Here is a 54,250-nt window from a genome sequence, read left to right on the forward strand (position 1 = left end):
GGGACGCACACAGCCCGGGCAGACCTCAGGGGCGAGCGCCTTACTCCTCCCGGAACGCCCGAACCGCATGATCCACAACAGGCTTCGTGAGATACGACAGCGCACTGCGCGAGCTGGTTTGAGTGCCTGCACATGCACGACCTGCTGCAATCCGAACAAAGGACTTGCTAGATCGCCTCCCAGGTCAAGGACTTTGTGGAGCGCCGTAACGCATCCAGAATGCGCATGTTCGCAAGAGCGTCGTCCAGATCATCTCCTGGCGGCTCGGCCCCCCGAACGATACGGCTGAAAGCCTCCCCCTGGAGTTGATACTGATCGATGGCCGGAAACTCGATGGCCCGCGCCGAGCGACTGCCAGGCACGGCGCCCTCATCGAGGAAGATGCGGGTTGGCTGGTCGGGTGGAGCGTTGAAGGGGATCTCGATCTCGATCCGTCCCTTCGTGCCGAAGATTTGCACCCGCTGATGAGGCACGAGCTGGGTTGAGACCGTGAACGTGACCTGCCGGCCTGCGCCGAAATCCATGAGCGCGCTGGTCGTGCGGTCGATCCGCAAGATAGGATCAAGATCCTCGAGCGCCATGACACGGATCGGCTCGGCCTCGAAAAAATAACGCCCCGCCACCACCGCATAGCAGCCGATATCCAGCAATCCACCGCCACCGATATCCGCCATGTTGCGGATGTTGGATGGGTCGGCGTTGAAATAAGAGAAGAACACTTGGATCGCCCTCGCCTCTCCGATTGCTCCTTCGCGGATAAGGCTTCGGGCATGTTGCCATTGCGGATGGTGTCGGACCATGAAGGCCTCGGCGATGATGACCTTCGATGACGCTTCCTTAAGTTGCTCTGCTTCCTGAGCCGTGATCGCAATCGGCTTCTCGCATAGCACATGCTTGCCGGCGGCTGCCGCCATGAGCGTCAGCGGGACGTGCAAGTGATTGGGAAGCGGGTTGTAAATGGCTTCGATGTCCGGGTCGGCGAGCAGAGCCTCGTATGAACCATACGCCTTCGGAATTCCGAATTCTCGCGCCATGTCCTGGGCCGATGCCTCATTCCGAGACGCCACGGCGGCAATAGCGCAAAGCGGGCTTTTCAACATCCCCGGAACGACCTTCGTCCTTCCGATTCTAGCGGTACTCAAGATCCCCCAACGAACGGGCTGCATGTTGTCCTCCTGAGGATAGGTATACCGATGAGCGGCAGGCTTTTGAATGTAGTCCTTTTGCGAAATCCGCTCGTCGTTTCGCTATACTCGCCTACTGATTTTACCCGGCTGCACGATAGACGAAGAAATCGAAATCTGCCGGCGAAGCACGCCCTGTCAGATCATGCGCGGCCATTCCGACGAATGCACCCGTAAACGAGCCGTGAGCCCCCGGCCCTGCCTCGTCCGATAGAATGCTCGCATCAAGGATAGGACCGACAGGATTCCAGCTCCCACCATCGATCGACCATCTGAACTGAAGGTCGGCCTGCCGCACATCGACACCAAGATAAACCGGGCCTTCGGCCGGCAGCGGCAGATCATTGTCGAGCCCATAGGTCATTAAAGAATCCGGATAATCTCCTAAGCACGAGATGACTTGGAGCACCCGCCTCCCCTCGTCGTCGGCAGACACGGCAAGATAGTGAAAGCGGGCACGGTCGTAGTAGCAGATCAGCCCGGCAAGCTGCTGATAGGTTTCCGGATTGAAATCCACCGACGTTTCTGCCGAGTAACTCCACTCCGTCTGGCGCCGGGCGACGAGAGCCTGTTCGAACCAGCTTCCGATGGACTCGCGCCCGTAAAGCCGGAGATGCCCTTGTCTGGCACTCAACGAGAACAATCGGTCCCAATCGGGAGTGCGCAGCCACTGAAACTCGGAAGGGAGTTTTCCGTCGTCGAAATCGTGGCGCTCAGGCGCTGGCGGGAATGGATGAGATGGGAGCTCTGGGCCTTGAATTTCGACGGCCGGAACCTGCCCTCCATGGGCAAGGTACAACCAATCGTCTTCTCCCCAGACCACTCGCTGGATTGCCGTCTCCCGGCCGAGCGGCGAACGCCTTGATCCAGGCAGGGGGCGACTGCAGAGATGCGTATGAAACACCTCGCCATCAGGCGTCTCCACATAGAAGCCGTGCCCTGCCCTCTGGAGCGGAGCATCCGGTGCGTCCTTGCTCGTCAGGAGATGAATGTTCGGGTGAAGCTCATACGGGCCATCAATCGTTCTGGTACGCGCCATCGTGACGGCGTGATTGTAGGAGGTGCCGCCCTCAGCCACCGTGAGATAGTACCAGCCTTTTCGCTTCCACAGATGCGGCCCCTCGACCAACCCGAGAGAGCTGCCTTTGAAGATGTTCTTGATTGGGCCGACGAGGCGGCGCTCTTGGGGTGAGTATTCCTGAAGGAGAATGCCGTCGAAAGAGCTTCGGCGCCGGCGGTGATCCCAGACCATGTTGACAAACCATTTTCGTCCGTCTTCGTCATGGAACAGTGAAGGATCAAAGCCTGACGAGTTCATGTAGATCGGGTCGGACCACGGCCCCTCGATGGAAGGTGCCGTCACAAGATAATTGTGCGTGTCCTTGAAATTGCCGAGACGCCGCTTCACGTCCGTATAGATCAACCAGAAGAGACCATCCGCATAGGTCAGCGCGGGCGCCCATACGCCGCAGCTGTCGGGATTGCCGCGCATGTCGAGTTGCGACGCGCGATCGAGCGGGCGGCAGATCATGCGCCAGTTTACGAGATCACGCGAATGATGGATCTGCACGCCGGGATACCACTCGAAGGTCGAGGTGGCGATGTAGTAATCGTCGCCGACTCTGCAGAAGGCGGGATCAGGATTGAAGCCGCGCAGGATCGGATTGCGGATGGTCGTCATGGGCGTTTCCTGTTCTTCCGATTTCTTCATGTGTTAAGGCAGCATTATCCTTGCTTCTTTCCGAGCGCTGGCCCGGTCGTGCCTCTTTCCAGCAATTGCAGTGGCAAGCGGACATCCCCGTCCGTCCGACCTTTTTCTCCTTGAATCATGCTCAATAGAGCGCGGGCGCCAGTGCGCCCGATCTCATGCAGCGGTTGCCGGAATGTGGTGAGTGTCGGCTCGGTGTAATCGGCAAACTCAATGCCGTCGAAGCCGATCACGGAGACATCTTCCGGCACGCGGATTCCGGCAGACCTCACGGTCTTGATGAAACCGATCGCGCTTTCGTCGCAGGCCGCGAAAACTCCGGTCGGCCGTTTCCTCATACGCAGAAAAGCCTCAGCTGCGGCGACGCCGGTCGAGAACATGAAAGGCCCCTCCCAGCGCGCGACTTTCTCGCTGCACCCAGCTGCCAGGACGCCTTCTTGGAAACCCTTGAAGCGTTCCGTTTCGATGTATGTGCCTGGCAGGCCCGAGATGTAACCAAACGTGCGATGGCCCAGTTGCACCAAATACTCTGCTGCCTTCCGAGAAGCTTCCCGGTCCTGAACGACGATGTTCGGGATTCCACTGTCTGGAATGGCCGAGCACATGGCCACCATAGGCAACCCGGCATCTCCCATGCTGCGCTTGCTGCCTTGTGGGATACGCCCGTTCATCAGAAGAACGCCGTCTACCTGGCGGGAGAGCACGAGGTCGACAAATCGCACCTCTCGCTCCGTCTGATTGTCCAGATTGGCGACGATGATCCCGTACCCGCTTTGTGTCAGTTCATCGTCCACGCCTCGCAGAACCTGAGCAAAGACAGGATTGGTAAGCCGCGGGGCGACCACTAGCACGGTCATGGTGCGCCGCGTGCGGAGATTCCGGGCCGCGCTGTTGGGCGTGTATCCGCTGCGGCGCACGGCCTCCATGACGACCTTATGCGTCTTTTCCCGAACCTGATCCGGATTTGCCAGCACACGGCTGACGGTGGCTGTGGAAACCCCGGCAAGCCGAGCCACATCCGCAATGCGGACCTCCTTCACGGTTTTCCAGCCCCTACGGCTCATGGAGCGCACTCTCGACCTGTCACCACAATATCGCCTCAATCATCGCAAGGGGGACGCTACGTAAATTTTAGTCTTGACTTACCTTGAAGACGATTTCAACCTACATAAAACAAGATGTAATCGATTACAAAAACGGTTCACAACGCTTCTGGGAGAAAGCCATGCGCCTGAAGACACGCGTTTCCGCGTATACCCTTGCTATTGCCATGATTTCGAGCTCTGGAGCCTTCGCCCAAAAGGCGGAAGTACTCCATTGGTGGACGTCAGCCGGCGAGTCCGCGTCTGTCAAAGTGTTTGCCGACCAGTACACGAAGGCCGGTGGCACCTGGGTCGACAATGCCATTGCCGGCGGCGCGAACGCCCGTGCGGCGGGCATCAACCGCATCGTCGGCGGCAATCCGCCGGCCATGATGCAGTTCAATACAGGCAAGCAGTTCGACGAACTCGTCAGCAACGACCTCGTTCGCGATGTCGAGAGCAAAGCCAAGGCCGGAAAGTGGCGTGAGATCATGCCCAAGCCGATCGTCGATGCCACGGTCCGCGACGGCAAGTTCTACGCGGTTCCGATCAATATCCACGGCCAGAACTGGATGTTCTACAACATCAAGCTCTTCAAGGATGCTGGCGTCGAGCCTCCGAAGACTTTCCCTGAGCTCATCGCTGCTGGTGAGAAACTCAAAGCCACGGGGGTGATCCCACTTGCTCTGGGCGGACAACCCAACTGGGAACATAACCTGTTCCGTGCCGTGCTTGTCGGCAATGGCGGCGCGGATCTGTTCCGCAAGGTCTACGGCGCGCGGGACCAGAAAGCGGCCAAGAGCCCAGAGTTCAAGGAAGCGACCGAACTCTTCGGGAAGATGCGTGCTTTGGTCGACCCCGGCTCTCCGGGCCGCAACTGGAATGACGCCGCAGCACTCGTCATCACCAACAAGGCGGCCATGCACTTCAATGGCGACTGGGCCAAGGGCGAGTTCACCGCAGCTGGACAAGCGGCAGGCAAGGAATACGGTTGCACCATCGTCGGCAAGGAGCCGAGACTTGTGATCGGCGGCGACGTGTTCGTCTTCCCCGTGACCAAGGACAAGGATCAGCTGGCGGCTCAGGATAAGTTGGCGGATGTCCTGCTCGATCCGACGACCCAGCTTGAGTTCAACAAAAAGAAGGGCTCGATTCCGGTCCGGCTGGACGTGGACGTGTCATCCATGGATGTCTGCGCTCAGAAGTCCGCCGCCGTGCTGAAGGACCCGGCGAACCAGGTCGAGGCCATGGAACTCCTGAGCACGCCGAACTTCTCCGGCGCCATGCAGGATGCGGTCACGCAATTCTGGAACAACCCGAGCATGTCGGCTGACGCCTTCGTGGAGAAGGTCGTTTCCGCCATGCAAAGCGCCAGCTGAGGCACCTTCATTCAAGTGCGGTCCGGCGGAGCCTCGCTTCCGCCGGACTGGCAACCCCTGAAGGAGTTTTCAGATGGCCATTGTCTCTATCCCGACCGCTGTTGCCACCTCCGAGCGCCCTGTCAAAAACCGCCGCATCAACAGAACGCGACTGCCGGCCGCTCTGGCGCTTCTCCCGACGGCACTCATTGTCCTGGTCGTCTATATCGGCTGCATGCTGTGGACGGTCCGCCTCTCCTTCACGAGCTCGACGCTACTCCCCAAGCTCGACTGGGTCGGCTTTGCCCAGTACAGCCGCCTCTTCATGAATGACCGTTTCCTGGTCTCGGCCGAAAACATCCTGATCTTCGGCGTTCTGTTTATTTCGGGATGCCTCATTCTCGGCTTCATGCTTGCCGTTTTCATCGATCAGAACGTCCGCGCCGAGGGTGTCTTTCGCACGATCTTTCTCTACCCCTATGCCATGTCCTTCGTCGTCACTGGCGTCGCATGGCAGTGGTTTCTCAATCCCGGCCTCGGCCTCCAAAAGCTCGTGCGCGACATGGGCTTTGAGAACTTTACTTTCGATTGGCTCGTGAACCAGCAGATGGCGATCTACACCATCGTCATTGCAGGCCTGTGGCATGGGGCCGGATTGACCATGGCCATTCTGCTCGCAGGCTTACGAGGCGTGGACTCGGAACTCTGGAAGGCCGCTCGCATCGACGGCATCCCCACCTGGCGCGTCTACCTGTCCATCGTTCTCCCGCTGCTTCGGCCCATGGTCGTGACCGCCACTGTGCTCCTCGCGACCGGTGTCGTGAAGCTCTACGACCTCGTGGTTGCCATGACCCTCGGCGGCCCTGGCATCGCAACGGAAGTGCCGGCGAAATTCGTGATGGATCACCTGTTCGAGCGGAACAACATCGCACTGGGAACGGCTGCCGCCACCGTCATGCTGATCACGGTCGTCGCGATCCTCGCCCCATGGATCTACGCCAAATATGTCCGTCCCCAAGGGAGGCCCGCATGAGCACCGCCATCCCGCAGGGCCGCCGCCCACGGCACCTCACCATCGGCCGCATCGGCGTCTATGCCTTCCTGATCACGGCCGCCCTGTTCTTCATGCTGCCGCTCTGGATCATGCTCGTCACCTCGCTCAAACCGATGGACGAAATCCGGCTCGGAAATATTCTCGCGCTGCCTGTCAACCTCACGTTCGAGGCATGGACCAAGGCCTGGTCGTCCGCCTGCACCGGGCTTGAATGCAACGGCATCAGCGTCGGCTTCTGGAATTCGGTTCGCATTCTGATCCCGTCCGTCATCCTGTCGATCACCGCAGGCGCCATCAACGGATACGCCCTTTCTCTCTGGAGGGTTCGGGGAGCGAACGTAATTTTCGGTATCCTGCTGCTCGGCGCGTTCATTCCCTATCAGGTTTTCCTCTATCCCCTGGTGCGCATCTTCTCCACGACGGGCATCTACAACTCGCTGCTCTGCATCATCATTGTGCACGTGATCTTCGGCCTGCCGACGATGACGCTCCTGTTCCGCAACTACTATGCGGGCCTGCCCATAGAGCTGTTCAAGGCGGCGCGCATCGATGGCGGCGGGTTCTGGACGATTTTCTTCCGGGTGATGCTGCCCATGTCGACTCCGATCATCGTCGTTGCGGCGATCCTTCAGGTCACCGGCATCTGGAACGATTTCATCTTCGGCCTGACCTTCGCGGGTCGTGAGAACTTGCCCATGACGGTGCAACTCAACAACATCGTTCACTCGACGCAAGGAGAGCGCGCCTACAACGTGGACATGGCCGCAACCATGCTCGCCGCGCTCGTTCCCCTCGTCGTCTATTTCGTTTCGGGACGCTGGTTCGTCCGCGGCATCGCCGCAGGTGCAGTGAAAGGGTAAATATGTCCACCGTATCCGTTCGCGACATCACCGTTGCCTTCGAGGCCGTCCGCGTCTTCAACGGTCTCTCCCTCGATTTCGAGGCGGGCGAGTTCATCGTCCTGCTCGGCCCTTCGGGCTGCGGAAAGTCGACGCTGCTCAATGCCATCGCCGGACTTCTCGACATCTCCGAGGGGCAGATCTGGATCGGGGGACAGAACGTCACCTGGGAGGAGCCGAAGGATCGCGGCATCGCCATGGTCTTCCAGTCCTACGCCCTCTACCCGCGCATGAGTGTGCGCGAGAACATGTCGTTCGGGCTCAAGATGGCGAAGACGCCCAAGCCCGAGATCGAAAAGCGGGTCAAGCAGGCGGCGGAACTGTTGCAGATCACTCACCTTCTCGACCGTCGCCCCGATCAATTGTCGGGCGGCCAGCGTCAGCGCGTGGCCATTGGCCGTGCGCTCGTGCGCGATGCGGCGGTCTTCCTGTTCGACGAACCGCTTTCCAACCTCGATGCGCAGCTCAGGAACGAATTACGTGTCGAGATCAAGCGGCTGCATGCCCGGCTCGGCAAGACGACGATGATCTACGTGACGCACGACCAGATCGAAGCGATGACATTGGCCGACCGTATCGTGGTCATGAAGGATCAAATGATCCAGCAGGTCGGCAGCCCGGCGGAGATCTACCATCGCCCCGCCAATATGTTCGTCGCAGGCTTTGTCGGCTCACCGCAGATGAATTTCATCAAGGGCAGGCTCGAGGATACCGGCAGTGGGCCGATTTTCGTGTCGGGCCAACGCCGCCTGCCGCTCCACGGCTACACGTTCACCGGCAGCCCCTCCCCTGGTCAGGAAGTGGTTCTCGGCGTGCGGCCGGAGCATCTGAAGATCGTCGAACTCGGCGCCTGGCCCGGTTTCAGCGTCGACATTATCGAGCCCATGGGAGCCGACACCGTGATCTGGTGCAGCGATCGTGAAGGCTCGCTCCAGGTCCGCACCAGTGGAGACATCAGATTGTCGGCAGGCGATCATCTCAATCTCGGGATCGATGCCGCGCAGATTTCCCTCTTCGACGCCGAAAGCGGCCAGCGCCTCTGAACGCAAACACATTCACTTTTCAAACTCTGAGGACTTCATGAGCGTCACAGATTGCCTTTCGATACAGCTTTACACCCTGCGCTCGATGGAAGACCTCGACCGCATTCTCGATACCGTGGCGCAAGCCGGATACAGCTATGTGGAGACGGTGGGCTCTCATCTCGATGATGCACAAGGGGTACGCTCCAGGCTCGATGCGCGGGGACTGAAGGCATCCTCAAGCCATGTCAGTCTGGCGGCTTTGCGTGAAAAACCTAATGCCGTCATCGAAGCCTGCCGGGTTCTTGGCCTCACGGATCTCTACATGCCTGCTGTTCCTCCCGAGCAGCGCGACATGGCCGCCGACGGATGGCGCTCTCTCGGACAGGAACTCGGCAAGATGGCTGAGCGCTTTCAGAAGGATGGCATCCGTCTCGGCTATCACAACCACCATTGGGAGATGGTTCCGAAGGACGGCGCTAAGACGGCGCTGGAGCTGATCTTCGAGGAGTCGGAAGGAAGCCCCCTCGCCTGGGAGGTCGATGTGGCGTGGCTCGTGCGCGGCCATGTCGATCCCAAGGCATGGATCGACCGCTATCGCAGCAAGATCACTGCAGCACACGTCAAGGACATCGCTCCCACGGGACAGAACGAGGACCAGGACCGCTGGGCGGATGTCGGCTCCGGCGTGCTGGACTGGCGCGGCCTGTGGCGAACCTGCCGCGAGGCAGGCGCCAAATGGATGGTCGTAGAGCACGACAAGCCCGCCGATCCCGCCAAGACAGCCCGCTCGAGCTTCGACTTCCTGCGCAATATCGAGGGATAAGAATCATGAAAACCCTGAATGTCGGCATCATCGGATGCGGCAACATCTCGGGCATCTATCTTCAGAACATCCCGGCCTATCGGGGGCTGACGCTGCGCGCTTGCGCCGATGTGAAACCCGAGATCGCTCAGGCCCAGGCCAGCCGCCATGGCATCGAAGCTCTCTCGGTCGATCAGCTTCTGGCTCGCGAAGATATCGATCTCGTCGTCAACCTCACGATTCCCAGCGCACATTTCGGCGTATCTCTCGCAGCACTCAGTGCAGGCAAGCACGTCTTCTCGGAAAAGCCTCTCGCGGTGGATTTCGAGCAGGGACGCAAGTTGGTCGATGAGGCCGAGGCGCGGGGCCTGCTGCTGGGCTGCGCACCGGATACATTCCTCGGGGCCGGCGGCCGCCTCGCCCGCCAGCTCGTGGACGACGGAGCCGTCGGGCGCATCCTTTCCGGATCGGCCTTCCTCATGTCACACGGCATGGAGCATTGGCACCCGGATCCGGAGTTCTTCTTCAAGCCGGGCGGCGGCCCCATTCTCGATATGGCACCCTATTACCTCAGCACTCTGGTCAATCTCATCGGCCCGGTGCAGCGCGTGTTCTCCATGTCGGGTATCGGTTTCCCCGAGCGCATCGTGACTGCGGAATCTCCGAAGAAGGGGCAGCGGATCAATGTGGAAACGCCGACGAATGTCATGGCGCTTCTGGAATTCGCCTCTGGAGCACAGGTTACATTCTGCATGAGCTGGGATGTCTGGAAGCACGGCCATCCGGCAATTGAGCTTTACGGCACCGAAGGCTCCCTGCGTGTGCCGGATCCGAACTTCTTCGGCGGTCATGTCGAAATGACCGAGCGCGGCGGGGACTGGCAGCCGAAGGATTCGAGCGACATGCCGCTCGGTGCCCCCAACTGGCGATCTCCGAACTGGGCGCCCGAGATGCCGTCGCGCGCGAACTACCGCGCGCTCGGCCTCGCCGATCTTGCCAGCGCCGTCATCAACGGCACGCCTCATCGCTCGACGGGCCGGCTGGCCCTGCATGTCCTTGAGATCATGCACAGCATCCTGGAAAGCGCAGCCACAGGACGGGCGATGCCGATCACGACCATGCTGGAGCGCCCGGCGGTTCTCTCCGACCAGGACGCGGCTGTGCTATGGCAAGGCCCACCTCAAACGGCAACGGCAGCTTAAGGCACTGAGGGTCAGAAACCCGACGGGACAGAAGAACTTCACTCCCAAACTCGTCACGGAGAAGGTTCAGGCTTCATCATTCACACAGGACCCTCCTGTGTGAATCGGGGTCAGGCCCATTCTCGGCTCAGGGTTTACCTCACGAAGTTCGAGGTTTTTCCCGATACTCAAGCATGCGGAGGAGAGCTAGGCTTCAAGAAGCCCTGCCCGCAAGTGAGATCCTTGGCTTTTCTTCAGACGCGCTGACACCGCATGAAGCCGTGTCAGCCTCCGGACGAGACGCTGCGGATCCCCATTGGACGCGACTTTTATGCGGCACGCGGCCTAACACTTATGAGAGTGGGCGCAATGTCTGTCCGCGCAGGGATTGTTGATTTTGTCTCCAGGTCATCCCGAGGGCTCATGCTGGCGGGGGTTATGGCCGCAGCACATGCTCCGGCAGTTGCCCAGGCACCCTCACCTTCCATCGCCGGCAACTCGACAACGCTCTTCGAGAATGTCCGGATCTTCAACGGCAAGAATGCCGCCTTGTCGGCTCCCTCCCATGTTTTGGTGAAGGGCAACACCATTGAGCGCATCTCCGCTGCCCCAATCGATGTAACGGCGGAACCTGGTGTCCAAGTCGTCCCCGGAAACGGGCGCGTGATCATGCCAGGCCTGATCGACATGCATTGGCATGCGATGCTGGTGCGGCCGACTCCCGCGATGCTTCTTTCCAGCGACATCGGCTATTCGACTCTTCTCGCAGGGGCCGAGGCCACAGCAACCCTCATGCGCGGGTTCACGACTGTCCGTGACATGGGTGGACCATCCTTCAGCCTCAAGCGCGCCATCGACGAGGGGCTTCTGCCGGGACCGCGCATCTATCCGTCCGGAGCGATGATCACGATCACCAGCGGCCACGGCGATTTTCGCCAGCTCTCCGACCTACCGAGGACCATCGGTGGAATGCTGGCTCGTGTCGAGCAACTGGGCGGGAGCATGATCGCCGACAGTCCGGACGAGGTGCGCATGCGTGTGCGCGAGCAGCTCATGCAAGGCGCCTCACAAATCAAGCTCACCGCCGGTGGCGGCGTGGCATCCCCGTTCAGCCCTCTCGATGTGTCCACGTTCACCGAAGCAGAACTACGGGCCGCCGTTGAAGCCGCCGAGAACTGGGGCACTTATGTCTGCACTCATGCTTATACATCCGCCGCCATCCAGCGTTCGATTGCGGCGGGTGTCAGGTGCATCGAGCACGGACACCTGATGGACGACGCCACGGCCCGGCTGATGGCGGAAAAGGGAATCTGGCTGAGCACCCAGCCCTTCCTCGACCTGAGTGGCGCCAGTGCGCTGGGCCCGGCGGAACAGGCCAAGATGCGACAGGTGGTTGGCGGCACCGAGACGGTCTATGCTCTGGCGAAGAAATACGGGCTCAAGACGGCGTTCGGCACCGACATTCTGTTCTCCCAGGAGCTGGCAGAGCGCCAGGGCGCCATGCTTGCCGCTCTCACTCGCTGGCATACGCCAGCTGAAGCCCTGGTCATGGCGACCTCGACGAATGCAGAGCTGCTGACATTATCTGGCCCCCGCAATCCATATCCCGTCAGGCTCGGTGTCGTGGAAGAAGGAGCGATGGCGGATCTGCTTGTGGTCGATGGCAATCCGCTTGAGAACCTCGATCTCGTCGCGGACCCCGACAGACGCTTTCTCGTCATCATGAAGGATGGCAAGATCTATAAGAACACGCTGCCTCAATAAGCCTGCTTCGGCAGCATCCGGGTTCGGCCATGACGATGAAGTCTCAGCCTACACCGCCGAAAGAGAAGATGCGGGAACATAGGTCGTTTCCTCGGGTGCATTTTCTCATCGATCCACGTCTTGGCGATGTGGAGGATGATGTCGCGAGTACCAAGAGCCGATCTCTCCTCGCAATCGGCGGGCGGCTCCTTGCGGAAATCAGCATACCCAAGCTTATCCTGGCCTGGATCATGCTGATCGGCCTTCCGGCTATTCTGCTGGGGCTCGCACCGCTCGTCATTCTGGGATGGGCGACCACGATATCCGGACAGGTCGCGACGGCTCTGGCAGGCTTCTGGTCGCTGCTGATCGTTGCTGGTCTCATCGCTCTCACATGGATCGGCGGCAAGCCCGTGCTGCGCGCTGCCGAAAGCAGCTTCTGGTCCCTGAATGCCCTGGCTGTGCAACCCGTCTACGCCCTGTTCCGCGAAGGGTTGCGGCATATCATTGGCAAGCTCTCTCCCGATACGAGGCCTCGCCGGCAAACCCGTCTCTATGCTGTCGCCGCCCTCGGAGGCGGTATGCTGGTGAGCGCCTTGTCGGTCTGCCTCGTCATCCTCGCCTGGCCCGCATCGCGCTGGATCGGTGAGGCCGGAGACGTATTGGTGCCGCACCAGTTAATCCTTCCCGCCCTCGCCAACGCGGTGGTCATCGTCGGATGCTATGTCACGGTAGCGGCCCTCGTGTGGGCCCTTGCGGACGGCGCTTTGGGACGTCCTGCCGATCTCATGGCTTACGCCGATATTCCCGCACAGGCCCGAACCTGGCGCATCGCGCATCTGTCCGATCTCCATGCCGTCGGAGAGGGTTATGGATTCCGCATCGAAAGCGGCCGTGCAGGACCTCGCGGAAATGGGAGAATGCGCCTTGTGCTCGATAGGCTCGACGCCCTTCACGCACAGCATCCCCTGGATCTGATCCTAATCACCGGCGACATGACGGATGCCGGCCGGTCGGCGGAATGGGCGGAGTTCCTCGACACGGTCGCGGCCCATCCCGCGCTGGCCGAGCGCCTGCTGATCCTTCCCGGCAACCATGATGTGAACGTGGTCGATCGCGCCAATCCAGCCCGGCTTGAACTGCCGACGAGCCCTGGAAAGCGCCTCCGCCAGCTTCGAACTCTCTCGGCCATCGAAGCCCTACAGGGAGACAAGGTCTTTTGCCTCAACTCCGAAACCGGACATTTGGGCCCTACCCTCGCCGAGCGGCTGGCTCCCCATCGGGAAGACATTGCTGCCTTTGCCGGAGCGGGTGGTATCCGACTCTCCCATCGGCTGTCACAGATCTGGGACGATGTATTTCCCATGATCCTTCCGCCGAAGACCGATGACGGGATCGGCGCGGCGCTTCTCAACTCGAATGCGGAAGCGCATTTCTCCTTCACGAATGCACTGGGGCTGATGCCCGCCCTTCAAGCGCAGGATCTCATGGCCGCCATGGAGCGCTATCCGCGCGCCGGCTGGATCGTCGCGCTCCATCACCACCTTGTAGAATATCCCACGCCCGCGAAGGCCTTCTCCGAGCGCGTGGGCACGGCTCTCATCAATGGGTCGTGGTTCGTCAGACAGTTGCGTCCCTTTGCGGAAAGGCTGGTGGTCTTCCATGGGCACCGGCATACGGAATGGATCGGTCAATGCGGCGACGTTAGGATCGTCTCAGCCGCCTCCCCCGTCATGAATCCTGCAATAAACGGCAATATTTCATTCCTCATCCATACGCTTGCCGTCAGCGATGGCGAGATGAAGCTCGCGGCACCTGAGCGCGTGGAGATCAGGCTTCCGGACGAGTCTGCTCAGGGATGGGCGGATCGGTCTCGTCCGGCGGGCCGAGCTGGATCGCGAGCCACCGGGTCGAAGGATCCTGCGCGCAGAAACTGAGAACGGCAATCGTGATCGGAATGCCGATGAACGTGCCCGGCAAGCCCCACAGGAACGTCCAGAGAAAGATCGCGAACAGAACCACGAAGGGAGACATAGCAAGCACGGTTCCGGAAAGGCGCGGCTCGATATAGCTGCCGACTACGAACTGGATCAGGTTCAAGCAGGCGAAAACCACGATGACGGCCTGCCAGGTGTCGAACTGGACCATCGCAAGCAAAGTCGGAAACAGGGTCGCGATGAAGGGACCGATGAACGGGATATAGTTCAGCGTGAAGGCGATCACGCCCCATTCCTGAGCGAGCGGCAATCCGAAGAGCAAGGCGAACGCCCAGACGAGAATGCCGGTCAGAACGCTCATCAGGGTTCGTACAATCATGTATCGTCTGATCTTTACCGCCGTCTCCTCGCTTCCGCCGAGAATGACGCGCGCGATGCGGTGGTTCGGCAGCATATTGATTTTTCTGGAGGTTCCCTCAACTTCGAGCAGGCCGATAATGACGTAGACGAGCACAACGAGCCAGAAGCTCAATGTGGTGTTCACCTGGCCGGTGAGCTTCTGCATGAGGCTCACGATCCAGCCGATGTTGAAATGCTCGGCCCAGAGACCTGCCACCGCGATCCCCTGCTCCTCGAGCCAAAGGATCATCTGATTGTAGAGCGCCTGGAACCTGCTCAAGTTGATGAGGATCCAACGCCCGACGCGACTGAAGGCCCAGACGATCAACGAGGCGAAACCGCTGAACGTCACCACGAGCAGGAAGATGCTGATCGCCAGAGCGACGAGACGTGGAATGTGAGCCTGAAGACGGGATTGCAGCGGCCAGAGGATCGCGATCAGGAACAGTGAGAAGGCAACCGGAGCGATGACCGCCTCGGCAATATAAACCGCACCGAGGAGCATCAGGATCACGAGCACGATCAAGGCCCAATGCGTCACGCCGAAATCAGAAGATGCTCGATACGTTTCGTCCAAGGGAGTCTGGGGCCGATCCACGTGCTCTCTCCCGAGTTCCAGTGGCGTCCTAGATCAGCGGGTTCGTCCGTCGTGAGCTCTGTTCATCGAAACTGCAGCAAACCCAAAAAGGTATAGGCCCAGATTCTCAACAACAGATCAGAACCAGCGCATTCTCATCAGCAACTCAAGTTTTATTCCTTGTCAAGGAATAGAAAAAAGACCATAATCCGCACACTTAACGATCCGCATAAGGGGCTTTTTGCCCGCGGGAGATTGTGTGCTCTCCTAGCAGGATCCTTGTTCCCGTTTGAATAAGTCCAAGTCGTTTGCAGAAGGCAATCGAGTTAAGTTCATCAGTACCGATCATTACTGAGCAGCCGGCCTGTCAACGCAGTTGCGTATCTTGCCTCCTGTCGTGAGGCCCCCCTTAGCTCAAGTGCGGGATATGACGAGCAGCACGGAAGTTGCGTCGAGAAACTCCATGCAGCGGTTTCTCGATGGGGTCGAAAGAGTGGGAAACATGGTTCCCCACCCGGTCGTCATTTTCCTGATCCTCATCGGCATCGTCATCGTGCTCTCGGCGGTGCTCAGCCTGTTTGGAGCGGCCGTCTCCTTCGAACGCATCAACCCGGAGACGCATCAGGTCGAGACTGCCAGCACGGAGATCCGCAGTCTGCTGACCATCGACGGCATCCGTTTCATGTACTCGTCCCTCATCCCGAACTTCATGAGCTTTACCGCTGTCGGGCTCATGATCGTCGCGATGATCGGCGCAGGGGTTGCGGAAGAATCCGGTCTCGTCACCGCCTTGATCAGAAAGCTCGTCATCGTATCGCCGGATTGGGCGTTGACTTACATCCTATCCTTCGTCGGCATCCTCGCCAGCATCGCGGCAGATGCGGGCTATCTGGTCCTGATCCCGCTTGCGGGCATCGCCTATTTGGCCGTCGGGCGGCATCCTCTGGCTGGGCTCGCTCTCGGCTTCGCCGCTGTGGCAGGCGCTTTTACCGTCAACATGCTGATAAAGCCGCTGGACGCCGTGCTCGTCGAATTCACCAATGACGCGGCCCATCTCGTCGACCCTAACCGCTCCATTGGCCTTGCCTCGAATGTCTGGTTTTCGATTGCATCGGTGCTGTTTCTTACCATCGTCATCGCCTTCATCACCGACCGTATGATCGCTCCCCGTCTAGGAAAGTACGATCCGCATCTGGCGGCGGAAGGAACGACGACGGAGCAAAGCGCGGAACTTTCAGAGCACGAGTCGCGCGGCCTGCGTTTCGCAGGCTTTGGCCTGCTTGGCCTGATCGCTGTCTTCTGCCTCCTCACCCTTCCCTCGGGGGCCCCATTGCGGAATCCCGACACGCAGGAGCTCATCGGCAACTCGCCCTTCATGAACGGGCTGATTGCGCTGATCATGCTGATGTTCCTCGTGACGGGATGGGCCTACGGCATTGGCGCCGGTACCTTGAGGACATTGCCGGAGGTCATTGCGGCAATCGAGAAATCGATCAAAAGCCTTGGCGGAACGATCTTCCTGTTCTTCGTCCTGAGCCAGTTCGTCTCTTATTTCACCTACACCAACATGGGCACGGTCATGGCGCTCAGCCTGTCAGGCGCCCTGCAGGCGGCCAATATCGGCGCCCTGCCGCTCTTGCTGGGTTTCATCGTCGTTGTCGCGATCATCGATCTGCTGTTGACCGGCGCCATCGCCAAATGGGCGATCTTCGCTCCCGTTTTCGTGCCGCTGCTCATGAAGCTCGGCGTCGAGCCGGAGGCGGTGCTCGCGGCGTATCGCGTCGGGGACTCTCCCATGAATGCGATCACGCCTCTCAACGCCTATTTCGCCCTCGTCGTAGGCTTTGCGCAAAGATACGACCGATATGCCGGCGTCGGCACCATCGTATCGCTGATGCTTCCCTACGTTGTTTGGATCTTCATTCTCTGGACCGCTCTCTTCGCACTCTGGCAGATGCTCGGGCTTCCATGGGGGCTGTGAGCCGGAGCCGCTTCGCCACGTCGATAACAAGCAGCGAGTTGAAACGATGGACAGCTTTACGCTCCCCCTTGATGTCGCCGCCGCAGAAGATCACCTGATGCGGCTTTTGTCCGTAGAGGGCGTGACCGGCCAGGAGGCCAAGATAGCCGCGGCTGTCTCGGAGGCGCTCAAGAAAGCCGGCGTGCCGGCCTCCGCGATCCGCTTCGATGATGCGAACAAGCGCATTCCCGTTCCGACGGAAACGGGAAATCTGATCGTCGATCTGCCCGGAACCCGCCCTGGACCGCGCCTCCTGTTCTCCACCCATCTCGACACGGTGCCGCTCTGTGCGGGTGCCAAGCCGAGGCGCGACGGTGACCGCATCGTCTCGGATGGCGCCACCGCTCTCGGCGGCGACAATCGCACCGGATGCGCCATTCTCGTCATGCTTGCGGAGACGCTGCTGAAGCACAAGCTGCCGCATCCTCCCATTACGCTGCTCTTCACGGTTCGCGAGGAAAGCGGTTTGCACGGCGCGCGTGAGCTCAACCCCGCCGATCTCGGCGGTGCCGTCATGTGCATCAATGTCGATGGGCAGGACCCGTCCGACCTGATCGTCGGTGCCGTCGGCCAGGAGAACTGGGAAGTCGAGATCAAGGGCAAGGCTTCGCATGCGGGCGTTGCGCCCGAAAAGGGCATCTCGGCGACCCTGGTCGGCGCTATCGCCCTCACTGAAGCGAAGCGCGAAGGGTGGTTCGGCAAGGTCGTGAAGCCCGATGGCACGGGCACCAGCAATGTCGGCATCTTCGGCGGGAAAAGCGACAAGGCTGCCGGAGACGCGACGAATGTCGTGACGGACTATGTCTTCATCAAAGGAGAGGCGAGAAGCCCGACATCCGCCTTCGCGACAGCCATCGCGAAGGGTTTCGGACAGGCATTTGAGAAGGCGAAAGGCGAGGTGAAGGACCATGAGGGCGAAACGGCTATACTCGCCTTCACGCACAAGCCATCCTATCCGCCGTTCAATCTTGATGAAGGTTCCCCCGTGGTTAAGCGCGCGACCAAGGCGATGACCATGCTCGGCCTCAAGCCCAATTACCTGTTCTCCAATGGCGGCCTCGATGCCAACTGGCTCGACAAGCACGGCATTCCTACCGTCACCATCGGCGCCGGTCAGGCGGAGATCCACACGATCAAGGAATATGTGAACCTGCCGGAATTCGAGACGGGATGCCGTCTCGCCCTGCTGCTGGCCACGATCGAGGATTAGCCGAGGGCGCCTTCAGACGGTCTAAGGAGGAGATGAGCGATTGAGTCCGTTAGCTTATATCGCCGCCATCGTCGCCATGGCCGTTGTCCTGTTCATCTGGAACAAGCTGCCCGTCGTCATCGTCGCCATGGCGACCGCATTGGCGCTGTGGGCAACGCAGGTTCTCACGATATGGCAGGCGCTCGGTGGCTTTGGTGATCCCGCCGTCATCTTCATCGCATGTCTCTTCATCGTGAGCGCGGGCCTCGAGACGACCGGCGTCACGGCCTGGGCCGGTCAGCTTCTGATCCGTGGTGCAGGAGGTGAGAGCAGGACGCGCCTTCTCCTTCTCACCATGGGCCTCGTGGCCGTTCTCACCGCTCTGATCAGCGTCAACGGTGCAGTGGCCGCTCTGCTGCCTGTCGTCGTCGTCATGGCGGTGCGCCTCAAACGGAAGTCGTCGCAGCTCCTGATGCCCCTGGTCTTTTCCGCCCATGCGGGATCCATGCTTGCGCTCACCGGCACGCCAGTGAACGTCCTCGTCTCTGAGGCGGGGTTCGAAGCCGGTGTCGGTGAATTCGGTTTTTTCGAGTTCGCGCTCGTCGGCATTCCCCTGCTCGCGGGCACGATGGCCATCATCATCCTTTTCGGCGAACGGCTTCTGCCTCAACGCAACGGTGCCAAGATGCCCGCCGATCTCAGCCGTCATGCCAAGACGCTGGTGGAGCAATATGGTCTGGCCGACGGCATCTTCCAGCTGCGCGTGCGCGCCACCTCGCCTTATGTCGGCCTTGCTCCGTCAGACATCGATCTCTCTGCCTTTCCAGGCATGCAGCTCGTGGCCCTTCAGGAGAGCGAGAGCGCCGCTCCTCTTCGTCGGCCCATGAAGGACGGCGATCATATGCTCGTGCGCGGGAATGCCGAGGCAGCCGCTTCTCTCGCCGCGCAGATGCAACTCGCGTTTCATGATGAAACGACGTCGAGCCACGGCGAAGAAACTCTGTTCAACCGCCGTTCCGGCCTCGCTGAAGTGGTGATTCCGCCGCGTTCAGGGCTCGTCGGTCAAAACGTGTTCCCCGGAATGGTCACCGACAGCGGCGACCTCATCGTTCTCGCGGTGCAGCGGGCCGGAGCCGCGATTGACGCCGACAAACCAACGTCAGGCCATGGTGTCGCCTTGCGCCCCGGCGACACCATGCTGCTTCAAGGAACCTGGAAGGCGCTAGACCTCCATCTCAGCGATCCGGATGTGCTGGTGGTGAACTCCCCCGAGCTGGTGCGACGACAGGCGATCCCCCTCGGGCCTGGAGCATTCCAGGCGATTGCAATCCTGGTCGCAATGGTGATCCTGCTCGCGACCGGCTATGTGCCGCCCGCCGTCGCCGGACTTCTCGCCGCCGGTGCGCTTATCCTTTCGCGTATCATGACCGTCGAGCAATCCTACCGGGCCATCGATTGGACGACGGTGATCCTCGTCGGCGCATTGATGCCGCTGTCGATTGCGATGGTGGAAACCGGGGCGGCCCAGTTCATGGCCGAAGGTCTGGTCGGCCTCGTCGGCGATGCGGGTCCCTATGCCCTGCTCGCCGGCCTTTTCGTGCTCACCGCGATCCTCGGTCAGTTGATCAGCAATACCGCGACAGCCCTGATCGTCATTCCCATCGGAGTAGCCGCCGCGACGAGCATGGGCATCTCGCCCCGCCCCGTTCTCATGAGCACCGCCGTGGCTGCGGCGGGTGCTTTCCTGACGCCCATCGCGACACCCACGAACCTGATGGTCATGGGACCGGGAGGCTATGCCTTCGGCGATTACTGGAAACTTGGATTGCCTCTGCTCACCTGGTTTTTTGTCGTATCGGTTTTCTTCGTGCCGCTCATCTGGCGGTTCTAATCAGCTCGTTCGCACCGTCCACGCGAGATAGGCGATCGCGGAACCGATGCTGATCAAATTCAGTCCGAGCAGGAAGCCCAGGAGCCAGACGGACGCCACCGGCAGATTGGCCCAGAGGATCAGTGAAAGCACGATGCCGACCAAGCCGCTCCCAAGCACCCAGCCCCAATTGGGGAACGGACGGATCGTCAGGGCGAAGACGACTTTGGAAATGCCCTCCATCATGAAGAAGATGATGAGAAGAAGCGTGATCGTGGTCAGGCCCTGCGCCGGATCGCGCAGGAACAGGAAGCCGATCAGCATGGCAAGGCAGATGGAAATCAGTTGCAGCCAGAAATGCGGCACGTGCCTTGCGCTGACGAGGCTGATCGCCTGAAACAGGCCGCTGAACACCAGGAGCCAACCGAGAAGGACGATCACCGCCGTCGATGAAAAGATCGGATAGATGATTGCCAGAACGCCAGCTGCGATCAGAAGCAGCCCCTCGATGAGATACCACAGCGCATAGCGCTTCACGGCATCCCGCATCGCCTCGCGGAACACCTCCGCCGCAGCATCCACTGATATCGCCATCAAGCCCTCTCGGATTCTACGGTTTATCCGCCGCCATTGCGCCAGCAGACGCTACGCCCTCGCCCGGACTCGGTGCATGTGCCCGTGACAAGGCAGCCTGGAGCTTTGCTTCCTGTTCCGGAGACAGCGACGAGCGAATGACGCGCCCTTTGAACCCTGAAAGCTCCGCCAGCACTTTCTCGGGCTGAGATTTCCGGATCAGCAGGAACAAAGCAGACGTGTCGGGCTGCAGGGTATCGCCGATGGATTTGATGAATTCGTCGTTGATGCCGTAATCGATCAAGCTTCCGGATAAGGCTCCCGAGCCGGCCCCCACGGCGCCGCCGATGGCAAGGCCCGCGAGCGGATTGAGGAACAGCAAGCCGATGAGGCTGCCCCACATCGCGCCGGACAGACCACCTGACGTCGCTCCGAGCCGCACGAGATTCATGCTCTGCTTGATGCGCACTGCACCATCCGCACCACGGATGGCAACGACGGCATCTTCGAGATCGATGAGGTATTCCTTCTGCAGCCGGGTCAGTTCAGTCAAAACACGATCGGCATCATTCGGGTTATCGAACCCGACGACCACTAGTTCAGCCATGAGACACTCCTCCAGGCCTGACAATGCAGGTCGCAGCAGCGGCCAGGATACCATCGACATGCCTCATGGATCATCCCGGACGACCGTGAGATTATGGCTAGAGGCCCTATTCCATGGAGTGAGCAGCTTTAACTCCGAAAGGGGACCACTTCCGGCAGGAGCTTCGGCCAACGGCTTCGCCAAGACGCTCATGGGATGGCTGCTCAGGGTTTACCCCAATTGCCAGACAGGAAACGATGCATAAGAATTCCATGCACCTGGGTTGGCGCTGAATCTCGGTTCCTTGCTCGAGGAGGAAGACCTGATGAAGAAAACCCTGACATTCATTGCAGCGGCTGCGCTGACACTTTCGATGACAGCCTGCGAAACACCCGGAGAGCGTGCCCTCGGAGGCGCTGCGCTTGGCGGCGTGGCGGGCGCGGCCATCGGCGGAGCAGCAACGGGCCGCGGCAGCGGTGCCCTTGCCGGAGCGGCGATCGGTGCCGCAGGCGGCGCAATCGTCGGAGGCGCCACGGCTCCGCGCAGTCCATGTCCGTACGGCACCTATCGCGACAGCGCCGGCAATCTGTATTGCCGTTGATCGATTAGAGTTGCCCCCAAAGGTCTCCGGTGACGTCCGACGCATGGCGTCGTTAGCGACTCTGCGACATAATTCCTAGCATCGAAACCCTCACGAAGCTCTCGCCCAAATGTCCAGGCGAGGGCTTTGCTGCATCTCGCGCCCCGCCCTCCCGTAAGCGCACGGCAAGCAGCCGACATCGCCCTCAACTCACGGAGGAAACTTATCCAAACCCTACCGCAACCCCCACGTAGACTATGCAAGGATATAAGCTAGAGTGCTCCGGAACCGTCTTGAAACGGTCTTGCCTTCATGAGGGAAAACAAAGATGTCCATGAAACTGACCCGTCGCGATCTGGCCAAGCTCGGCCTTGGCTTTGGCGCTGCCGCTGCTCTGGGCCGCAACGCCTTTGCGCAGGCGCCGGCCTTCTTCCGCATCGGGACTGGCGGTACCGCAGGAACCTACTATCCCGTCGGCGGCCTCATCGCGAATGCCGTTTCGAACCCACCGCAGCTCGTTCTCACCGCCCAGGCCTCCAACGGCTCCGTGGCGAACGTGAACTCCATCATCTCGGGCGCGCTCGAATCCGGCTTCAGCCAGGCTGACGTGGCTTATTGGGCCTATACCGGTACCGGCCTCTTCGAAGGCAAGGGCAAGATGGAGGACCTGCGCCTCGTTGCGAACCTCTATCCGGAAAGCATCCATCTGGTCGCCGCCAAGTCCGCGAACATCAAGTCCGTGAGCGACCTGAAGGGCAAGCGCGTTTCGCTCGACGAGCCGGGCTCCGGCACGCTGGTCGATGCCCGCATCATCCTGAACGGCTGGGGCATCAAGGAAAGCGATGTGAAGGCCGACTTCCTGAAGCCGAACCAGGCGGCCGAGCGCATGCGTGACGGCGGCCTCGACGCCTTCTTCTTCGTCGGCGGCTATCCGACGAGCGCGATCACCGAGCTTGCTGCGACCGGCGGCGGCATCGACATCGTGCCCCTCTCCGGCCCCGAGGCCGACGCGATCCGCAAGCAATACAACTTCTTCGCGGCAGACGAGATTCCGGCAGGCACCTACAAGGATGTCGCTGCCGTGAAGACCCTTGCCGTCGGTGCGCAGTGGGTCACCTCCGCGAAGGTGCCGGACGCCGTCGTCTATGAAGTCGTGAAGGGCCTCTGGAGCGACAAGACCCGTGGCGCCCTCGATGCTGGCCATGCCAAGGGCAAGCTGATCCGCAAGGAGAATGCGCTGGCCGGTGCCGGTATTCCGGTTCATGCCGGTGCGGAGCGCTTCTACAAGGAAGCCGGCCTCCTCAAAGGCTGATCCTGCCTCACTCGTCATCGGCCTCCCGCGTCGTCAGTCGCGGGAGGCGTTGTTTTTTGCTAGCGATGCCCGCTTCCGCCTGCACGCCGGCAAATATCCAAGCCAATCCCAAAAGCAGCGGCGCGTGAACGCGTGAGCGCTGCCTGCATATGAGACCCGCCATGTCCACAGCCGACACCTCTGCCCTGATCGAGAATCGCAGTCTCGAGGAAAAATTCGATCCCGAGATGCGGTTCCGCCCTCTCCTGCCGGGAACGGCATGGCTTGTGGCCGGACTTCTGCTGGCGCTCTCGCTCTTCCACTATTACACGGCAGGCTTCGGACTGCTGCGCGAAGCGACCCATCGCGGCATCCACATGGCTTTCGTGCTGGGCCTGATCTTCCTCGTGTTCAGCGCCTTCAAGGCCGACCAGGACAAGGTCATTCCCTCCAGCCTGTGGCGGCCGGGCGGCATCTCCATCGTCGACTGGCTTCTTGCCGTCGCGGTTGCCATCGCGAGCCTCTACGTGCCGTGGATCTTCAACGATCTGGCGTTTCGCGTCGGCAACCCGAACCTGATGGACGTCGCAATGGGAACGACCCTGATCGTTCTCCTGCTCGAAGCCACGCGCCGTTCCGTCGGATGGCCCCTGCCCGTCATCGCCATCGGCATGATGCTCTATGCCTATTTCGGCCCCTCTATGCCGGGCATCCTGCAGCACCCTGGCGCTTCGTGGTCGAACATCGTCAATCACCTCTACCTCACGAGCCAGGGCATCTACGGCATCGCGCTCGGCGTCGTGGCCACTTACGTCTTCCACTACGTGCTCTTCGGCGTGCTTGCGACCCGCGTCGGCCTCGGCAAGCTCTTCATCGATCTGGCGACCTGCGTCGCCGGACGCTATGCAGGCGGCCCCGCGAAGGTGTCGATCTTCGGATCGGCCCTGTTCGGCATGATTTCGGGCTCGTCCATCGCCAACACGGTGACCGTCGGCTCGCTGACGATCCCGGCCATGATCCGCGTCGGCTACAAGCGCCACTTCGCGGCAGCCGTCGAATCCGCGGCCTCCACCGGTGGACAGATTACGCCGCCGATCATGGGCGCCGCGGCCTTCCTCATGGTCGAGTTCCTGAACGTCTCGTATCAGACGGTCATTCTCGCGGCCATCGTTCCGGCCTGCATGCACTTCTTCGGCGTCTTCATGCAGGTTCATCTGGAGGCAAAGCGCGAGGGGCTGCTCGGATTGCCCGCCGAGGAGCTTCCGAACGCCCGCAAGGTGATCCGCGAAGGCTGGCAGACGGTCATGCCGCTGGCCGTGCTGCTGATGGTGCTGTTCTCCGGCTTCACGCCTTATCTCGCCGCCTTCTGGGGCATCACGGCCTGCATCGTCGTCGGCGTCAGCCGCGTTCCTGCCGTAACGCTCGGCTTCCTGGCGGCCATCGCCATCGCCATCGCGACCGGAATGCTCACGCAGCTTGTCTTCTCGCTGCCGGCCCTTCTGTTTGTGATGGGGTTGATGCTTTACGCCTTCATGAAGAGCGATGAAGGCAAGGCGAAGGTGATCGATCTCATCGACGCCTTCGTGGTCGGTGCGAAATACGCCATCGGCGTGGGCGCTGCCGCAGCCACTGTCGGCATCATCGTCGGCGTCGTGACGCTCACCGGCGTGGGCTTCAAGATCTCCTTCATCGTGACCTCGTTCGCCGCACAGATGGCGCAGATCGTGGGCGATATTCTTCCCGCAGGTCTCATGGAAGGGAAGGCGCTGACGCTGCTCTTCACGCTGGCGATGACAGCCATCGTCTGCATCCTCCTCGGCTGCGGCGTTCCGACGACGGCGAACTACATCATCATGGTGACGGTGGCGGCCCCTGCTCTGGTCATGCTCGGCGTGCAGCCCATCGTGGCGCACTTCTTCGTGTTCTATTACGGAGTGCTCGCGGACATCACGCCGCCTGTTGCGCTCGCGGCCTATGCGGGCGCGAGCATGGCGGGCGCCGATCCGTTCAAGACCGGCAACACCGCGTTCCGTCTCGGCCTCGGCAAGGCTCTCGTGCCTTTCGTGTTCGTGTACGGCCCCGCCATGCTGCTCGTGACGCCCGACTTCACCTGGCCGAGTTTCTTCCTGGTAACCGGAGGCGCAATTGCCGGAATCCTGTGCCTGTCGGCAGCCTTCGCGGGCTATGCCCTGACAGAGATGCGCGCTTGGGAGCGTTGGCTGATCGGCATTGCGTCCCTGCCGATTATCGCGCCCGATCTGACCACGACCTTGGTCGGCCTGGTGCTTGCAAGCCCGGTGATCCTGTCCCAGATCATCAAGGCGCGCACCAGGACTGCACCGGTTCCGGCGTAAGCCGACAAGAACCTCATGCACGAAAGCCCCCGCCTCATCAGCGGGGGCTTTCTTTTATCCATGCACGTGCAAAGGCAGGAAAGGCCTGCCCTGTGCGGCTTAAATGACGATGAAGTCGCTGCTGGCGAGTTCGAGACCGGGCTTCAGCTTGGCGAACAAAACAGCGCCGGTTTTCCCCGATCCATCCGGATCGTAATACAGATAACCGGTCTTCTTGTTGTAGATCAGGTGGTCATTCTTATCGAGCGCCTTACTGGCGACGACGAAGTAGCCGGGCTTCAGCTTGCCAGGTGAACCCAGCTTCTTGAAGATGGAATTTTCCAGTTTGATCGTGTCGTCGGCGACGTTGAAATCCGTGATCGTGGAGACATTCACCTTCGACTTCAGCGCGGTGTTGAAGACAAAGGTGTCTTTCCCCGAGCCCCCCGACAGAGTGTTCAGCCCAAGTCCGCCATTGAGGACATCGGTTCCGGCATCTCCGTAGAGCTTGTCTTTTCCGGCGCCGCCCGAAAGGGTGTCGTTGTGGATGCCGCCGTAAAGCGTGTCGTTGCCATCGCCGCCCGACAGCTTGTTCTTGCCGGTCCCACCATAGAGGCGATCATTGCCGCTGCCGCCTGAAAGCGTGTCGTTCCCCACATCGCCATAGAGGATGTCGTTGTTGTCGCCGCCATCGAGACGGTCGTTTCCGGGGCCGCCGTAGAGGGTGTCGTGTCCGGCGCCGCCGGACAGATTGTCGTTTCCGACGTCCCCGTAAAGCCGGTCGTTACCGGCTCCGCCATCGAGCCGATCATTGCCTTGACCTCCATATAGAAGATCATTGCCGTTACCGCCGGTCAGCGTATCGCTGCCGCCGTCTCCGTAAATCTTGTCGTTGCCGTCGAGACCATGAAGAATGTCGCTGCCCGTATTGCCATAAATCTCGTTCGACAAGTCATTGCCGATGAGCGTGAGACGATAGGTTCCGGCGGCCGCTTTCAGAATCTCGATATTGCTTCCCAGCTGATACGAAGACGTCGCGATGACCGTGTCGCGTCCACTCTCGTCGATGACGATGTCGAGCGCATTGTCGACGAGATAGGTGTCGTTACCGGCACCGCCGATCAATGTATCGACGCCGCCCTTGCCATCGAGAAGATCGTTGCCCGCTGTTCCGACGATTTGGTTTGCGAACTTGTTGCCGACGAGAGTGAGGGAATGCGCATTTGGCACAGCCCTCAAGACCTCGATCTCCGCATCGGCTGTCAGCGCGTAGCCTACGCTTGTCTCGACGATGTCATACCCGGCACCGATGGCTTCGAAAACGCGATCTTCCTTATGGTCGACATAGTAGGTGTCGTTCCCGAAACCGCCCTCGAGCGTGTCGGCTCCTGCGCCGCCATTGAGGACGTCGTCGCCCGCATACCCTTCCAGATAATCTCCGCGCGACGTTCCATTGATGACGTCGTTTCCCGCCATGATCGCAGCTGCGGAATCTCCGCCCTGCCGATGGAAGAATGCGAGATCGGCATAAGAGAACAGGACCGGCCCACCAAGCGTGCCGTAGGTGAGCCAGGGAGAGTTGCTCGGGCCGGCACGCAGATAGGAAACCTGACCGGAGGCATTCGAGAGGACAGGCCCTTCGTAGGACACCTCAACCGGCGACTGATAGACCGTGACTTTGAAGCTGGCGTTGCCGCGCCCACCCAAATTCGTAAAGCTCAAGCTTCCTTCGATGATGGCCGTGAACAGGGCCTGCAGACGAAGGCCGGCAGGCATGCTGCTTTGGAACGTAACAACGGCCATCGTTTGCTTTCCGGCGGACTCAACACTTGGCGGATCGGAAAAGCATCCTGCGGTTCGGCAGGGTGCGGCGAAGAACATCAGGTGCGATGCCCTCCTACCACTAACCTTACGTTAGGAGAATAGCCCCAATCAGCCAAGCTTGGATCTGCGTCGAAAAGGCTCAGATGGAGTTAGGCCGCGGACTGAACATCGTCCGCTTCGCCGTCATCCGCCGCGGAGCTGCGCTCGAGCTGAACGGCATAGGCGGCCTCAAGACCTCGGAAGCGGAGGCTGTCGTTAGGCTCCGAGAGGCCCGCCACCACCGGAACGCGTTCCGAGAAGCGAACCACGGCACTACGCAGGCAGCGCACGTTCCTGACTACGGGATGCACGCCGTCCATGGCATCATTCACGATGGCGCGGGCTGCTGCATACAGGTCGTCGATGGAGGCCTCGACGCCGGGATCGCGCCTCATCAGGCTCATAGTGTTGATGAGCAGAACACGCAGGTCGCGCAGGTCGGTTTCCTTACCCTGCCCTGCAATCGCATCCACCACCAATTCAATCGCTGCGATCCTTTCGCGGATCGTCTCTGCGAAGCTCGTATCCGTCATGAGCGCTACCCCCGTGAGTCGCCTGGAACGATTCCATCGGCCTGCAGACGGAGGATGCGCCCGCATGGTTAATGAATACTTACGACGCGCATGAAAGCCTTGTTTTTCCGGCCTTCCAGAGTGTCAGCACCCCTGACAGACGCCGCGCTTTGCTCTCATCTCTAGGGCCTCGCCGCGCTTCCGAAGCTCCTCCTCCCGGGAAGAGGGGCCGACGGCGGAGGGCATGCCCGGTTGCCGGCCACCGATGCCGCCTGTCGTGGTCGGAGAAGCGCCACTTCCTCCGGCTGTGCCCTGTTGAGGGAGCATGCGGCCGGAGGGCGCGCCCGATGAGCTCGGCGAACCGGTCGAGGTTCCCATGCCTGTGCTCCCTCCACCAGACGAGGAGCCAGATGACGAACCTTGCGCCCAAGCGGAGCCAATCACGAGGGAGCCGGCGATCAGAATTGCTGGGACGATGATGCGCATGAGCGTTCTCCCGTTCAGGGACATCGCAAACCAACTCTGCGCGGCGGCGATAGGTTTCAGATCAGCGTTGCCATATGACGAGGCTGACAGGCGCGGCGGCGGCGAGAACCTGCCTCGGCCCTGGCTTGAGACCAACTGCCGATAGAACCGTTTCCGCACTCTTGCCTTCATCGCACTCCGAGAACAGGGCGATGCCATCGGGAACGGTCACGCCTTCAGCGCGCGTAAGATGAAACGCATCGTAACCGATCCCGAGAAAGAGATCGAAGACCTGCCGTCCGCCGGGAACAGCGACCCTTCCGCCATGAGGCAGGACCCGGCGAATGGCCTCCTCCCAGGAGAGCCTCTCGGGATTCCACCACCAGCCGTCGCCGCGCATTTCGATGCCTTGCGAGGAGGAGGACAGGATCATTCGGACGCGGTTTCTGGGATTTGGGTTGGCCTCATGGCCCAGCCGCCCGAGCACCGTCACATCGGAGCGGTTGAGTTCGGCCTGGAAGTAGGCCCAATCCGCATCGTTGCGCAGCACATCCGGCGTCCGGCCCGCCGCGTCCGCGATGCGGTCGTTATCCGAGACGATGGCATAGCCGTGGATTTCAACGCGGGACATGAAGCAGCCTTTCCTCGGAACCACGTACGAGCGCCGCGTTCATGAGGATCCAAAGCACCAGTGCATTCAGCATGTGCCAGAACGCATGCGTGCCAAGTGGTAGCGCAGAGCAGACCGCACTGTCGATGGAGCGGAAGAAAAGAGACAGGGAGAAGACGCAAGCCGCCCACAAAAGCGCCCTGCCCGGCTGTTTCATGCCTATGAGCAGACAAGCCGATCCCACGGTAGCGAGCGCCATCAGGGCCGGGAGGTAGCCCACCGATCCATTGAGGCCGACGCCTGGAAACAGGCCGAACCAGAGACGCCCGAAAGACACATTGAACGCGACGAAGGCGAGAGTGACGGCAATGGCAGGCACGATCTTCAGCCGCAGATAACGGCGCATGGCGAGCAAGAAATAGCTGTAGATGAATACCGCGATCGGCAGCACATCGGCCAGCAGAGACCAGCGGTTGGCGAAGGTGTGGAACAGGAAGCTCCCGATGCCGACGATGGCGGCAACGATGATGAGCCAGAGAACGGGCCAGTCGGATCGGCCCTTGGTTTTCCAGGTCCAGAAAGCATCAGCGGCGGCCAGCAGGAAGAACCCGTTCGAGACCGCATTGACCGGCTCCGCCCAGAAGCTCGGATCGAGGCGCTCGCAATAGCTGTCGATGGACTGAAACCAGGACGGATTCATGGGACGCAACCGTGGGGATGGCGGTGGGTTCCAGCTTGCAAGCTTCCCGCGAACGTCCGATGAAAGCTTGAACAGGCCAACGAGACCGACACGATGCGCATAGCCACCTGGAATGTGAATTCGATCAAGCAGCGATTGGACCACCTCGCGACCTTCGTGAAAAGTGCGGATCCGGATGTGCTGTGCCTGCAGGAGCTGAAGTGCATGGACGAGGCCTTTCCGCGGGCCGAGGTCGAGGCACTAGGCTACAATGTCGTCACCCACGGGCAGAAGGCCTATAACGGCGTCGCCATTCTCTCCAAGAGCCCGCTCGAAGATGTACGGCGCAGTCTGCCGGGCGATGAGAGCGACGAGCAGGCGCGCTATCTCGAAGGCACCATCTCGACATCGACGGGCGTGGTCAGGGTCGCGTCGATCTATCTGCCCAACGGCAATCCCATCGGCACGCCGAAATTCGACTACAAGCTCGCCTGGATGGACCGGCTCATCTCCCATGCGCGCCGTCTTCTCCCGCAGGAGGAGCCCCTGGTGTTGTGCGGCGACTACAATGTGATCCCCGAGTCGAAGGATGCGGCCTTTCCCGAGGCTTGGACCAGTGACGCGCTCTTCCAGCCGGAGAGCCGCGCGAAGTTCCGGGAACTCGAGAATCTCGGTTTCATCGACGCCGTGCGCGCGTGCAACGATCAGCCGGGCCTCTACTCGTTCTGGGATTATCAGGCTGGCGCCTTCCAGCGGAACAACGGCATCCGCATCGACCATCTGATGCTGTCGCCCCAGGCGCAGGACAAGCTCAAGAGCGCCGCGATCCGCAAGGAAGTGCGCGGATGGGACAAGCCCTCCGACCACGTGCCGGTGATGGTGGATCTCGATATAGACTGAGCGCGCTTAGCGGCGGGACTGGATGTACTGCTCGAGCAGGGCCAGCGCCAGCTTGCGGTCGTTGTCGCTCGCGGCGGCGAAGGCTTCCTCGTAAAGGCTCTCGATCCACTCGTCCTTGCCGGAATCGGTTGCAGCCTCGCGAGCGAGCGTCAGCCACATCAGGCCCTTGGCTCGCTGGCGCGGAACGCCCTGACCGTTCATCAGCATATGCCCGAGAAGCGCCTGCGAGGGGTGATGCCCCTTCTCGGCGGCGAGGTTGAACCAGCGTGCGGCCTGTCGGGCATCCTGAGAGACGCCGGTTCCCTCCATGTAGAGGCGGGCGAGATTGTACTGCGCGTTGGAGTCGCTGAAATACGACGCCGCGTAGTTGAACATCTCCACGGCGCGAACCGGGTTGGCCCCCACATAGGTGCCCTTGATGCCATCGAGGAAATAGGTTCCGAGCGCCACGAAGGCACTGGAGACGACGAGCGCATTCGGCGAATCCGGGCTCTCATCCGCATGCTGGTCCGCGAGCCTGGAGAAATACTCGAAAGCCTTCAGATCGTCGTGCTCGACGCCATCGCCATCGGCATACATGCGGCCGAGCTTCCAGAGGGCCAGCGAGTGCCCCTGCCCCGCGGCATATTCGAGGGCGGCGGCGGCACCGAGCTTATCGCCCGCATTGTAGTCGCGCATGCCCGTACGCAGCGCCTCGCGGACGGATCCGTACTTCACGGACGGCGTCAGGACGGGCGAGAGAGACGGGGTCAAAGGCTGGGGGCGCGGAGCCGCATCGAGAGCGAAGGCGGAGGAAGAGCCAAGAAGCACGAACGCGCAAGCGGCTACCGTCGTCAGACGATCCGTCAGTTTCAACTTGTCGATCAGGCGCGCATTCATGGACTTCTGCTCTTTTCCATCCGGCTTTTCATGAGAGCCCCAACCGGATTGGAACTTTCGTGATCTGCCATGTGCCGCGTCACCTATGCAATGACTCGCGCAACAGGTCGTCCGATAGCGTTAATCGGGGGTACCCCTGGTGCGCTTTTTCATAAAGCGTTGGTTTAGAAGCACTTTAGCTGACTTTTACAGGTGCTTGCGCTTTATGGCGGGATCGCGGCGGCGCTTTGGCCAAGAGCGGCAGGATGAGGAAGGTTTCAGGGTGTTGCCAGAGGGCAACATTTTTAACGCCCTTTACGTCCTCGGCTTAGCTTCGCGAGACCGATTCAACCCACACATCACTTAAAGGAATAAAGCAGACTTACGCCGTGCTGCAGCGCACATGATAGCTTATTGATGTTATCACGATACATTCTAGTTCAGGTCTCGAACTGGCTGGAGATAATCGTCAGTCAATCGCACGCAAACAAGCGATGATCGATCATTTCTAAGATCAGTTCTTGTTATCAACTGACCAGGAATTAAAGAAATGTCTAAAGAATACACACCGATCAAGACTGTTATTCTCGACGCAGACGAATTTTTCTTCGACTTGTCGGAGGCGCCCGCGTATCGCAACTGGAATGTGATGGGCAATGACCTCGCCAACACCATCCTCGGCAACGCCTCTAACAACCTCATCGACGGCGGCCTTGGCGACGACCTCATGGTCGGTGGCGCCGGCGACGATGTGTACTACGTCCGCGATGAGGGCGATGTGGTTGAGGAATATGCCGGCGGCGGCAACGACATTATCATGTCCTACCTCGAATCCGGCTTCGACATGCGCAAGGCCGCCTTTGTCGAAGGGCTGCAAACTGGCGGCAAGCTCGCTATCGGCAACAGCCTGAACAACAACATCCTGATCGCCCACAAGGCCGGTGAGGCCTATGGCGGCGACGGTCATGACGTGCTCAACGCCGGCGACGGCAACAACAAGCTGTACGGCGAAGTCGGCAACGACACCATGAATGGTGGCCTCGGCGCCGACACCATGGAAGGCGGCGTCGGCCACGACACGTATTACATCGACAGCATTTACGATCAGGTTTACGAGAACGCCGACGAGGGCACGGATACGGTCAACGCATCCGTCACCCACATTCTTCGGGCGTATTTCGAGAACCTGACCCTCAGCGATTCCACCTCGAAGAAGGACATTGACGGTATCGGCAATGATCTGGACAACAAGATCACCGGCAACAGCGGCAATAACGTCCTTACGGGCAACGACGGCCACGATACGCTGAGCGGCGGTAAGGGCCACGACACACTGATTGGCGGCGAAGGCAAGGATGCTTTCTCGTTCAGCGACTTCGGTGTTGCTCATGCCGACCGGATCGTCGACTTCAATGCTGAAGAGGACCGTATTCTTCTCGACAGCAAAGCCTTCAAGATGATCGATTGCGGCTGCTCGACCAAGCCGTCCGCTCTGAAGGCAGACTTCTTCGCCTTCGGATCTGCCAAGGACAGCAACGACTATATCATCCTCGGCGAGGACGGCGGCCTTCGCTACGATGCGGACGGTTCGGGCACGGAATGCAGCGCTCAGCTGATCGGCATGTTCAGGCCGGGCGCTGAACTGGCGGCGATCTCCAACCTCAACATCTTCGTGGTCTGATCGACTTGAATAAGACTCTCATGGCCGGGGCAACCCGGCCATGAGGACACTCAGGCATCGATCTTTGCCGAAGAGAACCAAACGGACCCGTAAACAGCCAAGGCGCTTTCGTCAGGAGATTTGACGTCAGCCAGCCAGATCGAACGCACGGCGGCCAAGCCCGCCTCGGTTGGCGCTGGCGGCAACGCAGTTTTCTCCGTCGTGCCGCTGCAGGAGATGAAGCCCACCGTCATGAGCGCCTTGGCGCTGAAGCCTCCTGCCCGACGATGAACCAGCATGGCCGGCCCCCAACCCTTGTGGGGTTGCCACGGAAAGATCAGCCGCCCGCCCGGCTTCAAGGCCTTCAGCCATTCCGCATCCGGTGCTGCGACACCGGCATTCACATAGATCACGTCCGCTTGCGGAAGTAGCCGGCCGAAGGCCGATCCGGCATGCACGGTTACATTGGAATAGTCACTCAGGTTCCGCGATGCCTTGGCGGCAAGGTCTTCTTCGTATTCGTAGGCCTCCACATGCCCGCCCGGCTCCACGAGGTGCGCGAGGATCGCCGTGTAATAGCCTAGGCCCGCTCCCACATGGATCACCGTTTCGCCCGGCCGAGGACTAAGAGCATCGAGCCAGGCAGCATGGAGCGCGGGCTCCCCGTTGTTGATGCCGCGCTTCTGGTCGATGGCGACCAGAACGTTGTCGTAAAGCGCGGCAACATCATGCGTCTGGGTTGCGATGCCGACGCTGATCGTCGTCCAGGGTGGTGGGGGAAGAAAACGTTCTCGCGGGACGGCGGCAAATGCCTGCTCGATGCGCCAGTCACGAAGATCGGTCAGGCGCGCAATCTGCTCGGCATATTCGGAGCGGTATGTCGCAAGCGCAATGTCGGACATACCTTGCAAATGGTGCCGGCCGCAGCCGGTTCCGAATAAATCCGCTTTCGCTGGCTTACATCCTGAAAACGCCGAACTTCGTTTCAGGAATAGGCGCGTTCAGCGCGGCCGAGAAGGCCAGCGCCAGCACGCGGCGGGTTTCGGACGGCAGGATGATGCCGTCGTCCCAGAGGCGCGCGGTGGCATGATACGGGGAGCCTTCCTCCTCGTACTTGTTGCGGATCGGAGCCTTGAAGGCTTCCTCCTCGTCCGCGCTCCAGCTTTTGCCCTCGGCCTCGATGTTGTCGCGGCGGACGGTGGCCAGAACGCTCGCAGCCTGCTCGCCGCCCATCACCGAAATGCGGGAATTCGGCCAAGTGAACAGGAAACGCGGAGAATAGGCGCGGCCGCACATGCCGTAATTGCCTGCGCCGAACGAACCGCCGACGAGCAGCGTGATCTTCGGCACCTGCGCGCAGGCCACCGCCGTCACGAGCTTCGCCCCGTCCTTGGCGATACCGCCCGCTTCATACTGGCTGCCCACCATGAAGCCGGAGATGTTCTGCAGGAAGAGCAGCGGAATGCGCCGCTGGCAGCACAGCTCGATGAAATGCGCGCCTTTCAGCGCGCTCTCCGAAAACAGGATGCCATTATTGGCGATGATGCCGACCGGCATGCCCCAGATCCGGGCAAAACCCGTCACGAGCGTCGTGCCGTAAAGCCGCTTGAACTCATCGAACTCGGAGCCGTCCACGAGACGCGCGATCACTTCGCGGATGTCATACTGCTTCTTGAGATCGGTCGGCACGATCCCATCGAGATCGTCGATGGAATATTTCGGCTCGACCGGTTCGGCGATGTCGATGTCGATAGTCTTGCGCGTATTCAGCGTGCCGACGATGCGGCGCACGATGGCGAGCGCGTGCACGTCGTCGGTGGCATAATGATCCGCCACGCCCGACTGGCGCGCATGCACATCCGCTCCGCCGAGATCTTCCGCGGACACCACCTCGCCGGTCGCAGCCTTCACGAGCGGGGGGCCACCGAGGAAGATCGTGCCTTGGCGGCGCACGATGATGGTCTCGTCCGACATGGCGGGCACATAGGCCCCGCCTGCAGTGCAGGAGCCCATGACGCAGGCGATCTGCGGAATGCCCATCGAGGAGAGCGTCGCCTGGTTGTAGAAGATGCGGCCGAAATGCTCGCGGTCAGGGAACACATCCGTCTGGTGAGGCAGGTTCGCGCCGCCGGAATCGACCAGGTAGATGCAAGGCAGACGGTTCTCGCGCGCGATCTCCTGCGCACGCAGATGCTTCTTCACCGTCATCGGATAATAGGTGCCGCCTTTGATCGTCGAGTCGTTGCAGACGATCATGACCTCACGGCCTTCGACGCGTCCGATGCCGGTGATGATGCCGGCGCCGTGGATCGCATCCTCATACATGCCGTGAGCGGCGAGAGAGCCGAGTTCCAGGAAGGGCGCGCCAGGATCGAGCAGGCGCGTCACCCGCTCGCGCGGCAGAAGCTTGCCGCGGGCAAGATGGCGCTCGCGCGCCTTCGCAGGTCCGCCTTCGGCGACAGCCTGCCGCTTGGCCTGGAGCTCCTGGGCGAGATCCGCCCAGGCGGCGCGGTTCGCCCGCGCGTTGTCCGAAGAAAGATCGGCAGAAGTGGGGATAACGGGCACGGCGTAGGCTCCCTGAATTTTTATGGCTCCTGCACGGCAGAACCGTGGGGCTCTCCGTCAGTAGCTGGGACCAGGGAGCCCGGCAACTCCGCCATCAGGCGGAGCGATTAGCCTTTCGCACGAATGACGGTCTCGCGCGCCTCGCCGGGGCCGCAGCGATAAGCGATGCCGCGCACGAGCGACCAGTCCTGCGTGGTCTGCTGGAGGTAGAGGTGTGTGCCGCCCAGAGCGACCACAGCCTCTTTCATGCTGTCCGTGGCGGAGCCGAAGCCGGGGGTGGTCGGCACCACGGGGCTCACCTCTCCCAAATTCTGGCAGACGCGGACGTCAGCCGGCGAATCGACGATGTGGATCAGATCCTCGGGATCGGGATGGTAGCCACAGGCTGAAACGCCTACGAAAAGGAGAGAGGCAAGGAGAATGCGTTGCATGAAATGTCCGCCAATAAGTCAGCTGTTCGCTCTAGCTTAGAGCACGAAGCGGCTTTGAGGAGAAGCCTGACCATGGCAGATGTGAAAAACTGCCACTCAGTTGCCGGAAGGTAACGACACCTCCACCCTTTCGGTGGGTCCGAAAATATCCTCGAAAGCCTTGCGCATCACCGCATCGACCTCGGGCATGGTGACGGGAATCCCAAGGTCCACAAGGCTGGTGACCCCGTGCTGCGTGACGCCGCATGGAACGATGCCCGTAAAATGCGAGAGATCCGGCTCCACGTTCAGGCTGATCCCATGATAGGTCGCCCAGCGCCGGACACGGATGCCGATGGCGGCGATCTTGTCTTCCGAGGCCTCTCCCTTGTCGGGCCGGCGCACCCACACGCCCACACGGTCCTCCCGCCGCTCGCCTCGGATGTTGAAGTCCGCGAGCGTCCCGATCAGCCAAGTTTCGAGGGCCGCCACATAACGGCGCAGGTCGGGAGTGCGGCGTTTCAGGTCCAGCATCACATAGGCAACCCGCTGGCCGGGCCCATGATAGGTGTATTGCCCTCCCCGTCCCGTCTGATGGACCGGAAAACGGTTCGGATCGACCAGGTCGGAAGCCTGAGCCGAGGTGCCTGCCGTATAAAGCGGCGGGTGCTCCACGAGCCAGACGAGCTCCCGCGCCCGGCCCTCGGCAATCGCCTCAGCCCGCGCTTCCATGAACGCAACGGCCCGATCATAGGGCGTCAGCCCTTCGGTGATGGCCCATTCCACGGGCTCGGAGCCGTTTTCGCTCAGGAATCGATCAGCCAAGCTGTCGCGCGGATTCGCCACCACTTCACCTTCTGCTCATGGGGAGGGTGTTGTGCTCCCGGATAAGCCCGAGGGTCAACACGAGATCCCATCGGATCGCCCTTCATATAGTGATTGCAGATGCGGTCATGCACACCCTGCAGGACGAATTGTCGAGTTTCTCGACAGATTGCAAAGATGGGCTTGCGGTGCCCGAATTCATCTGTTAGATCGACCGCCTCTTCAGGAGAAACCCTCCTGAAACCGAGTTCGCGGTCATGGCGGAATTGGTAGACGCACTACCTTGAGGTGGTAGCGGGGAGACCCGTGGAGGTTCGAGTCCTCTTGACCGCACCAATCTTTCGACGCTCGATGTGTCGATGGCAAAAAGGCCCCTTTCCGGGGCCTTTTTTGTTGCCATATTGAGCATCCGCTCCAGGTTTTTGAACACGCTTTCACAAGCCTGAATCAATCTTACAAAAACGACGACTAAACGATTCCCTGAACGAGGCTTTTCAGGCGCATTGCATCGGCGCGCGCGCGCACCTAAAAGGCCCCAACAATCTCCAAGGACAGGCTCATGATGGAAGTCGAAAACAACACGACTCTTCCACCGCCCGAAGGGCCGGGTCCTCAGACGCTCGCCTTCAGAGACGAAGAAGGCGAACTCAATCCGGAATTCCTGGCCGCCGCAGCCGACGCCATCGAGGCATCCGAGGCCGAGCGCCTCCGGGCGCTGGTGGAGGACTTTCACGAATCCGAGCTCGGTGACCTGCTCGAAGCCCTAGAGCCGGAGCAGCGCCCTCGCCTGATCGAACTTCTCGGATCGGCCTTCGACTTCACTGCGCTGACCGAGGTGGACGAGGCCGTCCGCGAGGAGATCCTCGAGGAGCTCGAAACCGCGACCGTCGCGGAAGGCGTGCGCGACCTCGATTCCGATGACGCCGTCACCATTCTCGAAAGCCTTCCCGAGGAAGAGAAGGCGGAAGTTCTCGAACAACTCCCGGCCATGGAACGCGTCGCGCTCCAGCGCTCCCTCGATTATCCCGAGGACAGCGCCGGACGGCGCATGCAGACCGAGTTCATCGCCGTGCCGCCGTTCTGGACGGTGGGGCAGACCATCGACTTCATGCGCGAGACGGCGGACCTGCCGGAGACCTTCTACGAGATTTTCGTCATCGATCCCGCGGGCCACCTCCTCGGCGCTGCCGCCCTCGACAGGCTTCTGCGCTCCAAGCGTCCCGTCACGATCCAGGAGATCATGGACGACGAGCCGGATCGGGTGGAAGCCACCGACCATCAGGAGGACGTCGCCCGCCTCTTCGAGCGCTTCAACCTCGTCTCCGCCGCCGTGGTGGATGAGGAGAACCGCCTCGTCGGCACGATCCTTGTCGACGACATCGTCGACGTGCTCGAGGAAGAGGCCGATGCGGACATCAAGCAGCTCGGCGGCGTGAAGTCGGACGAAGAGCTATCTGACACCGTCCTCTACACGCAGCGCAGCCGCTTCCCCTGGCTCTTCGCCAATATGTGCACGGCTTTCCTCGCGGCGGGGGTCATCCGCATGTTCGAGGACTCGATCCAGCATATGGTGGCGCTCGCGATCCTCATGCCCATCGTCGCCTCCATGGGCGGCAATGCCGGCACGCAGACCATGACCGTGACCGTCCGTGCGCTCGCGACCCGTGACCTCGGACGCTCGAACGCCTGGCGCATCATTACCCGCGAGGCGGCGGTGGGTCTTCTCAACGGTCTCATCTTCGCATGTATACTGGGCGGCTTGGCGTCTCTGTGGTTCCAGACCCCGGAAATCGGCTTGGTGATCGGCCTCGCGCTTATCACGGTGCTGGTGTTTGCGGCGCTCGGCGGCATCCTTGTGCCCTTGAGCCTTAACCGTTTGGGGGTAGACCCGGCTGTCTCTTCCGGGCCTTTCGTCACCACAATTACCGATATCGTGGGCTTCTTCTCCTTCTTAGGAATAGCAACGCTGTGGTTTAACCTGTAATCCGATTGCAAAGAGCGGGATTGTAAGGGGGTTGTTAACCCGGTTCGGGCATCCCTGATGCGATCAAGTTCTGCGTTCATTACAGATAAGCCCGATGAAGACACGCCGCCGTTCCTCCCGCCGCTCCAAAAGCTCCGGCCTGACGACGTTCCTTCGGGCAGCGCGTTTTGGCGCCCTGGCCACGATCGCCCTGGGGCTCGCCTCCTGCGCCGTCGCGCCGAGCATGACGTCCAGCCGCTATCCCGCGAAGAGCGATGCCCGTCCGCATCACGGTGTGGCCAAGGCTCATCGCCTGCCGATCCACGGGGTCGACATTTCCAAGTGGCAAGGACAGGTGGATTGGGCCTCCTTGCGCCAGGCCGGCACGCAGTTCGCCTTCATCAAGGCGACGGAAGGCGGCGACCACATCGACAGCAAGTTCCACGAAAACTGGCAGGCCGCGAAGCGCGCGGGCGTTCCTCGGGGAGCCTATCACTTCGTGTATTGGTGCCGCCCGGCCCATGAGCAGGCCGCCTGGTTCAAGAGGAATGTCCCCAACGACCCGGATGCCCTGCCCCCGGTCCTCGACGTGGAATGGAACGGCCAGTCCGTGAACTGCCCGAAGAAGGTTCCGCGCGAGCAGGCGCTTGCCATGATCAATGTGATGCTGCGCGAGATGGAAGCCCATACCGGCAAGCGTCCGATCATCTACACGGACATCACCTTCCACCAGGAAATCCTGGAGGGTGAGTTTAACGATTATCCCTACTGGATCCGCAGCACCGCGGCGGAACCCCACGAGCGCTACAACAACCGTCGCTGGACCTTCTGGCAGTTCACCACCACTGGCCGCGTTCCTGGCGTGAGCGGTGACGTGGATCGTAACACCTTCTACGGCACCGAGAACCAATGGCGCATGTTCGTTCAGAGCGCCTGCGACCCGCGCGACTACCGCAGGCTCGCGGTCGCTGGTCGATGCCAGGCCCTGGACACGGTCCAGACGGCCAGCATCGACGAGTAACGAGCACTATCCTCCACAGAGCTTCAAAAGCTTATTCAAAGGCGCCCCCCGAGGCGCCTTTTTCATTTTTGAGCATGTCCTGGCTCCGTAGCTGAAAAGCTGTTCTTGTTCCCTGTGTTTAGACACGTTATAACAAATTTACATTTTCCAACTTCCGTTGCTCATATTCCTTCGATTGGCCATGCATCCATGAGTGATCCCAAGCTCTTAGACCTTTCCGATGGCCCTATTAACACTGTCTATGTGTGGCATCCCTCCATGCAGGACAGGTTCATTCTGGATGTCGGCGGCTATGATGAGGTGATCATCGGGCGGTTCACCGGCGACATCACATGGTCGCGCGTGGCGGGCGGCAAGGACCTCATGCTGAAGATCAACGGCAGGACCTTGTATGCGGCAGGGTTCTTCGAGGAAGCCACCGGAGTTGAGCTGTTCACCTTTGCTGACGGCACGGCGATAACCCGCGCAGCGATCATGCAGATGCTTCCCACGCCAACCGGCGAAGAGGTATGGATCGTCGGCAAGGATAACAGCAATTTTGAGGCCCTGACCGGAACGGAGTTCAATGACACGCTCAATGGCGGCGCGGGCAAGGATCTCCTCGAAGGCGGCTACGGCGATGACACTTATATCTGGGCGCCTGGCTTTGGCAGCGACATCGTGCGCGATTATGGCGGGCAGGACAAAGTCATCGTTCATGCTTCGCCGGATCAACTGAAATTTTACACGGCGCTCGGTGATAAAGGCGCCCCGCTCATCATCCAGTTCGGCAATCATGTGAGCGAACGCCTCTACATCGAAGGCTATTTCAATGATGAGCCTTACAAGAACGGGCAGATCGAGCTGATCGTGTTCTCGGACGGGTCCGCATGGACCTTGGAGGACATCCTCGCTGTCGTGCAGGAAGTTCCGGTAGAACAACCTCACACCACTCCGCCTCCCCCGCCTTTGGAAGGCCGCCTGATCCTCGGCACATCCAACAACGATACGCTTGAAGGCACGACGGCCCACGACACCCTCGACGGCGGTGCGGCCGACGACCTGATGAAGGGCGGAGCCGGAAACGATGTGTATCGCTGGGCCTTCGGCAGCGGCAACGACACGATTTCGGATTCCCGCGGCACGGATACCTTGAGCATCCACGCCAACGCGTCCCAGATTCAGGTCGCCGCGACCGGAACGGACAGCGAAGACCTTCTGATCTCCCTGCACGATCAGAAGATTCTCATCGAGAACTACTTTCTGACCTCGGAGGATGGCGGCACCATCGAGAATATCGTGTTCTCGGACGGGCAGGTCTGGCAGATCAATGATGTCTGGAACCGCCTGCAGATCGATACCGGCAGCGCTCTGAATGATGTCATCTACGGCAACAGCGGAAAGAACAACCTGAAAGGCAATGACGGGCACGATGTTCTTGTCGGAAGGGCCGGCAATGACGTCCTCAACGGCGGCAAGGGCAACGACAAGCTCGTCGGGGGGCTCGGCGTCGACACCCTGACAGGCGGCACGGGCAAGGACGTATTCGTCTTCGGCAAGAGCGATACCGGCATCGGCAAGAAGCGCGACGTCATCACGGACTTCAAGCGCAGCGACGACAAGCTCGACCTGAGCGGCATCGACGCCAACAGCAGGACCAAAGCCGACAACGCTTTCACCAAGCTGCTCTCCGCCAAGCAGAAGTTCACGGCGGCAGGCCAGATGCGCTACGATTCCAAGACAGGCATCCTGTCACTCAACACCGACAAGGATGCCGCGGCAGAATACGAGATCATGCTCAAGAACAAGCCTGCCGTCCTCAAGCTTAACGACTTCATTCTCTGATCGTCGCGATCAGGGCTTGAGGCCTCCAAACTCCCCTGCCTCTGGCCGGGGAGTTTTTTCGTCTCAGCCTTCGACCAATTTCTCCCTCGTCCCCGCTTGAAAAGGTCAGCACTGCTGTCCAAGATGATGGCAGAACGACAAGCGATCCGCGGCGCAACGACGCCAGTGGGCATGTGGAGGGACTGACAATGCTGCCGAACGCCGCAAAAGCCTTCAATTTCGACCTCGGCGAGACCGCCGACGCCATCCGCGAGACCGTGCGAGACTTCGCCCAGGAGAAGATCGCGCCCCGCGCCGAGGAGATCGACCGCACGAACCAGTTCCCGCGCGATCTCTGGCCCCAGATGGGCGAACTCGGCCTACACGGCATCACGGTCGAGGAAGAATACGGCGGCACTGGCCTCGGCTATCTCGAGCACGTGATCGCGATGGAGGAAGTTTCCCGCGCCTCCGCCTCGGTCGGCCTGTCCTACGGCGCGCATTCCAATCTCTGCGTCAACCAGATCCGCCGCAACGGCACCGCCGAGCAGAAGCGCCGCTATCTGCCCAAGCTCATCTCCGGCGAGCATGTGGGCGCGCTCGCCATGTCGGAACCCGGCTCGGGCTCGGACGTGGTGTCCATGCGCACCCGTGCCGAGAAGCGCGGCGACCGCTATGTGCTCAACGGCAACAAGATGTGGATCACCAACGGTCCCACCGCCGAGACCCTCGTGGTCTATGCCAAGACCGATCCGGAAGCCGGTCCGCGCGGCATGACGGCCTTCCTCATCGAGAAGGGCTTCAAGGGCTTTTCCACGCACCAGAAGCTCGACAAGCTCGGCATGCGCGGCTCAGACACCTGCGAGTTGGTGTTCGAGGATTGCGAAGTGCCGGAGGAAAACGTGCTCGGTCAGGTCGGGAAGGGCGTGAACGTGCTCATGTCCGGCCTCGACTATGAGCGCGCGGTGCTGGCGGCTGGCTCCACGGGCATCATGCAGGCCTGCATGGATGTGGTGCTGCCTTACATTCACGAGCGCAAGCAGTTCGGCCAGGCCATCGGCGAGTTCCAGCTCGTGCAGGGCAAGGTCGCCGACATGTATGTGACGATGAACGCGGCCAAGGCATACGTTTATGCGGTAGCCAAGGCCTGCGACCGGGGTGAGACGACCCGCGAGGACGCAGCCGGCGCGATCCTCTACGCCGCCGAGAACGCCACCAAGATGGCGCTCGACGCAATCCAGCTTCTTGGCGGCAACGGCTACATCAACGATTATCCGACGGGACGCTTGCTTCGCGACGCTAAGTTGTACGAGATAGGAGCAGGCACGTCTGAGATTCGACGCATGCTCATAGGGCGCGAGCTATTCGCAAAAACAGCCTAGGGGGACATTCAATGGAAGCACGTAACCGACCTCTGCACGATTGGTTTCCAAGAATAAAGTCAGGTCAGTTGCGATTACCGCGCTTCCAACGTGAAGAGGCTTGGGGAGTGCGACAGATTGAAGGACTTATTCAAACTGTCCTCAGTGAACTTCCCGCCGGTTCAGTCCTAACCCTCGAGGTTGCTGGAAATGAACCGTTCATATCTCGCCCTCTCGCAGGAGTAGATCCCTTACCTAAAGATCGTGCAACTGAGCACCTTCTAGACGGCCAACAGCGGCTTACTGCGCTTTGGAAAGCATTGAATGATCGATATGAAGATCGAATGTATTTTATTTCACTAGAAGCGGATGATGATGCAGGGTCTGAATTTTCTGCTGCGTCATTCCCGCGTTATATGAAGAATGGGGAACTTTATCCCATATGGATGAATGATCCCGAACGCATTTGGGAGCGCAACCTTATTCCTGTGACTCTACTCAGACCAGATTCCGTAGCAGAGGCCAATTCAAAAGATTGGGCCAAAAAAGCTAGCAATGGAAACGTTGAGACACAGATCAAAATCAACGATTATATTAACTCTCTTAGAAATAGATTTTCCAATTTCAATATTCCGTTCTTATCTTTGCCAAGTCAAACTGATCCTTCAGTCGCGCTAGATGTGTTCCTACGTATGAACACGTCGTCTTCTCCGCTAACACCATTTGACATAGTTGTCGCTCAAGCTGAGGCCCGAACAGGCGAGTCCTTACATGAGAGAATAAAGCATCTTCAGATTGAGCTGCCTGAATTTGAAAACTATGTCTCACCCGGCGAAGCCGTTCTATCGATCGGCGCATTGATCTCATCTAAGCCGCCTGTAAGAAAATCCTTCCTTGCGGGAGACTTTTCTAAATCTCTAATCGACAACTTCTCACGCATTCAGCGTGGAATACAAAGGACAATAACCTTATTCGAGGAAGAGCGGCTATATTCAGAAAAGTTCCTGCCTACAGAATTAGCATTCTATGTGCTCAGCGCACTATGGGCTGAGAACGATGTATCTTTAGACGCAGAAGGCAATTTACGAGCTCTTTCTAAAGAATACCTTTGGAGCGCCTTCTTGACTGATAGGTATGAAAAGACAGGATCAACAAGAGCATTAACAGACTTTAGGCAACTCTCAGACCACTTCAACGGCAAACTAAGCCGTGATGGCGTCGAAATATTTGATCGTTCTGTTTATAAACTCCCTTCATCAGAAGATCTGATTGCAGCTTCATGGCCCGCCCGAAAGGATCGCCTTTCTCGGGCTATACTCTTGTTGTCTCTGAGAGGCGGTGCTTTCGACTTTGCGGATGGAAGCGAAATCTCCGCAAAAAACTATCACAAACGAGAGTTTCATCATGTGTTTCCGAAAGCTTACCTTCGTGAGCTTGGAATCAGTGAAAGCTTGATAAACAAATCTATAAATTGCGCGCTAATATCAGGGCCAACCAATCGAACAATTGGTGCTAAGGATCCGATCAGCTATCTAACGACTAGAACAGATTCCGCATCGCTCGGCCCTAGCGAAATTAAGCGCCGAATCGAATCTCATCTTATGCCATGCGATGAATTCCTAGGATCGAACTATGAGCAATTTGTAAATCAGAGGGCCCAATTCCTCTCTGACCGCATTAACTCGATGTTCATCCAACATCAGCGTATGTAGAATCTCATCGCCCTAGGATCTGATGGCGTCTGAATTCTTGTAATCTCTACTTTAATCGGCGCATCACTAGGGGCGTTGCCGATAACTATCGTATGCGGATCGGACGCGAGCTGTTCAACAAGACGGCTTGAGCCTCAGATCGTCCACACGTCCCGCGTGATGGCGATGAGGGACAATCCCTTGTCGCCTTGGCGGAAGATGAGGCGCAGGCTCTTCCAATTCATCTCAGCCTCATCGCTCGTACCGCGAATATGCAGCTCGACGACGATGCCATCGGGCGCGAACTCGTGGTTGTTGTTGATGTCATTCCCACGCTGGCGCGGCTCGTTGTAGAGCACCTCGTCCGCGTTGCGATAATCCGCGTTCCACACGAACTCATCGAAATATTGGCTGCATGTGGTCTCGATGGGATCGCCGCTGCCGTCCTTCTCTCCCCAAAGGCGCACCTCCGGATCCGTGGCACAGCGCTTCAGATCGGAACGCGACAAGCGCACATCGCTGTCGTCCAGCATCACGTAAGGACTCACGGCAAGACCATCATCACCGATGAAGGATGCGAGCTTTGCGAAGTCACGAGCAGCCAAGGCTTCCAACACTTTTGGAACGATTCCCTGAGCAGCCTGACGTGCAGCCTTGGGCCCGAGCGCCTGCGCACCGCTAGATTGGGCGAATACCGAGAGAGCAAGGAGCAGCAGGGCGGCAAAGCGTTTCATGGCGTGTTTCATTCCAAGAGGTGCGGTTGGTAGCATCCATGCCAATAATGGAATATTGATGCATGGCAATGGATGCGTCTTGTGGTGGCCATCCGCGCAGGTGCCCGCTATGAGTAGCCTACCCTAACGTCAGGAAACGACCATGACCCTCGACAAGACGATCGCCGACGCCCTGCGCGCTGCCTCTACAGCCACGATCACCACCGTTCTGCTGAAGAAGGGCATCCGCCGCTGCTGGATGAAGGGCCCGATGCCCGCCTACAACGCCACGGAGAAGATGGTGGGCAAGGCGTTCACCCTGCGCTTCGTGCCGGCCCGAGAGGATCTGGCGACGCCTGAATCCTGGGCCTCCCCGACCTCCACCCGCGCGGCCATCGAGGCGATGCCGGAAGGCTGCATCGCGGTGGTCGATTCCATGGGCGTGACCGATGCCGGAATCTTCGGCGACATCCTCACCGCGCGCATGAAGAAGCGCGGCGTCGCAGCCCTCATCACGGACGGCGTCATTCGCGATGCGGTCGGCGTGGAAGGCACGAACCTCCCAGTCTGGTGCGCGGGCGTTGCCGCTCCCCCGTCGGTCGCGGGCCTCACCTTCGTGGGCTGGCAGGAGCCCATCGGCTGCGGCGGCGTGGCGATCTTCCCCGATGACGTGATCGTCGCCGACCGCGACGGCGTGGTCGTTATTCCCGCAGCGATGGTCGAGGATGTCGCGAAGGCTGCCGTGGAGCAGGAACGCTACGAATTGTGGGTGATGCGCGAGGTGGAGAAGGGTGTGCCCCTCCCCGGCCTTTACCCGCCGAATGCCGAGACGAAAGCCCGCTACGAGGCCGAGTCCAAGGTTTGAAACCAACTCCTCAGCCCTCATTCTGATGAGGGCTGAGCTTGTGAATGAAATAAGGATGGCTGGTGTTTTACTACGTCTCGAAAGTTTTCTGGTTCTTCGCCACGCCATCCAACTTGCTCGTTAGCCTGATCCTTCTCGGCCTCATTCTCACGCGATTTTCGAAACTGAGAACGTTTGGAATGGCTATGGCCGTCACATTTACGCTGACGACACTGGCTTTGGGCATTCTCCCCATCGCCAATTATGTTCTGTTTCCCCTGGAGCAGCGTTTCCCGGTTTTCGTAGACGACGGAAAATCGGTGGAAGGCATCATTCTTCTCGGCGGCTCCGTTGAATCCGCCGATTCCGGCGAGCGCGGCGTTCTTGTTTCCAACGAGGCATCCGAGCGAGTGCTCTATGCAATAGAACTCGCTTATCGCTATCCCAACGCACGCATCCTCATTTCAGGCGGAGGCGGAACGGTTTTCTCAAACGGCACCGCCGAAGCTCCCATCATCGCCGATTACCTGAAACGCGTCGGCGTGGACCCGTCCCGCATCGTCATCGAGGATCGTTCGCGCACCACCTCGGAGAACGGGCAGTTCTCCCGCGATCTGTTGAAACCGCGGGAAGGCGAACGCTGGCTGCTCATCACATCCGCATGGCACATGCCCCGTGCCATGGCCGTGTTCGAAAAAGCCGGCCTCCCCGTAATCGCTTACCCGGTAGATTTCAGGACGAATGTCGGCTTCGCCAACCAGCGTCCGCGAGCCTTCGTTTCGGAAGGCTTACGCCGTCTCGATGTGAGCATGAAGGAATGGGTCGGCGTCATCGGCTATTATGCGACAGGCCGCACCGACGAGCTCCTGCCCTCGCCTCACGATTGAGACGATGGCAGCGTCAGCCGATAGGTGCCGCGAAAATCGTCGGGATCGACAGGCTTTCCTTTTCTCACGATCACGATGCGCCCCTCTTTCATCAGGCGCACCGCCACGCGTCTTAAGGGCTGCATGAGAGGGCCCCACTCTTCCGAGCTGTGGCCACCAACGGCGCTGGCAACGTCCGCAGGGCTGATTGACCGGCCTGGGCCACGCTCGTTGAGCAGCGCGAGCATGGCGGCCTCCAGCTCTTCCAGGTTGACGCTTTTAGCCATGATGAACTCCGAGGGCTGCGTCGCGCGCATCCGAGATGAACTGGCGACGCCACATGACGAAGAGAACGCCTGCGGTCGCCGCGATGAACAGATAGGCGCTGATGAACCAGCCAAGATAGGCGAGCGAGAAGAAGAAAGCGCGCTGCCCGCGATTGAAATGCTTGCCTGCCACCACGTTCATGGCGGCGGCCTGACGCGCGACGATCATGGCTTCTTCGCGGTTGCTTTCCTTCAAAACAGGCACCGCTCCGACGAGGATCGCCATGTAATTGAACAGGCGGTACGACCATGCGAACTTGAAGAAGGCATAGACAAAGATCACCGCAAGGCCGATGACCTTGAGCTCCAAGGCCAGACGGGTCGGCGGCGCGCCGAAGGGCAGATCGGCGAAGATCGGCAGAACGCTCTCGGTGGACCTGAACAGCGCCAGCACGCCGCCGATGGCGATGAGTGAGGTAGAGGCGAAGAAGGCGGTGCCGTTCATCAGCGAGGCCATGATCGTGGTGTCCACGATCCGGTTCTCGCGCACCACGAGCTGCTCCATCCAGCGGAAGCGGTACTGGTTCATCACCTTGTTGAGGCTTTTCTGCCCCGCCGCCGTGAACTCGACGGCCGCGTGATAGCCGAACCAGGCCAGGATGAAGAAGCCCATAGCCGCGTAATCGAGAATGCTGAACCCGAGCAACCTTCGTCTCCGTTGACTCCGCCGCCATCATGCCCAGTTTGATGAAGGTCTCAAAGAGGGAGCGAGTCCGGCATGCCTCAGAATATTACACGCGGCTACAAGACATTGCTCGAGGAGGCCAGCGCAAAGATTCAGACCTTGCCCACTGAGAAGGCAATGGCCCTCCATGGCCGCGAGGATGTGGTGTTCGTGGATTTGCGCGATCCCCGCGAGCTGGAGCGGGAGGGCCGCGTTCCCGGCGCGGTCCACTGCCCGCGCGGCATGCTGGAATTCTGGATCGACCCGGAAAGCCCCTATCACAAGCCGGTCTTCAACCAGGACAAGACCTTCGTGTTCTTTTGCGCCGCAGGCTGGCGCTCCGCCCTGTCCGCGGCCACCGCGCAGGATATGGGACTGAAGCCGGTGGCCCATATCGAGGGCGGCTTCACGGCCTGGAAGAAGGCCGGCGGTCCCGTGGAGATCGTGGAGCCCAAGGCCTAAACAGACTTGCGAACCTCGAACCCGTCCATATCGGACAGTTCCGGATCGGCGTCCTCGACCGGTTCCACCAGTTGAACCAGGGACCCAGCCGGACCTTGGTGGCAGGTTTTGAGCATCACCTCGACCATCTCGCCGGGGCCCGAGAACACCGCCTCGACACTGCCGTCATGCCTGTTGCGCACCCAGCCCTTGAGCCCGTGCAGCTCCGCCTGATGGTGCGTCCAGGCCCGAAAGCCCACGCCCTGGACGCGTCCATGGATCCGCACATGGGCTACTCTGTTCGTGCTCATGTCCCTCAGCGATGCCCGTGACGGGCGTCCGTATGACGTCCCGCATAATCGTCGTCGAGTTCCTGGATGATACGCTCTCCATTCTGCGGGTCCAGCTTTCGCAGGATCTCGTCGATCTTGGCCTCCATACGGTCATCGCCCTCCTTGGATTGAGGCGAACCGACATAGAGAAGAATGGCTAGGCCGCCGACCTGCCAAAGAAGCTGCAGGAATTCGGATTGCCAGTTTTCCAGGGTGTCCCGCATCATCTCGACGAGATATTCGGACGTCATGATGGGTTGGGCGTGAGCCTGCTGCTCGTTAACGTAGGCGAACCAGCCGAAGAGCCAGTGGCCGACCAGGGAAATCAGAAAGAAGCCCAGCGTGATCCAGGCATAGCCATAGGCTTTCCACACCGAGCCCGGTTTTGTTTTCGAATCCATTTCAGACCTCTTACGCAAAACGCGAGACTCAACGCGCGCTCAAGGTAAAGGTTCTGACGGTCGAAACGGCTCGCCTATCGACGGATCGTGCTTGAAGGCGCAGCGAAGAGCGGGCGCACCTTCGGTTGCTGGGGAACCGGTGCGGCAGAGCCTTGTGTCTTCGGCAGCCAGACGCCGAGGGTCCGGACATAGTCTTCCGGAAGACCGGCATGGGTCGCCGCCTCGATCACGCCTTCCATATAGCCGGGCTTAGGCGTGCCAGGCTTGGCGCTCCGCCCGATATAGACCATGGCGCGGCGCGGCCCCTGCTCCGTCACGACTGGCTGAATGACCTTGGTGTAGAGCCCTGTATGCAGGCTTTCATACCGGTCGAGCGCCGGAACATCCGCCAGGGCCAGATCCCACACCATACCCCAGACCACGCGCTGAGGATCGCGCACAACGGATGCGTAGCCTTCATCGAAGATGACGAAGCGATGGCGCATGAGCCGCGCGATCCCCACCGGCTTCGAGGCCGGGCAGCGCTGGAGCATGGCGTCTCGGTCCATATTGGAGCCGTAGGCGAAATAGAGGGGCATGCTCTCATCCTTCATGCCGTTGCGCAGACCTCATCCTGAGGAGCCGTGATAGCGGCGTCTCGAAGGAGGTTTCAGAGCGCATCGGAAGCGCCCTCGCCCCTAAGACGGCCTGACGTCTCCTTAGAGTGAGGGCTATCGGTTTGCGGATTAAGCGAATTCCAAGATAACCGCATCGACCGCAAGGCTATCGCCTTCTTTGGCGTGAATTTTGGCAATCGTGCCGTCACGCTCGGCGCGCAGCACGTTTTCCATCTTCATCGCCTCGACGATGCAGAGCGGCTCGCCGGCCTTCACTTCCTGGCCCTGTGACACGCTGATCGCCTTCACGAGGCCCGGCATGGGGCAGAGCAGCTGTTTGCCCGTATCGGCCTCCTGGCGCTCGGGCATGAGTGCGGCAAGCTCCGCCTCGCGCTTTGTGTAGACCCGCACCTCGGCCGAGGTGCCCGCATGGGCGAGCGCGAAGCCGTTGAGGATGGGACGCACCTGGACCGCGATCTCCTCGCCGCCCACCATTCCGGTCCAGACCGGCTCGCCGGGCACCCAGCCGGACTCGACCGGCCAAGACTGCCCGCCGATCATCACGACGATGCCGTCCTCGTCATCCTCGATCACCACGTCATGATGGGCCGAGCCCAACATCACGACGCGCTCTAGATCGAACTGCACGGCGGATGCCTCGCGCATCTGGCCTGAGATGTAGCGCTTGCGCAGGTTCTGGAGGTGATCGATAGCGGCGCCAACCGCCGCCATGCGAAGAGCCACCTCTCCTTCCGGCGCGGGTGCCTTGAAGCCCTGCGGGAACTCTTCCGCGATGAAGCCCGTGGAGAGCGCGCCAGATTTCCAGCGCGGATGCTGCATGAGCGCGGAGAGGAACGGAATGTTGTGACGGATGCCGTCGATGGCGAAAGCGTCGAGCGCGGTCGCCTGAGCCTCGATGGCCTGCGTTCGGGTGGGCGCATGGGTCACGAGCTTGGCGATCATCGGGTCGTAATAGATCGAAATCTCGCCGCCCTCGTAAACGCCGGTATCGTTGCGAACCGTCACGCCATCCTGCTCGCCCTCTTCCGGCGGGCGATAGGTCACGAGGCGGCCCGTGGAGGGCAGGAAGTTGCGCACCGGGTCTTCCGCATAGATGCGGCTTTCGACCGACCAGCCGTTGAGCTTCACGTCGGATTGAGCAAGGCGCAGCTTTTCGCCGGCGGCCACGCGGATCATCTCCTCCACGAGGTCGACGCCGGTGACCATCTCGGTCACCGGATGCTCCACCTGGAGGCGGGTGTTCATCTCGAGGAAGTAGAAGGACTTGTCCTGCCCCGCCACGAACTCGACGGTGCCTGCGGAATCGTAACCCACGGCCTTGGCGAGGGCGACCGCCTGCTCGCCCATGAGCTTGCGGGTGGCCTCGTCGAGGAGCGGCGATGGCGCTTCCTCGATGACCTTCTGGTTACGGCGCTGAATGGAGCATTCGCGCTCGCCGAGATAGATGACGTTGCCGTGCTTGTCGCCGAGAACCTGGATCTCGATGTGGCGCGGATCGGTGATGAACTTCTCGATGAAAACGCGGTCGTCGCCGAAGGATGACGCCGCTTCCGATTTGGCACGGGCAAAGCCCTCGGCCACCTCGTCGGCGGAATAGGCGATGCGCATGCCCTTGCCGCCGCCGCCTGCGGAGGCCTTGATCATGACGGGGTAGCCGATCTCGTTAGCGATCTTCACCGCCTGCTCGGGCCCCTCGATGACGCCCAGATAACCGGGAACCGTCGAGACCTTCGCGGCGGCTGCCGCCTTTTTCGACTCGATCTTGTCGCCCATGGCGGCAATCGCGCCGGGATTGGGGCCGATGAAGACGATGCCCGCTTCGGCCAGGGCCTTGGGGAAAGCCTCTCTCTCGGACAGGAAGCCGTAGCCGGGATGGACCGCCTGGGCCCCGGTCTGCTTACAGGCCTCGATGATCTTCTCGATGATAAGGTAGGACTGGGCCGCAGCAGCCGGGCCGATATGGACGGCCTCATCGGCCATCTCCACGTGGAGGGCGTCCTTGTCGGCATCGGAATAGACGGCAACCGTCTTGATGCCCATCCGGCGGGCGGTCTTGATCACCCGGCACGCGATCTCGCCACGGTTCGCAATCAGGATCTTGTCGAACATGAGCCTCAGGTGCTCCACCCTCAAAAACTTAGCCCCACCTCCGTTACTGCACATCGGCGCATTCGGGAAGCGGGGCCGCGTTTAGCTTTTAGGTTAGATTGAAACGAGCTTTCAGGCAGCCATGAGGCTTTGCCGGGCCTGCTGGCGCCCGCGCATGATGAAATCGAGCAGCGCCACATCCACATAGCCTGCTTCGTCCAGGATGGCGTAGGCGATGTTCATGGCGTTGCGGCTCGGGCCGCTGACCTCGAGAACGGTCGCCAGCCACAGGGCGTCGTCGCCGCTCACAACGCCAAACGGCGCCCGCTTCCAGACCACGAATTCCACCACGAGCTTGGTGAGCGCGGCTCCCCAGCTCTCGTCGGACTCGATTATCCGGTCGAGGGCCAGGAGCGATTCCACTTCCAGGCGGCTGGTGATGCCGGCATCCAGAATCTCGCCCGTCAGTCGCGTCACGTCAGCGGCGGCGATGAAGTTGCGCTCGGCAGCGCCGTCGATGAACTCGCGAAGGTTATCCTTCAGCATTCTTGTGACTCCCTCCGGCCCTTTTCAGGACAGCCGGTCGATCTCTTGTGTGGAGAGGAGTGTCACACGAGGCGCGGCCGCAAACCGTTAACGCGAAATGCTGAATCGGCGTTGAGGTTAAGCGTTGTTGAGAGTCTTTGGTTGCCGGATTCTTGACGAGCGGAATTCTCCAGCAACGGCACGGATTTCGGTGCAGGCGTCTTTTAGCTTTGCAATCCCGCAAGGTTGCTCTTTCCGCACTTCTTCCCGCTGCGGTGGTACCTATCTGGCAGTTCAGAGGCGCACTCTTGCGCCAGTCGTTAAGGAACACAGCCATGCGGCACCACGGCATTCATCACGTCACCGCCATTGCGGGTCCGGCCCGTCGCAACCTCGATTTCTACACCCGGGTTCTGGGACTTCGCCTCGTCAAGAAGACGGTGAACTTCGACGATCCCGGCACGTACCATTTCTATTTCGGCGACAGCCACGGCAGCCCGGGCTCGATCCTCACCTTCTTCCCCTGGGAGCATGTCGCTCCGGGACGCAACGGTGTCGGCTCGACCTCTGAGACCGCGTTCCGCGTGCCTGAAGGCTCGCTCGGTTACTGGACTCATCGCTTCATCGAACAGGGCGTCGAGCACGGCGCGCTGGAAAAGCGCTTCGGCCAGAGCGTGCTGACCTTCAAGGACCCGCACGGCACGAGCCTCTCGCTCGTGGGCGTTGCGGATGCGAGCAGCGATGGCGTCTGGACGGAAAGCGATGTCCCAGCAGAGCATGCCATTCGCGGGCTCGAAGGAGTGACGCTTCTCGTCGAGAACGGCGAGCCGACAGGCGCGATCCTCACCGATATCTTCGGCTTCAGTGAGGTGGCGCGGGAGGGTTCCCTCGTCCGCTACAAGAGCGATGCCGCCATCGGCAGCGTTGTCGACATTCGCAGTGTCGGTGGCTTCCTGCCGGGACGCATGGGCGGCGGCTCGGTCCATCACGTCGCCTTCCGTTCAGCGGACGACGCGGACCAGGCCGAGATGGTGAGAAAACTCGCTGAGAACCATGGGCTCCACCCCACGGAGCAGAAGGACCGCAACTACTTCCGGTCCGTCTATTTCCGTGAGCCCAACGGCATTCTCTTCGAGATCGCCACGGACGAGCCGGGCTTTGCCGTGGACGAGGCTGAGGATCACCTCGGCAGCGAGCTGAAGCTGCCTGCGTTCCTCGAGCCGCGCCGCTCCAGCATCGAGACTCATCTGCCTGAATTGGCTTGAAACAAAGCCCTCTCCCGGCCCTGAGTCGGGAGAGGGAGAAAGCAAGATCATGACCGAACTGTCCTTCATTCACCGCTACGAGCCCGCCACCGAACCGGGCCGCCCGCCCCTGCTGCTTCTGCACGGCACAGGCGGCAACGAGGATGACCTGCTGGCGCTGGGCCGCATGGCCTCTCCCGGCTCCGCCCTCCTCTCCCCGCGCGGCAAGATCCTTGAGAACGGCATGCCGCGTTTCTTCCGGCGTCTGGCGGAAGGCGTGTTCGATGAGGAAGACGTGCGCTTTCGCGCCAACGAGCTCACGGACTTCGTCACCGAGGCCCGCGCGGCTTACGGGCTCGAGGCTCCGATTGCGCTCGGCTTCTCCAACGGCGCGAACATCGCAGCCGCGATGCTGATGCTGCGGCCCGATGCTCTCGCGGGCGCGGCGCTGCTGCGTGCCATGGTGCCGCTGCAGGATGCTCCAAAAGCGGATTTGTCGGGGAAGAAGGTGCTGATGGTGTCGGGCCTCATGGACCCGATCATTCCGGTCGAGAACTCGAACCGCCTCGCCGCCTCCCTCGCCTCATCCGGCGCGGAGGTTCAGCACGAGAC

The 54,250-nt window shown here is 60.5% G+C and carries 48 protein-coding genes, 1 tRNA gene and 1 pseudogene; 27 read left to right on the forward strand and 23 right to left on the reverse strand.

Annotation, left to right across the window (positions count from 1 at the left end):
- Nucleotides 1–167: 167 nt before the first annotated feature.
- From MHY87_RS17550 to MHY87_RS17560, 3 genes are all read right to left on the reverse strand, one after another.
- Entirely contained in the window at nucleotides 168–1,166 is a 999-nt protein-coding gene (locus MHY87_RS17550) for a Gfo/Idh/MocA family protein (RefSeq protein WP_239353872.1), read from the reverse strand.
- Between the two features lie 100 nt (nucleotides 1,167–1,266).
- Nucleotides 1,267–2,865: a glycoside hydrolase family 43 protein gene (locus MHY87_RS17555; protein WP_239353873.1), complete on the reverse strand. Its 1,599-nt coding sequence runs from the start codon at nucleotides 2,863–2,865 to the stop codon at nucleotides 1,267–1,269.
- Nucleotides 2,866–2,909: 44 nt separating this feature from the next.
- A complete protein-coding gene (locus MHY87_RS17560) occupies nucleotides 2,910–3,908 on the reverse strand; it encodes a LacI family DNA-binding transcriptional regulator (RefSeq protein WP_239353874.1) in 999 nt (332 codons plus the stop codon).
- Between the two features lie 209 nt (nucleotides 3,909–4,117).
- Between MHY87_RS17560 and MHY87_RS17565 the strand changes: the two genes are divergently transcribed.
- The 8 genes from MHY87_RS17565 to MHY87_RS17600 all read left to right on the forward strand — a co-directional run bounded on the left by MHY87_RS17565 (nucleotide 4,118) and on the right by MHY87_RS17600 (nucleotide 13,973).
- Nucleotides 4,118–5,353 carry an ABC transporter substrate-binding protein gene (locus tag MHY87_RS17565; RefSeq protein WP_239353875.1) on the forward strand — a complete coding sequence of 412 codons (1,236 nt, stop codon included), beginning with the start codon at nucleotides 4,118–4,120 and terminating at the stop codon, nucleotides 5,351–5,353.
- A gap of 73 nt (nucleotides 5,354–5,426) precedes the next feature.
- Nucleotides 5,427–6,365, forward strand: a complete 939-nt coding sequence (locus tag MHY87_RS17570; RefSeq protein ID WP_239353876.1) for a carbohydrate ABC transporter permease — start codon at nucleotides 5,427–5,429, stop codon at nucleotides 6,363–6,365.
- Nucleotides 6,362–7,246, forward strand: a complete 885-nt coding sequence (locus MHY87_RS17575) for a carbohydrate ABC transporter permease (protein WP_239353877.1) — start codon at nucleotides 6,362–6,364, stop codon at nucleotides 7,244–7,246. The genes MHY87_RS17570 and MHY87_RS17575 overlap by 4 nt, the downstream gene beginning before the upstream one ends.
- A gap of 2 nt (nucleotides 7,247–7,248) precedes the next feature.
- Nucleotides 7,249–8,328 carry an ABC transporter ATP-binding protein gene (locus MHY87_RS17580; RefSeq protein WP_239353878.1) on the forward strand — a complete coding sequence of 360 codons (1,080 nt, stop codon included), beginning with the start codon at nucleotides 7,249–7,251 and terminating at the stop codon, nucleotides 8,326–8,328.
- A 37-nt stretch (nucleotides 8,329–8,365) separates the two neighbouring features.
- Nucleotides 8,366–9,133, forward strand: a complete 768-nt coding sequence (locus MHY87_RS17585) for a sugar phosphate isomerase/epimerase (RefSeq protein ID WP_239353879.1) — start codon at nucleotides 8,366–8,368, stop codon at nucleotides 9,131–9,133.
- A gap of 5 nt (nucleotides 9,134–9,138) precedes the next feature.
- Nucleotides 9,139–10,314 (forward strand): Gfo/Idh/MocA family protein, encoded by a 1,176-nt coding sequence (locus MHY87_RS17590; RefSeq protein WP_239353880.1) that lies wholly within the window; start codon nucleotides 9,139–9,141, stop codon nucleotides 10,312–10,314.
- A 417-nt stretch (nucleotides 10,315–10,731) separates the two neighbouring features.
- Nucleotides 10,732–12,057: an amidohydrolase family protein gene (locus MHY87_RS17595; protein WP_239353881.1), complete on the forward strand. Its 1,326-nt coding sequence runs from the start codon at nucleotides 10,732–10,734 to the stop codon at nucleotides 12,055–12,057.
- Between the two features lie 29 nt (nucleotides 12,058–12,086).
- Nucleotides 12,087–13,973, forward strand: a complete 1,887-nt coding sequence (locus MHY87_RS17600) for a metallophosphoesterase (RefSeq protein ID WP_370644983.1) — start codon at nucleotides 12,087–12,089, stop codon at nucleotides 13,971–13,973.
- On the opposite strand, the gene MHY87_RS17605 is transcribed toward MHY87_RS17600, so the two are convergent.
- Complete coding sequence (locus tag MHY87_RS17605; RefSeq protein WP_239353917.1) at nucleotides 13,867–14,877, reverse strand: AI-2E family transporter; 1,011 nt, start codon at nucleotides 14,875–14,877, stop codon at nucleotides 13,867–13,869. The two genes, MHY87_RS17600 and MHY87_RS17605, sit on opposite strands and share 107 nt — an antisense overlap.
- A gap of 499 nt (nucleotides 14,878–15,376) precedes the next feature.
- Here MHY87_RS17605 and MHY87_RS17610 point away from each other — a divergent pair, with 499 nt between their 5' ends.
- From MHY87_RS17610 to MHY87_RS17620, 3 genes are read left to right on the forward strand one after another with little or no spacing between them, the layout of a single operon-like run.
- On the forward strand, nucleotides 15,377–16,930 hold the full coding sequence (locus tag MHY87_RS17610) for an AbgT family transporter (protein WP_370644984.1): 1,554 nt from the start codon (nucleotides 15,377–15,379) through the stop codon (nucleotides 16,928–16,930).
- Nucleotides 16,931–16,976: 46 nt separating this feature from the next.
- On the forward strand, nucleotides 16,977–18,179 hold the full coding sequence (locus MHY87_RS17615) for a M20/M25/M40 family metallo-hydrolase (RefSeq protein ID WP_239353883.1): 1,203 nt from the start codon (nucleotides 16,977–16,979) through the stop codon (nucleotides 18,177–18,179).
- 40 nt (nucleotides 18,180–18,219) lie between these two features.
- On the forward strand, nucleotides 18,220–20,049 hold the full coding sequence (locus MHY87_RS17620; RefSeq protein WP_239353884.1) for an SLC13 family permease: 1,830 nt from the start codon (nucleotides 18,220–18,222) through the stop codon (nucleotides 20,047–20,049).
- On the opposite strand, the gene MHY87_RS17625 is transcribed toward MHY87_RS17620, so the two are convergent.
- Entirely contained in the window at nucleotides 20,050–20,622 is a 573-nt protein-coding gene (locus tag MHY87_RS17625; protein ID WP_239353885.1) for an HdeD family acid-resistance protein, read from the reverse strand. It abuts the gene before it with no gap.
- Nucleotides 20,623–20,638: 16 nt separating this feature from the next.
- Complete coding sequence (locus MHY87_RS17630; protein WP_239353886.1) at nucleotides 20,639–21,208, reverse strand: DUF1269 domain-containing protein; 570 nt, start codon at nucleotides 21,206–21,208, stop codon at nucleotides 20,639–20,641.
- A 304-nt stretch (nucleotides 21,209–21,512) separates the two neighbouring features.
- On the opposite strand from MHY87_RS17630, the gene MHY87_RS17635 reads away from it, so the two are divergent.
- The 3 genes from MHY87_RS17635 to MHY87_RS17645 all read left to right on the forward strand — a co-directional run bounded on the left by MHY87_RS17635 (nucleotide 21,513) and on the right by MHY87_RS17645 (nucleotide 25,412).
- Nucleotides 21,513–21,788: a hypothetical protein gene (locus MHY87_RS17635; RefSeq protein WP_239353887.1), complete on the forward strand. Its 276-nt coding sequence runs from the start codon at nucleotides 21,513–21,515 to the stop codon at nucleotides 21,786–21,788.
- Nucleotides 21,789–22,101: 313 nt separating this feature from the next.
- Nucleotides 22,102–23,079: a TAXI family TRAP transporter solute-binding subunit gene (locus MHY87_RS17640; RefSeq protein WP_239353888.1), complete on the forward strand. Its 978-nt coding sequence runs from the start codon at nucleotides 22,102–22,104 to the stop codon at nucleotides 23,077–23,079.
- 149 nt (nucleotides 23,080–23,228) lie between these two features.
- Nucleotides 23,229–25,412, forward strand: a complete 2,184-nt coding sequence (locus MHY87_RS17645) for a TRAP transporter permease (protein WP_370644985.1) — start codon at nucleotides 23,229–23,231, stop codon at nucleotides 25,410–25,412.
- A 99-nt stretch (nucleotides 25,413–25,511) separates the two neighbouring features.
- On the opposite strand, the gene MHY87_RS18865 is transcribed toward MHY87_RS17645, so the two are convergent.
- The 4 genes from MHY87_RS18865 to MHY87_RS17680 all read right to left on the reverse strand — a co-directional run bounded on the left by MHY87_RS18865 (nucleotide 25,512) and on the right by MHY87_RS17680 (nucleotide 29,541).
- The gene (locus MHY87_RS18865; protein WP_304611140.1) at nucleotides 25,512–27,194 is read right to left on the reverse strand and encodes a calcium-binding protein; all 1,683 of its coding nucleotides are present in this window, start codon (nucleotides 27,192–27,194) and stop codon (nucleotides 25,512–25,514) included.
- Between the two features lie 170 nt (nucleotides 27,195–27,364).
- Complete coding sequence (locus tag MHY87_RS17670; protein WP_239353890.1) at nucleotides 27,365–27,787, reverse strand: hypothetical protein; 423 nt, start codon at nucleotides 27,785–27,787, stop codon at nucleotides 27,365–27,367.
- A gap of 526 nt (nucleotides 27,788–28,313) precedes the next feature.
- Nucleotides 28,314–28,862, reverse strand: a complete 549-nt coding sequence (locus MHY87_RS17675) for a hypothetical protein (protein ID WP_239353891.1) — start codon at nucleotides 28,860–28,862, stop codon at nucleotides 28,314–28,316.
- Nucleotides 28,849–29,541 (reverse strand): ceramidase domain-containing protein, encoded by a 693-nt coding sequence (locus MHY87_RS17680; protein ID WP_239353892.1) that lies wholly within the window; start codon nucleotides 29,539–29,541, stop codon nucleotides 28,849–28,851. Before MHY87_RS17680 ends, MHY87_RS17675 begins: the two co-directional genes overlap by 14 nt.
- Before the next feature lie 93 nt (nucleotides 29,542–29,634).
- Here MHY87_RS17680 and xth point away from each other — a divergent pair, with 93 nt between their 5' ends.
- Nucleotides 29,635–30,420 carry an exodeoxyribonuclease III gene (gene xth / locus MHY87_RS17685; protein ID WP_239353893.1) on the forward strand — a complete coding sequence of 262 codons (786 nt, stop codon included), beginning with the start codon at nucleotides 29,635–29,637 and terminating at the stop codon, nucleotides 30,418–30,420.
- A gap of 6 nt (nucleotides 30,421–30,426) precedes the next feature.
- Here xth and MHY87_RS17690 read toward each other — a convergent pair whose 3' ends face one another.
- On the reverse strand, nucleotides 30,427–31,299 hold the full coding sequence (locus MHY87_RS17690) for a tetratricopeptide repeat protein (protein WP_239353894.1): 873 nt from the start codon (nucleotides 31,297–31,299) through the stop codon (nucleotides 30,427–30,429).
- A 529-nt stretch (nucleotides 31,300–31,828) separates the two neighbouring features.
- On the opposite strand from MHY87_RS17690, the gene MHY87_RS18870 reads away from it, so the two are divergent.
- Nucleotides 31,829–32,959: a calcium-binding protein gene (locus MHY87_RS18870; RefSeq protein ID WP_304611141.1), complete on the forward strand. Its 1,131-nt coding sequence runs from the start codon at nucleotides 31,829–31,831 to the stop codon at nucleotides 32,957–32,959.
- Between the two features lie 50 nt (nucleotides 32,960–33,009).
- Here MHY87_RS18870 and MHY87_RS17710 read toward each other — a convergent pair whose 3' ends face one another.
- From MHY87_RS17710 to lipB, 4 genes are all read right to left on the reverse strand, one after another.
- A complete protein-coding gene (locus MHY87_RS17710) occupies nucleotides 33,010–33,840 on the reverse strand; it encodes a protein-L-isoaspartate O-methyltransferase (RefSeq protein WP_239353895.1) in 831 nt (276 codons plus the stop codon).
- 55 nt (nucleotides 33,841–33,895) lie between these two features.
- On the reverse strand, nucleotides 33,896–35,503 hold the full coding sequence (locus tag MHY87_RS17715) for a carboxyl transferase domain-containing protein (protein ID WP_239353896.1): 1,608 nt from the start codon (nucleotides 35,501–35,503) through the stop codon (nucleotides 33,896–33,898).
- A gap of 107 nt (nucleotides 35,504–35,610) precedes the next feature.
- A complete protein-coding gene (locus MHY87_RS17720; RefSeq protein WP_239353897.1) occupies nucleotides 35,611–35,934 on the reverse strand; it encodes a hypothetical protein in 324 nt (107 codons plus the stop codon).
- A 96-nt stretch (nucleotides 35,935–36,030) separates the two neighbouring features.
- Nucleotides 36,031–36,759, reverse strand: coding sequence for a lipoyl(octanoyl) transferase LipB (gene lipB / locus MHY87_RS17725; protein WP_370644986.1), 729 nt, complete (start codon nucleotides 36,757–36,759; stop codon nucleotides 36,031–36,033).
- A 230-nt stretch (nucleotides 36,760–36,989) separates the two neighbouring features.
- Between lipB and MHY87_RS17730 the strand changes: the two genes are divergently transcribed.
- The 6 genes from MHY87_RS17730 (at nucleotide 36,990) to MHY87_RS17755 (ending at nucleotide 44,598) form a co-directional block, all read left to right on the forward strand.
- Nucleotides 36,990–37,074 (forward strand) — tRNA-Leu (locus MHY87_RS17730).
- A 223-nt stretch (nucleotides 37,075–37,297) separates the two neighbouring features.
- Entirely contained in the window at nucleotides 37,298–38,722 is a 1,425-nt protein-coding gene (gene mgtE / locus MHY87_RS17735) for a magnesium transporter (RefSeq protein WP_239353899.1), read from the forward strand.
- A 94-nt stretch (nucleotides 38,723–38,816) separates the two neighbouring features.
- A complete protein-coding gene (locus tag MHY87_RS17740) occupies nucleotides 38,817–39,722 on the forward strand; it encodes a glycoside hydrolase family 25 protein (protein WP_239353900.1) in 906 nt (301 codons plus the stop codon).
- Nucleotides 39,723–39,980: 258 nt separating this feature from the next.
- Complete coding sequence (locus MHY87_RS17745; protein ID WP_239353901.1) at nucleotides 39,981–41,546, forward strand: calcium-binding protein; 1,566 nt, start codon at nucleotides 39,981–39,983, stop codon at nucleotides 41,544–41,546.
- A gap of 188 nt (nucleotides 41,547–41,734) precedes the next feature.
- The gene (locus tag MHY87_RS17750) at nucleotides 41,735–42,907 is read left to right on the forward strand and encodes an isovaleryl-CoA dehydrogenase (protein ID WP_239353902.1); all 1,173 of its coding nucleotides are present in this window, start codon (nucleotides 41,735–41,737) and stop codon (nucleotides 42,905–42,907) included.
- Nucleotides 42,908–42,918: 11 nt separating this feature from the next.
- Nucleotides 42,919–44,598, forward strand: a complete 1,680-nt coding sequence (locus MHY87_RS17755; RefSeq protein ID WP_239353903.1) for a DUF262 domain-containing protein — start codon at nucleotides 42,919–42,921, stop codon at nucleotides 44,596–44,598.
- 134 nt (nucleotides 44,599–44,732) lie between these two features.
- On the opposite strand, the gene MHY87_RS17760 is transcribed toward MHY87_RS17755, so the two are convergent.
- Nucleotides 44,733–45,311: a hypothetical protein gene (locus tag MHY87_RS17760; protein WP_239353904.1), complete on the reverse strand. Its 579-nt coding sequence runs from the start codon at nucleotides 45,309–45,311 to the stop codon at nucleotides 44,733–44,735.
- A gap of 142 nt (nucleotides 45,312–45,453) precedes the next feature.
- Here MHY87_RS17760 and MHY87_RS17765 point away from each other — a divergent pair, with 142 nt between their 5' ends.
- Together MHY87_RS17765 and MHY87_RS17770 are read left to right on the forward strand one after the other, a co-directional pair.
- On the forward strand, nucleotides 45,454–46,155 hold the full coding sequence (locus tag MHY87_RS17765) for a ribonuclease activity regulator RraA (protein ID WP_239353905.1): 702 nt from the start codon (nucleotides 45,454–45,456) through the stop codon (nucleotides 46,153–46,155).
- A gap of 185 nt (nucleotides 46,156–46,340) precedes the next feature.
- Nucleotides 46,341–47,021: a YdcF family protein gene (locus tag MHY87_RS17770; protein WP_239353906.1), complete on the forward strand. Its 681-nt coding sequence runs from the start codon at nucleotides 46,341–46,343 to the stop codon at nucleotides 47,019–47,021.
- On the opposite strand, the gene MHY87_RS17775 is transcribed toward MHY87_RS17770, so the two are convergent.
- Together MHY87_RS17775 and MHY87_RS17780 are read right to left on the reverse strand one after the other, a co-directional pair.
- Nucleotides 47,012–47,287, reverse strand: coding sequence for a DUF3253 domain-containing protein (locus MHY87_RS17775; RefSeq protein ID WP_239353907.1), 276 nt, complete (start codon nucleotides 47,285–47,287; stop codon nucleotides 47,012–47,014). The genes MHY87_RS17770 and MHY87_RS17775 overlap by 10 nt on opposite strands.
- Nucleotides 47,280–47,939: a DUF599 domain-containing protein gene (locus MHY87_RS17780; protein ID WP_370644987.1), complete on the reverse strand. Its 660-nt coding sequence runs from the start codon at nucleotides 47,937–47,939 to the stop codon at nucleotides 47,280–47,282. Before MHY87_RS17780 ends, MHY87_RS17775 begins: the two co-directional genes overlap by 8 nt.
- Before the next feature lie 105 nt (nucleotides 47,940–48,044).
- Here MHY87_RS17780 and MHY87_RS17785 point away from each other — a divergent pair, with 105 nt between their 5' ends.
- On the forward strand, nucleotides 48,045–48,452 hold the full coding sequence (locus MHY87_RS17785; RefSeq protein WP_239353909.1) for a rhodanese-like domain-containing protein: 408 nt from the start codon (nucleotides 48,045–48,047) through the stop codon (nucleotides 48,450–48,452).
- Here the strand turns inward: MHY87_RS17785 and MHY87_RS17790 are convergent.
- From MHY87_RS17790 to MHY87_RS17810, 5 genes and pseudogenes are all read right to left on the reverse strand, one after another.
- Nucleotides 48,449–48,742: an acylphosphatase gene (locus MHY87_RS17790; RefSeq protein WP_239353910.1), complete on the reverse strand. Its 294-nt coding sequence runs from the start codon at nucleotides 48,740–48,742 to the stop codon at nucleotides 48,449–48,451. The two genes, MHY87_RS17785 and MHY87_RS17790, sit on opposite strands and share 4 nt — an antisense overlap.
- 5 nt (nucleotides 48,743–48,747) lie before the next feature.
- Nucleotides 48,748–49,164 (reverse strand): DUF6766 family protein, encoded by a 417-nt coding sequence (locus MHY87_RS17795; protein ID WP_239353911.1) that lies wholly within the window; start codon nucleotides 49,162–49,164, stop codon nucleotides 48,748–48,750.
- Between the two features lie 164 nt (nucleotides 49,165–49,328).
- Nucleotides 49,329–49,742 (reverse strand): annotated as a pseudogene (locus tag MHY87_RS17800) (gamma-glutamylcyclotransferase family protein); the annotation flags it as partial.
- A gap of 147 nt (nucleotides 49,743–49,889) precedes the next feature.
- Entirely contained in the window at nucleotides 49,890–51,890 is a 2,001-nt protein-coding gene (locus MHY87_RS17805) for an acetyl/propionyl/methylcrotonyl-CoA carboxylase subunit alpha (protein WP_239353912.1), read from the reverse strand.
- A gap of 111 nt (nucleotides 51,891–52,001) precedes the next feature.
- On the reverse strand, nucleotides 52,002–52,415 hold the full coding sequence (locus MHY87_RS17810; protein ID WP_239353913.1) for a hypothetical protein: 414 nt from the start codon (nucleotides 52,413–52,415) through the stop codon (nucleotides 52,002–52,004).
- Between the two features lie 314 nt (nucleotides 52,416–52,729).
- Between MHY87_RS17810 and MHY87_RS17815 the strand changes: the two genes are divergently transcribed.
- The gene (locus MHY87_RS17815; protein WP_239353914.1) at nucleotides 52,730–53,659 is read left to right on the forward strand and encodes a ring-cleaving dioxygenase; all 930 of its coding nucleotides are present in this window, start codon (nucleotides 52,730–52,732) and stop codon (nucleotides 53,657–53,659) included.
- Between the two features lie 49 nt (nucleotides 53,660–53,708).
- On the forward strand, nucleotides 53,709–54,250 hold a 542-nt coding region (locus MHY87_RS17820), incomplete at its 3' end, for an alpha/beta hydrolase (protein ID WP_239353915.1).

It is taken from the genome of Microvirga sp. ACRRW (assembly GCF_022346925.1).
Lineage (GTDB): Bacteria > Pseudomonadota > Alphaproteobacteria > Rhizobiales > Beijerinckiaceae > Microvirga.

Coding starts and splice junctions, on each gene's coding strand:
- xth (WP_239353893.1), top strand. CDS start 29,635: ATGCGCATAGCCACCTGGAATGTGAATTCGATCAAGCAGCGATTGGAC.
- MHY87_RS17625 (WP_239353885.1), bottom strand. CDS start 20,622: ATGGCGATATCAGTGGATGCTGCGGCGGAGGTGTTCCGCGAGGCGATG.
- MHY87_RS17640 (WP_239353888.1), top strand. CDS start 22,102: ATGAAACTGACCCGTCGCGATCTGGCCAAGCTCGGCCTTGGCTTTGGC.
- MHY87_RS17615 (WP_239353883.1), top strand. CDS start 16,977: ATGGACAGCTTTACGCTCCCCCTTGATGTCGCCGCCGCAGAAGATCAC.
- MHY87_RS17605 (WP_239353917.1), bottom strand. CDS start 14,877: ATGCTCCTCGGTGCGGTTTATATTGCCGAGGCGGTCATCGCTCCGGTT.
- MHY87_RS17675 (WP_239353891.1), bottom strand. CDS start 28,862: ATGTCCCGCGTTGAAATCCACGGCTATGCCATCGTCTCGGATAACGAC.
- MHY87_RS17775 (WP_239353907.1), bottom strand. CDS start 47,287: ATGGCTAAAAGCGTCAACCTGGAAGAGCTGGAGGCCGCCATGCTCGCG.
- MHY87_RS17745 (WP_239353901.1), top strand. CDS start 39,981: ATGCAGGACAGGTTCATTCTGGATGTCGGCGGCTATGATGAGGTGATC.
- MHY87_RS17750 (WP_239353902.1), top strand. CDS start 41,735: ATGCTGCCGAACGCCGCAAAAGCCTTCAATTTCGACCTCGGCGAGACC.
- MHY87_RS17635 (WP_239353887.1), top strand. CDS start 21,513: ATGAAGAAAACCCTGACATTCATTGCAGCGGCTGCGCTGACACTTTCG.
- MHY87_RS17575 (WP_239353877.1), top strand. CDS start 6,362: ATGAGCACCGCCATCCCGCAGGGCCGCCGCCCACGGCACCTCACCATC.
- MHY87_RS17565 (WP_239353875.1), top strand. CDS start 4,118: ATGCGCCTGAAGACACGCGTTTCCGCGTATACCCTTGCTATTGCCATG.
- MHY87_RS17790 (WP_239353910.1), bottom strand. CDS start 48,742: ATGAGCACGAACAGAGTAGCCCATGTGCGGATCCATGGACGCGTCCAG.
- MHY87_RS17755 (WP_239353903.1), top strand. CDS start 42,919: ATGGAAGCACGTAACCGACCTCTGCACGATTGGTTTCCAAGAATAAAG.
- mgtE (WP_239353899.1), top strand. CDS start 37,298: ATGATGGAAGTCGAAAACAACACGACTCTTCCACCGCCCGAAGGGCCG.
- MHY87_RS17780 (WP_370644987.1), bottom strand. CDS start 47,939: ATGGGCTTCTTCATCCTGGCCTGGTTCGGCTATCACGCGGCCGTCGAG.
- MHY87_RS17550 (WP_239353872.1), bottom strand. CDS start 1,166: ATGCAGCCCGTTCGTTGGGGGATCTTGAGTACCGCTAGAATCGGAAGG.
- MHY87_RS17805 (WP_239353912.1), bottom strand. CDS start 51,890: ATGTTCGACAAGATCCTGATTGCGAACCGTGGCGAGATCGCGTGCCGG.
- MHY87_RS17690 (WP_239353894.1), bottom strand. CDS start 31,299: ATGAATGCGCGCCTGATCGACAAGTTGAAACTGACGGATCGTCTGACG.
- MHY87_RS17595 (WP_239353881.1), top strand. CDS start 10,732: ATGGCCGCAGCACATGCTCCGGCAGTTGCCCAGGCACCCTCACCTTCC.
- MHY87_RS17795 (WP_239353911.1), bottom strand. CDS start 49,164: ATGGATTCGAAAACAAAACCGGGCTCGGTGTGGAAAGCCTATGGCTAT.
- MHY87_RS17630 (WP_239353886.1), bottom strand. CDS start 21,208: ATGGCTGAACTAGTGGTCGTCGGGTTCGATAACCCGAATGATGCCGAT.
- MHY87_RS17590 (WP_239353880.1), top strand. CDS start 9,139: ATGAAAACCCTGAATGTCGGCATCATCGGATGCGGCAACATCTCGGGC.
- MHY87_RS17580 (WP_239353878.1), top strand. CDS start 7,249: ATGTCCACCGTATCCGTTCGCGACATCACCGTTGCCTTCGAGGCCGTC.
- MHY87_RS17670 (WP_239353890.1), bottom strand. CDS start 27,787: ATGACGGATACGAGCTTCGCAGAGACGATCCGCGAAAGGATCGCAGCG.
- MHY87_RS17770 (WP_239353906.1), top strand. CDS start 46,341: ATGGCCGTCACATTTACGCTGACGACACTGGCTTTGGGCATTCTCCCC.
- MHY87_RS17555 (WP_239353873.1), bottom strand. CDS start 2,865: ATGACGACCATCCGCAATCCGATCCTGCGCGGCTTCAATCCTGATCCC.
- MHY87_RS17760 (WP_239353904.1), bottom strand. CDS start 45,311: ATGAAACGCTTTGCCGCCCTGCTGCTCCTTGCTCTCTCGGTATTCGCC.
- MHY87_RS17810 (WP_239353913.1), bottom strand. CDS start 52,415: ATGCTGAAGGATAACCTTCGCGAGTTCATCGACGGCGCTGCCGAGCGC.
- MHY87_RS18865 (WP_304611140.1), bottom strand. CDS start 27,194: ATGGCCGTTGTTACGTTCCAAAGCAGCATGCCTGCCGGCCTTCGTCTG.
- MHY87_RS17815 (WP_239353914.1), top strand. CDS start 52,730: ATGCGGCACCACGGCATTCATCACGTCACCGCCATTGCGGGTCCGGCC.
- MHY87_RS18870 (WP_304611141.1), top strand. CDS start 31,829: ATGTCTAAAGAATACACACCGATCAAGACTGTTATTCTCGACGCAGAC.
- MHY87_RS17585 (WP_239353879.1), top strand. CDS start 8,366: ATGAGCGTCACAGATTGCCTTTCGATACAGCTTTACACCCTGCGCTCG.
- MHY87_RS17610 (WP_370644984.1), top strand. CDS start 15,377: ATGACGAGCAGCACGGAAGTTGCGTCGAGAAACTCCATGCAGCGGTTT.
- MHY87_RS17680 (WP_239353892.1), bottom strand. CDS start 29,541: ATGAATCCGTCCTGGTTTCAGTCCATCGACAGCTATTGCGAGCGCCTC.
- MHY87_RS17710 (WP_239353895.1), bottom strand. CDS start 33,840: ATGTCCGACATTGCGCTTGCGACATACCGCTCCGAATATGCCGAGCAG.
- MHY87_RS17600 (WP_370644983.1), top strand. CDS start 12,087: ATGACGATGAAGTCTCAGCCTACACCGCCGAAAGAGAAGATGCGGGAA.
- MHY87_RS17765 (WP_239353905.1), top strand. CDS start 45,454: ATGACCCTCGACAAGACGATCGCCGACGCCCTGCGCGCTGCCTCTACA.
- MHY87_RS17570 (WP_239353876.1), top strand. CDS start 5,427: ATGGCCATTGTCTCTATCCCGACCGCTGTTGCCACCTCCGAGCGCCCT.
- MHY87_RS17785 (WP_239353909.1), top strand. CDS start 48,045: ATGCCTCAGAATATTACACGCGGCTACAAGACATTGCTCGAGGAGGCC.
- MHY87_RS17720 (WP_239353897.1), bottom strand. CDS start 35,934: ATGCAACGCATTCTCCTTGCCTCTCTCCTTTTCGTAGGCGTTTCAGCC.
- MHY87_RS17740 (WP_239353900.1), top strand. CDS start 38,817: ATGAAGACACGCCGCCGTTCCTCCCGCCGCTCCAAAAGCTCCGGCCTG.
- MHY87_RS17645 (WP_370644985.1), top strand. CDS start 23,229: ATGAGACCCGCCATGTCCACAGCCGACACCTCTGCCCTGATCGAGAAT.